Source organism: Rhizobium sp. L9, assembly GCF_002531885.1.
GTDB lineage: Bacteria > Pseudomonadota > Alphaproteobacteria > Rhizobiales > Rhizobiaceae > Rhizobium.
In genome coordinates, this window is the sequence record NZ_NWSZ01000013.1 from 1 (window position 1) to 55,732 (window position 55,732).

At 61.7% G+C, this 55,732-nt stretch carries 53 protein-coding genes, 1 tRNA gene and 5 pseudogenes (1 of these 59 cut by a window edge); 23 read left to right on the plus strand and 36 right to left on the minus strand.

Features of this window, described 5'->3' with window-relative positions:
• Positions 1–23: 23 nt before the first annotated feature.
• Entirely contained in the window at positions 24–200 is a 177-nt protein-coding gene (locus tag CO660_RS33315) for a hypothetical protein (RefSeq protein WP_176536292.1), read from the minus strand.
• 245 nt (positions 201–445) lie between these two features.
• Between CO660_RS33315 and otsA the strand changes: the two genes are divergently transcribed.
• On the plus strand, positions 446–1,861 hold the full coding sequence (gene otsA / locus CO660_RS15000) for an alpha,alpha-trehalose-phosphate synthase (UDP-forming) (RefSeq protein WP_097599383.1): 1,416 nt from the start codon (positions 446–448) through the stop codon (positions 1,859–1,861).
• Between the two features lie 261 nt (positions 1,862–2,122).
• Here the strand turns inward: otsA and CO660_RS15005 are convergent, their stop codons facing one another.
• From CO660_RS15005 to CO660_RS15015, 3 genes are all read right to left on the minus strand, one after another.
• A complete protein-coding gene (locus tag CO660_RS15005) occupies positions 2,123–3,055 on the minus strand; it encodes a carbohydrate kinase (RefSeq protein WP_097599384.1) in 933 nt (310 codons plus the stop codon).
• A gap of 62 nt (positions 3,056–3,117) precedes the next feature.
• Positions 3,118–3,807, minus strand: coding sequence for an orotate phosphoribosyltransferase (locus CO660_RS15010; protein WP_085776794.1), 690 nt, complete (start codon positions 3,805–3,807; stop codon positions 3,118–3,120).
• Between the two features lie 69 nt (positions 3,808–3,876).
• Entirely contained in the window at positions 3,877–4,533 is a 657-nt protein-coding gene (locus CO660_RS15015) for a TetR/AcrR family transcriptional regulator (protein ID WP_097599385.1), read from the minus strand.
• Between the two features lie 96 nt (positions 4,534–4,629).
• Between CO660_RS15015 and CO660_RS15020 the strand changes: the two are divergent.
• Positions 4,630–5,111: pseudogene (locus CO660_RS15020) on the plus strand (anthrone oxygenase family protein).
• Between the two features lie 100 nt (positions 5,112–5,211).
• On the opposite strand, the gene CO660_RS15025 reads toward CO660_RS15020, so the two are convergent.
• The 6 genes from CO660_RS15025 to CO660_RS15050 all read right to left on the minus strand — a co-directional run bounded on the left by CO660_RS15025 (position 5,212) and on the right by CO660_RS15050 (position 11,434).
• The gene (locus tag CO660_RS15025; protein WP_097599386.1) at positions 5,212–6,390 is read right to left on the minus strand and encodes a GGDEF domain-containing protein; all 1,179 of its coding nucleotides are present in this window, start codon (positions 6,388–6,390) and stop codon (positions 5,212–5,214) included.
• Between the two features lie 186 nt (positions 6,391–6,576).
• Positions 6,577–7,617 carry a dihydroorotase gene (gene pyrC / locus CO660_RS15030; RefSeq protein WP_097599387.1) on the minus strand — a complete coding sequence of 347 codons (1,041 nt, stop codon included), beginning with the start codon at positions 7,615–7,617 and terminating at the stop codon, positions 6,577–6,579.
• A 167-nt stretch (positions 7,618–7,784) separates the two neighbouring features.
• Complete coding sequence (locus tag CO660_RS15035; RefSeq protein WP_097599388.1) at positions 7,785–8,417, minus strand: nucleoside triphosphate hydrolase; 633 nt, start codon at positions 8,415–8,417, stop codon at positions 7,785–7,787.
• Positions 8,414–9,196 (minus strand): ATP-binding cassette domain-containing protein, encoded by a 783-nt coding sequence (locus tag CO660_RS15040; RefSeq protein ID WP_064707825.1) that lies wholly within the window; start codon positions 9,194–9,196, stop codon positions 8,414–8,416. Before CO660_RS15040 ends, CO660_RS15035 begins: the two co-directional genes overlap by 4 nt.
• A 2-nt stretch (positions 9,197–9,198) precedes the next feature.
• Positions 9,199–10,263 (minus strand): ABC transporter permease, encoded by a 1,065-nt coding sequence (locus CO660_RS15045; RefSeq protein ID WP_085776788.1) that lies wholly within the window; start codon positions 10,261–10,263, stop codon positions 9,199–9,201.
• Positions 10,264–10,414: 151 nt separating this feature from the next.
• Positions 10,415–11,434 (minus strand): sugar ABC transporter substrate-binding protein, encoded by a 1,020-nt coding sequence (locus CO660_RS15050; protein WP_085776787.1) that lies wholly within the window; start codon positions 11,432–11,434, stop codon positions 10,415–10,417.
• 312 nt (positions 11,435–11,746) lie between these two features.
• Here CO660_RS15050 and CO660_RS15055 point away from each other — a divergent pair, with 312 nt between their 5' ends.
• Together CO660_RS15055 and CO660_RS15060 are read left to right on the plus strand one after the other, a co-directional pair.
• Entirely contained in the window at positions 11,747–12,994 is a 1,248-nt protein-coding gene (locus CO660_RS15055) for an ROK family transcriptional regulator (RefSeq protein ID WP_097599389.1), read from the plus strand.
• Positions 12,978–13,451, plus strand: coding sequence for an RbsD/FucU domain-containing protein (locus CO660_RS15060; protein ID WP_097599558.1), 474 nt, complete (start codon positions 12,978–12,980; stop codon positions 13,449–13,451). The genes CO660_RS15055 and CO660_RS15060 overlap by 17 nt, the downstream gene beginning before the upstream one ends.
• An 18-nt stretch (positions 13,452–13,469) precedes the next feature.
• On the opposite strand, the gene CO660_RS15065 is transcribed toward CO660_RS15060, so the two are convergent.
• A complete protein-coding gene (locus CO660_RS15065; protein ID WP_097599390.1) occupies positions 13,470–13,952 on the minus strand; it encodes a RidA family protein in 483 nt (160 codons plus the stop codon).
• Positions 13,953–14,044: 92 nt separating this feature from the next.
• Complete coding sequence (locus tag CO660_RS15070; RefSeq protein ID WP_097599391.1) at positions 14,045–14,479, minus strand: cupin domain-containing protein; 435 nt, start codon at positions 14,477–14,479, stop codon at positions 14,045–14,047.
• 116 nt (positions 14,480–14,595) lie between these two features.
• Here CO660_RS15070 and CO660_RS15075 point away from each other — a divergent pair, with 116 nt between their 5' ends.
• From CO660_RS15075 to CO660_RS15085, 3 genes are all read left to right on the plus strand, one after another.
• Positions 14,596–16,128 carry a winged helix-turn-helix domain-containing protein gene (locus CO660_RS15075; RefSeq protein WP_097599392.1) on the plus strand — a complete coding sequence of 511 codons (1,533 nt, stop codon included), beginning with the start codon at positions 14,596–14,598 and terminating at the stop codon, positions 16,126–16,128.
• A gap of 88 nt (positions 16,129–16,216) precedes the next feature.
• Positions 16,217–16,573 (plus strand): nuclear transport factor 2 family protein, encoded by a 357-nt coding sequence (locus CO660_RS15080; RefSeq protein WP_097599393.1) that lies wholly within the window; start codon positions 16,217–16,219, stop codon positions 16,571–16,573.
• 382 nt (positions 16,574–16,955) lie between these two features.
• Positions 16,956–18,503 (plus strand): EAL domain-containing protein, encoded by a 1,548-nt coding sequence (locus CO660_RS15085; RefSeq protein ID WP_097599394.1) that lies wholly within the window; start codon positions 16,956–16,958, stop codon positions 18,501–18,503.
• Between the two features lie 173 nt (positions 18,504–18,676).
• On the opposite strand, the gene CO660_RS15090 is transcribed toward CO660_RS15085, so the two are convergent.
• The 9 genes from CO660_RS15090 to CO660_RS15130 form a co-directional block, all read right to left on the minus strand.
• Positions 18,677–19,714, minus strand: coding sequence for a 4-hydroxyproline epimerase (locus CO660_RS15090; RefSeq protein ID WP_097599395.1), 1,038 nt, complete (start codon positions 19,712–19,714; stop codon positions 18,677–18,679).
• A 136-nt stretch (positions 19,715–19,850) separates the two neighbouring features.
• Complete coding sequence (locus CO660_RS15095; RefSeq protein ID WP_097599396.1) at positions 19,851–21,101, minus strand: FAD-dependent oxidoreductase; 1,251 nt, start codon at positions 21,099–21,101, stop codon at positions 19,851–19,853.
• Positions 21,102–21,182: 81 nt separating this feature from the next.
• Positions 21,183–22,460, minus strand: coding sequence for an alpha/beta hydrolase (locus CO660_RS15100; protein ID WP_097599397.1), 1,278 nt, complete (start codon positions 22,458–22,460; stop codon positions 21,183–21,185).
• Positions 22,461–23,079: 619 nt separating this feature from the next.
• Positions 23,080–23,961, minus strand: coding sequence for an aldo/keto reductase (locus CO660_RS15105; RefSeq protein WP_097599398.1), 882 nt, complete (start codon positions 23,959–23,961; stop codon positions 23,080–23,082).
• Between the two features lie 325 nt (positions 23,962–24,286).
• Positions 24,287–24,949: a methyltransferase domain-containing protein gene (locus CO660_RS15110; protein WP_097599399.1), complete on the minus strand. Its 663-nt coding sequence runs from the start codon at positions 24,947–24,949 to the stop codon at positions 24,287–24,289.
• A 249-nt stretch (positions 24,950–25,198) separates the two neighbouring features.
• Positions 25,199–25,498 carry a hypothetical protein gene (locus tag CO660_RS15115; protein ID WP_097599400.1) on the minus strand — a complete coding sequence of 100 codons (300 nt, stop codon included), beginning with the start codon at positions 25,496–25,498 and terminating at the stop codon, positions 25,199–25,201.
• Positions 25,499–25,651: 153 nt separating this feature from the next.
• Positions 25,652–26,005 (minus strand): cell surface protein, encoded by a 354-nt coding sequence (locus tag CO660_RS15120; RefSeq protein ID WP_097599559.1) that lies wholly within the window; start codon positions 26,003–26,005, stop codon positions 25,652–25,654.
• A 150-nt stretch (positions 26,006–26,155) separates the two neighbouring features.
• The gene (locus CO660_RS15125; protein ID WP_097599401.1) at positions 26,156–26,476 is read right to left on the minus strand and encodes a hypothetical protein; all 321 of its coding nucleotides are present in this window, start codon (positions 26,474–26,476) and stop codon (positions 26,156–26,158) included.
• Between the two features lie 203 nt (positions 26,477–26,679).
• A complete protein-coding gene (locus tag CO660_RS15130) occupies positions 26,680–27,267 on the minus strand; it encodes a hypothetical protein (protein WP_097599402.1) in 588 nt (195 codons plus the stop codon).
• Positions 27,268–27,529: 262 nt separating this feature from the next.
• On the opposite strand from CO660_RS15130, the gene CO660_RS15135 reads away from it, so the two are divergent.
• Together CO660_RS15135 and CO660_RS15140 are read left to right on the plus strand one after the other, a co-directional pair.
• The gene (locus tag CO660_RS15135) at positions 27,530–27,955 is read left to right on the plus strand and encodes a hypothetical protein (protein ID WP_097599560.1); all 426 of its coding nucleotides are present in this window, start codon (positions 27,530–27,532) and stop codon (positions 27,953–27,955) included.
• Between the two features lie 193 nt (positions 27,956–28,148).
• Entirely contained in the window at positions 28,149–28,394 is a 246-nt protein-coding gene (locus CO660_RS15140; protein ID WP_097599403.1) for a DUF982 domain-containing protein, read from the plus strand.
• Between the two features lie 420 nt (positions 28,395–28,814).
• On the opposite strand, the gene CO660_RS15145 is transcribed toward CO660_RS15140, so the two are convergent.
• A complete protein-coding gene (locus CO660_RS15145) occupies positions 28,815–29,756 on the minus strand; it encodes a DUF2806 domain-containing protein (protein WP_097599404.1) in 942 nt (313 codons plus the stop codon).
• Between the two features lie 98 nt (positions 29,757–29,854).
• Positions 29,855–30,790, minus strand: coding sequence for a hypothetical protein (locus CO660_RS15150; protein ID WP_097599405.1), 936 nt, complete (start codon positions 30,788–30,790; stop codon positions 29,855–29,857).
• Between the two features lie 174 nt (positions 30,791–30,964).
• Between CO660_RS15150 and CO660_RS15155 the strand changes: the two genes are divergently transcribed.
• Both CO660_RS15155 and CO660_RS15160 read left to right on the plus strand, forming a co-directional pair.
• Positions 30,965–31,828, plus strand: a complete 864-nt coding sequence (locus CO660_RS15155; protein ID WP_097599406.1) for a recombinase family protein — start codon at positions 30,965–30,967, stop codon at positions 31,826–31,828.
• A gap of 680 nt (positions 31,829–32,508) precedes the next feature.
• The gene (locus tag CO660_RS15160; protein WP_097599407.1) at positions 32,509–33,177 is read left to right on the plus strand and encodes a hypothetical protein; all 669 of its coding nucleotides are present in this window, start codon (positions 32,509–32,511) and stop codon (positions 33,175–33,177) included.
• Positions 33,178–33,263: 86 nt separating this feature from the next.
• Here CO660_RS15160 and CO660_RS15165 read toward each other — a convergent pair whose 3' ends face one another.
• From CO660_RS15165 to CO660_RS15180, 4 genes are all read right to left on the minus strand, one after another.
• Complete coding sequence (locus tag CO660_RS15165; RefSeq protein ID WP_245421333.1) at positions 33,264–35,084, minus strand: site-specific integrase; 1,821 nt, start codon at positions 35,082–35,084, stop codon at positions 33,264–33,266.
• A 101-nt stretch (positions 35,085–35,185) separates the two neighbouring features.
• Positions 35,186–35,262 (minus strand) — tRNA-Arg (locus CO660_RS15170).
• A 123-nt stretch (positions 35,263–35,385) separates the two neighbouring features.
• Positions 35,386–36,903, minus strand: coding sequence for a HAMP domain-containing sensor histidine kinase (locus tag CO660_RS15175; RefSeq protein ID WP_097599409.1), 1,518 nt, complete (start codon positions 36,901–36,903; stop codon positions 35,386–35,388).
• 341 nt (positions 36,904–37,244) lie between these two features.
• Positions 37,245–39,242, minus strand: coding sequence for a methyl-accepting chemotaxis protein (locus tag CO660_RS15180; protein ID WP_097599410.1), 1,998 nt, complete (start codon positions 39,240–39,242; stop codon positions 37,245–37,247).
• A 418-nt stretch (positions 39,243–39,660) separates the two neighbouring features.
• Between CO660_RS15180 and rpmH the strand changes: the two genes are divergently transcribed.
• From rpmH to yihA, 4 genes are all read left to right on the plus strand, one after another.
• Positions 39,661–39,795 carry a 50S ribosomal protein L34 gene (gene rpmH, locus CO660_RS15185; RefSeq protein WP_008524438.1) on the plus strand — a complete coding sequence of 45 codons (135 nt, stop codon included), beginning with the start codon at positions 39,661–39,663 and terminating at the stop codon, positions 39,793–39,795.
• A 21-nt stretch (positions 39,796–39,816) separates the two neighbouring features.
• Positions 39,817–40,218, plus strand: a complete 402-nt coding sequence (gene rnpA, locus CO660_RS15190) for a ribonuclease P protein component (RefSeq protein ID WP_085776768.1) — start codon at positions 39,817–39,819, stop codon at positions 40,216–40,218.
• A complete protein-coding gene (gene yidC, locus CO660_RS15195; RefSeq protein WP_097599411.1) occupies positions 40,218–42,011 on the plus strand; it encodes a membrane protein insertase YidC in 1,794 nt (597 codons plus the stop codon). The genes rnpA and yidC overlap by 1 nt, the downstream gene beginning before the upstream one ends.
• Positions 42,012–42,151: 140 nt before the next feature.
• A complete protein-coding gene (gene yihA, locus CO660_RS15200) occupies positions 42,152–42,805 on the plus strand; it encodes a ribosome biogenesis GTP-binding protein YihA/YsxC (protein WP_097599412.1) in 654 nt (217 codons plus the stop codon).
• Positions 42,806–42,975: 170 nt separating this feature from the next.
• Here yihA and CO660_RS15205 read toward each other — a convergent pair whose 3' ends face one another.
• Together CO660_RS15205 and CO660_RS15210 are read right to left on the minus strand one after the other, a co-directional pair.
• The gene (locus tag CO660_RS15205) at positions 42,976–43,695 is read right to left on the minus strand and encodes an anti-sigma factor (protein ID WP_097599413.1); all 720 of its coding nucleotides are present in this window, start codon (positions 43,693–43,695) and stop codon (positions 42,976–42,978) included.
• A pseudogene (locus CO660_RS15210) lies at positions 43,692–44,226 on the minus strand (sigma-70 family RNA polymerase sigma factor). Before CO660_RS15210 ends, CO660_RS15205 begins: the two are co-directional and overlap by 4 nt.
• Positions 44,227–44,372: 146 nt before the next feature.
• Here CO660_RS15210 and argB point away from each other — a divergent pair.
• Positions 44,373–45,260, plus strand: a complete 888-nt coding sequence (argB, locus tag CO660_RS15215) for an acetylglutamate kinase (protein ID WP_011423809.1) — start codon at positions 44,373–44,375, stop codon at positions 45,258–45,260.
• 30 nt (positions 45,261–45,290) lie between these two features.
• Here argB and CO660_RS15220 read toward each other — a convergent pair whose 3' ends face one another.
• Positions 45,291–46,136 carry an oxidoreductase gene (locus CO660_RS15220; RefSeq protein WP_097599414.1) on the minus strand — a complete coding sequence of 282 codons (846 nt, stop codon included), beginning with the start codon at positions 46,134–46,136 and terminating at the stop codon, positions 45,291–45,293.
• A gap of 123 nt (positions 46,137–46,259) precedes the next feature.
• On the opposite strand from CO660_RS15220, the gene CO660_RS15225 reads away from it, so the two are divergent.
• Together CO660_RS15225 and CO660_RS32810 are read left to right on the plus strand one after the other, a co-directional pair.
• A complete protein-coding gene (locus tag CO660_RS15225; protein ID WP_097599415.1) occupies positions 46,260–47,156 on the plus strand; it encodes a LysR family transcriptional regulator in 897 nt (298 codons plus the stop codon).
• Between the two features lie 62 nt (positions 47,157–47,218).
• Positions 47,219–47,328 (plus strand): annotated as a pseudogene (locus CO660_RS32810) (acetylglutamate kinase); the annotation flags it as partial.
• Between the two features lie 122 nt (positions 47,329–47,450).
• Here the strand turns inward: CO660_RS32810 and CO660_RS15230 are convergent.
• Together CO660_RS15230 and CO660_RS33850 are read right to left on the minus strand one after the other, a co-directional pair.
• Entirely contained in the window at positions 47,451–47,816 is a 366-nt protein-coding gene (locus tag CO660_RS15230; protein WP_097599416.1) for a metalloregulator ArsR/SmtB family transcription factor, read from the minus strand.
• 129 nt (positions 47,817–47,945) lie between these two features.
• Positions 47,946–48,083 (minus strand): hypothetical protein, encoded by a 138-nt coding sequence (locus CO660_RS33850; protein ID WP_245421336.1) that lies wholly within the window; start codon positions 48,081–48,083, stop codon positions 47,946–47,948.
• Between CO660_RS33850 and CO660_RS15235 the strand changes: the two are divergent.
• A pseudogene (locus CO660_RS15235) lies at positions 48,052–49,056 on the plus strand (acyl-CoA desaturase). The gene CO660_RS33850 and the pseudogene CO660_RS15235 sit on opposite strands and share 32 nt — an antisense overlap.
• Positions 49,057–49,212: 156 nt before the next feature.
• Here the strand turns inward: CO660_RS15235 and CO660_RS15240 are convergent.
• Entirely contained in the window at positions 49,213–50,160 is a 948-nt protein-coding gene (locus CO660_RS15240) for an IS110 family transposase (RefSeq protein WP_097599417.1), read from the minus strand.
• A 255-nt stretch (positions 50,161–50,415) separates the two neighbouring features.
• On the opposite strand from CO660_RS15240, the pseudogene CO660_RS15245 reads away from it, so the two are divergent.
• Both CO660_RS15245 and CO660_RS15250 read left to right on the plus strand, forming a co-directional pair.
• A pseudogene (locus tag CO660_RS15245) lies at positions 50,416–50,813 on the plus strand (VOC family protein).
• 108 nt (positions 50,814–50,921) lie between these two features.
• The gene (locus tag CO660_RS15250) at positions 50,922–52,070 is read left to right on the plus strand and encodes an alpha-hydroxy acid oxidase (protein ID WP_097599418.1); all 1,149 of its coding nucleotides are present in this window, start codon (positions 50,922–50,924) and stop codon (positions 52,068–52,070) included.
• Positions 52,071–52,130: 60 nt separating this feature from the next.
• On the opposite strand, the gene CO660_RS15255 is transcribed toward CO660_RS15250, so the two are convergent.
• Together CO660_RS15255 and CO660_RS15260 are read right to left on the minus strand one after the other, a co-directional pair.
• Positions 52,131–52,901 (minus strand): isocitrate lyase/phosphoenolpyruvate mutase family protein, encoded by a 771-nt coding sequence (locus tag CO660_RS15255; RefSeq protein ID WP_097599419.1) that lies wholly within the window; start codon positions 52,899–52,901, stop codon positions 52,131–52,133.
• Positions 52,898–53,971 (minus strand): trifunctional transcriptional activator/DNA repair protein Ada/methylated-DNA--[protein]-cysteine S-methyltransferase, encoded by a 1,074-nt coding sequence (locus CO660_RS15260; protein WP_097599420.1) that lies wholly within the window; start codon positions 53,969–53,971, stop codon positions 52,898–52,900. The genes CO660_RS15255 and CO660_RS15260 overlap by 4 nt, the downstream gene beginning before the upstream one ends.
• A 104-nt stretch (positions 53,972–54,075) precedes the next feature.
• Here CO660_RS15260 and CO660_RS15265 point away from each other — a divergent pair, with 104 nt between their 5' ends.
• Complete coding sequence (locus CO660_RS15265) at positions 54,076–54,792, plus strand: pyrimidine 5'-nucleotidase (protein WP_097599421.1); 717 nt, start codon at positions 54,076–54,078, stop codon at positions 54,790–54,792.
• 108 nt (positions 54,793–54,900) lie between these two features.
• Positions 54,901–55,518, plus strand: coding sequence for an EF-hand domain-containing protein (locus CO660_RS15270; RefSeq protein WP_097599422.1), 618 nt, complete (start codon positions 54,901–54,903; stop codon positions 55,516–55,518).
• Positions 55,519–55,574: 56 nt separating this feature from the next.
• Here the strand turns inward: CO660_RS15270 and CO660_RS15275 are convergent, their stop codons facing one another.
• Positions 55,575–55,732, minus strand: the 3' end of a protein-coding gene (locus tag CO660_RS15275) for an LOG family protein (RefSeq protein WP_097599423.1). Its footprint extends 724 nt past the window's final position; 158 of the gene's 882 nt are visible here — the last part of the coding sequence; the start codon falls outside the window, past its right edge; the stop codon is at positions 55,575–55,577.

Genomic DNA, 55,732 nt, shown 5'->3' on the forward strand with positions numbered 1-55,732 from the left:
GGCGGCCACCCGCCCGGCAAGCATCAATATCCTACATTTTTCTTATCCAAGAAGGTGCCGGCAGGCGGATGAGGGGCGGCCGCCAGATCGTCATAATGGCCGCAAATGATTAGATTGATTTCGGCGGGCTTGGCGCCGCTGCCCTGCAAAACCGGATTGAACGTTCTACTAATAGAAAATTGTAGAAAGAATTCTTTCAATTCGCCGCCATCGCCCTAGATTCAAGCAAAATCTGTGCGCATGGTACTTCCGACGACATGACCTATCAAACCGGGGGCGATACCCCGTTCCACTGTTTCCGCTGGTCTATACCCCGGGCAATTCGCATCCGGATCTGCTCTTTTGATGGCGGCGCCTGCCCTGCATTACCCTTGCCCCGCCCCGGAGGCTCCCCGGCACCCTGGCACAGAGCGTTTTCCCGATCCATCTTCGCTAAAGGAAGCTCATGAGCCGTCTTATCGTCGTTTCCAATCGTGTTCCCATGCCGGCCAAGGATGGGAGTGCTGCGGCCGGTGGCCTCGCCGTCGCGCTGCAGGCAGCCCTGCAGGCGCGCGGCGGCATCTGGATGGGATGGTCGGGAGAGTCGAGCGGAGACAGGGAGCCCAGCGCGCTGTCGCTGCTGCAGAAGGGCAACATTACCTATGCGCTGACCGATCTCACCGACACCGACGTCGAGGAATATTACCGCGGCTTTGCAAACCGCGTTCTCTGGCCGATCTGTCATTACCGCCTCGATCTCGCCGAATATGGCCGAAAGGAAATGGCCGGCTATTTCCGCGTCAACCGCTTTTTCGCGCATCGGCTGGCGCCGATGATCCAGCCGGACGACATCATCTGGGTTCATGATTACCATCTCATCCCTCTGGCCGCCGAACTGCGGCAAATGGGGCTGAAGAACCGGATCGGCTTCTTCCTGCACATTCCCTGGCCGCCCGCCGATATTCTCGTCACCATGCCGGTCCATGAAGAAATCATGCGCGGCCTTTCTCATTACGACCTCGTTGGCTTCCAGACCGACTACGACCTGCAGAACTTCGCCGGTTACCTGAGACGGGAGGGCATCGGCGACGACCTCGGAAACGGATTGTTCGATTCGCACGGGCGGATCTTCAAGGCCGGTGCCTATCCGATCGGCATCGAGACCGCAGCCTTCGCCGAATTCGCAGAGCGAGCCGCAGACAATGTCATGGTGCAGAAGACCCGGCGCAGCATCGAAGGCCGCGACATGATCATCGGGGTCGATCGCCTCGATTATTCGAAGGGTATTATCCAGCGTCTGGAAGCATACGAACGCTTCCTCACCAGCAATCCGGCCTATCAGAACAAGGTCACCTATCTGCAGGTCACGCCGAAATCGCGATCGGAAGTCCCCGAATACGAGCACATGCAGAAAATGGTCGCCGAACAGGCCGGCCGCGTGAACGGCGCGATCGGAACGGTCGACTGGGTGCCGATCCGCTATGTCAACCGATCGATCAGCCGCACCGTGCTCGCCGGTCTCTACCGCCTGGCGACGATCGGGCTCGTCACGCCGTTGCGCGACGGCATGAACCTCGTCGCCAAGGAATATGTCGCCGCCCAGGATCCGGATCGCCCGGGCGTCCTGGTGTTATCGCGCTTTGCCGGCGCGGCACGGGAGCTGAAGGGGGCGCTGCTGGTCAATCCCTACGATGTCGAGGGCACGGCCAATGCGCTTGCCAGAGGGCTAGCCATGTCGCTCGAGGAGCGCCGCGACCGCTGGAGCATGATGATGGAACATCTGCTCTCTCACGACGTCTCGCTCTGGTGCGAAACCTTCCTGCGGGACCTGATGACCGCTCCGGAGCTCGGCGGTAGCGTGGCTCCCCAGGCAGCCTCCTGATCGATCCGCATCCGCGTGAGTTGTCGAAGGCCTCGACGCAAGGGCTGGCTGCGGCGCTGGCGTAGCGTTAAAAATGCCCCTCACCCTAACCCTCTCCCCGTAAACGGGGCGAGGGGGACGTGCCACACGCAATGTCGGCGGCGGAACGGAGAGGTCGCGGCTATCCCCCATCGCCCCGCAAGCGGGGGTCCGAAGGACGGGTCGGGAACCGTGGCTCGACCTCGGTCGGTGCCGGCAGGCGGATGAGGGGCTGATGCTCGCTTAAGCCTTAAGCCCGATCTCGTGCGCCCAGGGGGGATTGGCGCCGGCGCGGGAAACGGTGACGGCGGCGGCCTTGGCGCCGAGCGTCAGGGCGTTGCGCACCGCCTGTTCATCGAGCGAGGCGACCTGCTCTTTGGTCAGCAGATTATCCCTCTTCAGCGAGGCAAGCACGCCGGCGTCGAAGGTATCACCGGCGCCGACCGTGTCGACAACGGCAACGCGCTCGCTCGGCACCGTCACCTTGCGATCCCTGGTGTAACCCGAGGCGCCTTCCGCGCCCTTGGTGATGACGACGAGCTTGGCGCCCTCAGCCAGCCAGTGGGCGGCGAGCGCGTCATGGTCGCCTGAAAGACCGAACCAGTCGAGATCCTCGTCGGAGAACTTGACGATGTCGGACTTTGCCGCCATGCGCCGGATGCGGGTCATATGAGCCTGCTTGTCCTTGATGAAGCCCGGGCGGATGTTGGGGTCGAGCGAAATGACGCGGCGGGCCGCTTCCCGGTCGAGCAGTGCTTCGTAGGTTTCGCCGCAGGGGCTCGGGATCAGGCTGATCGCGCCGAAATGCAAGGCTTCGCAATCATCGCCGAGAACAGGCAGGTCGGCCTCGGTGATCATCCGGCCGGCTGTGCCCTCATCATAGAAGGCATAGGTCGCCTGGCCGCTGACGAGCTTGACGAATGCGATCGTCGAAGGGCGCGGGGTGATGGCGCATGGGCTGTAATCGACATTGCTCGCCTTCAGCGTCGCCAGCAGGATTTCGCCCATCATGTCGTCGGCAATGCCGGTGAAGAAGGCGGTGGGGATGCCGAGGCGGCCGAGCGCGATGGCGGTGTTGAAGATCGCGCCGCCGGCATAGGGCGCAAAGCCCTTTTCGCCTAACGTCGTCTCCCTCGGCAGCATGTCGATTAGGGCCTCGCCGCAGCACAAAATCATCGGATTCCTCCCAACAGCATTTCTATCTTCATCAAGCGCTTAAGTGAGCTTTTGTCAACCGATTAGAGCGAAAGCTCACTCACTCCACCATTCCTCGCGGACCACGCCAATGGCGCATCGAGAAAGGCCTCGACCTCTGCAAGCGTCTTATCGTCGAAAAGCTTCTCTGCCCTGGCAACCGCAAGGACGCTGCGCCAGGTGGCGATGTGATGCAGCCTGACCTTGCCATCGGCAAAACGCTGGTCGCCGAAAATGCCGTAAAAGAACAGCGCGATGCCATGATCGACGATGCCGCCGGCGGCGCGAATGGCGTCGATGAACTTGAACATGCTGCCGCCTGCCGTCGTCAGATCCTCGATGACGAGCACGCGCGAACCTTCGGGCATATTGCCTTCGATCTGGGCGTTGCGGCCGTGGCCCTTTGGCTGCTTGCGGACGTAGATCATCGGCAGGCCGAGGCGATCGGCGAGCAGGGCGGCGAAGGGAATGCCGGCGGTCTCCCCGCCGGCGATGCAATCGAACTGCTCGAAACCGGCATCGCGCAGCAGAGTGCTGGCGGCAAAATCCATCACCGTCGAACGGATGCGCGGATAGGACAGGAGCTTGCGGCAATCGATATAGACCGGGCTCGCCATGCCGGAGGAGAGCTTGTAAGGCTGAGCCGCATTGAAATGCACCGCTTTGATCTCCCAGAGCATCTTGGCCACCAATTCGGCCATCAGGGCGCGGTCGGGAAATGCGGTCTGGATCATCGGGCTCTCCTTCGGTTTTGCGTCTCCGGCAATAGCAGCAAGCGCCCACCGTTTCCAGACGCAGGCGATCTATTCCAGCAAGAGACGGCCGATATCGGGTCCCTGCATCTTCTTGAACAAGGCAATCGTCCGGTCGCCCTCCTCTGCATCCAGCGAGACGGCATAACGCACGGCGGCGGCAAGCAGCTGCATCGTCAACCGGGCGATCGCCTGAAGTTCGCTGCGGTCCCGATCCGGCCAGAGGCGCACGAGCACTGCGAGAAATGCCTGGGTATGGAATTCCATGTCTTCGGCATCGACCTGCTGCAGCAGCTTGTCGGTGTGGGTCGCATGCCAGATATCGCGCATCACGGGCTCGCGGCGGAAGAACGCATAATATTCGTCGACGATGTTGGCGAGCGCCGCCGGCAGGGCGGCGGCGTCGACGACCTTCGCCAGTTCCGCCTCGACACAGCGCCTGCCCTCTTCGTTGAAGCGCTCGGCCAACGTCCGGATAATCGCGCTCTTGTCGGGGAAATACTGGTAGAGGGCGCCGAAGGAAAGGCCAGCCTTTTCAACGATCTCGCTCATCTTCAGGCCGTCGCTGCCATGGCTTTCGATCAGTTCGGCGGCGACGGCGAGGATTTTTTCGAAACGCTCGCGGCCGCGCTGCTGGCGCGGGATGCGGCGCGGCTGGCCGCCACGGTCCTGCTGGCGTCTGCGCGTTGCGCGTTTCTGCTCCGACATCGGCTCTCCTTCACGTTGACAAACAAAATAAGAGAGTTTATCGCATATTGCAAATCAGAGAGATTCTCTTATTTCATCCCCGCAAGGAGTTTCGACATGCAGATCGTCCTCATCCTTTCCTCGTCGCCGCGGCGATCGGCAGCGGCCTCGTCGCCGGCATCTTCTTCGCCTTCTCGACCTTCATCATGAGCGCCTTCTCACGCATCCCGGCCGAACAGGGCATTGCGGCGATGAACTCGATCAATGTGACGATCGTCCGCTCGCCTTTCATGGGCCTCTTCGTGCCGACGGCGATCCTCTGCCTCGTCATCGCCGTCCTCGCGGTGATCGACTGGCGCGGCGGCGCGTCCGCGCTGATGCTGGCGGGTGCAGCCATTTATGTGTTTGCCTCCTTCCTCTCGACGATCATCTTCAACGTGCCGATGAACGACGCGCTGGAAAAGGTCAGCGGCAGCGGGGCGGAGGCGGTGGCGCTCTGGACCTCCTATGTCAGGGATTGGACGTGGTGGAACCATGTGCGAACCGTGGCCTCGCTGCTCGCCTCGGCCGCTTTCGTGCGGGCGCTGATGATGGTTTGAGCAGCAGGCGCCCACACTCAAGAGAGCCTCATCCTGAGGTGCCCCGCAGGGGCCTCGAAGGACGAGGCGGCATGCCGGGCGTCTGCCGAGCAGTCGGGAATCAAGACGCGGTGCGCGACACCTCGGCCGGAACTGCAGTGAGATAGCCGGCAAGCTCGACCCGGTTGCGGCCGCCGCGCTTGGCGGCGTAGAGCGCCTTGTCGGCGGCGCTCAGCATGGCGTCGAAATCGAGCGGCGTTGACCGGCCGGGCGCAACGCCGACGCTCACTGTGCATCTCAACACCTCACCGTCGATTGGAATCTCTCGCGCCTCGAAGGCCCTGCGGATCCGCTCAGCCGTCAGTTCTGCCCGGCCGGGCATGATCTCCTTCAGCACTAGCGCGAATTCCTCACCGCCGAGCCTCGCGGCGGTATCGCCTGAGCGGCAATGGGCGGTCAGTTCCTCGGCGAAGACGGTGATCACGCGGTCGCCGCTCGCATGGCCATAGCGGTCGTTGACCGATTTGAAATGATCGATATCGAAGACGATGACGGCCGCGGTGGTGCCCATCGGGCGCGTGCCATACTGATCGAAGACGGCGCGGCGGTTGAGTAGGCCCGTCAGCGGATCGGTGATCGCCTCGAGACGATGGCGGGCGGCGAGCCGCCATTGATGCAGCGCCAGCGACAGCGCGCCGATCCCGGTCATGCCGGCGATGCAGACGGCGAGGCTCAGATCCTCCGCCCAGTTGCTCGGCGCCTTGCCGAGCACCAGCTTTCCATCGGCGATCAACACGGCGGCGCAGAGAACGAAGGAGATTGCCGTCAGCGTATAGAGTGCCGCAATGCCTAGGAGCGGCGCCGGCGCTTCGGCGCGGGCGAGCCAATATTGCCGAGCGGTGGCAAACAGCAGCAGGGCGATGGCGAGATTGTCGGCGATGAAGGCGAGGCCGTCATAGCCGGCAACCATCGGGACGATGGAGAAGGCCATCGCCGCCAGCGCCCGGCTGGCGATGGCAAGGATTGACAGGCGACCTGACAGGAACTGTTTGCCCGCGCCCCAGATGGTGGCAAAGCCGGCATGGAACAGCACGAAGCTGCCAATGGCGAAGCCTATATCAGGCCTGCTCACATAGACGCTGTAGATAAAAATGCCGCTGACAACGAGGACGAGACCGATGGTGGCGGTGAGCAGCACGGTTTCGGTCCGGCGCACAAGCCAACTGCCCATCAGGGTTACGGCCAGGCAGGCCGCGGAGATGCCGAGCGCCAACAGAAGGGAGTTGTAGTCAAGCATCATGCTTCTTCAGTCTCCGCAGCGGTGTCGCGCCGGACGATCGGCAGCTATGGGGTCCGCGAAGAGGAATGTCTTATGCATCCGTTAACAAATGATGCACCGCACAATGAAAATGTTACGCGCCTAACGTCACCGCAGCACTTAAAATGAATATTCTATTTAAAATAGAAAAACGCAGCAGGCGAGTCCCTAGACCAACACCTGCCAATGAAGGGGAAACATAGGATCGAAAACCGTCACCGGCCCGGCGCCGGTTTCTATCTTAGCGGGAAAGAGAACCGGCTCTGCCTGCTTGGAAAGCGTGATGCGTTCCTCGTTCGGCGACAGCCCATACCAGGCCGGTCCGTTCAGCGAGGCGAAGGCTTCAAGCCTGTCGAGAGCGCCTTCCTCCTCGAAGACATGGGCAAGGCAGCTCATCGTATTGATCGAGGTGTAGATGCCGGCGCAGCCGCAGGCGCATTCCTTCAGCGGATCGACATGCGGGGCAGAATCGGTGCCGAGGAAGAAGCGGGCGTCGCCGCTTACGGCGGCTGCGCGCAGCGCCAGTCGGTGGTTCTCGCGCTTGGCGACCGGCAGGCAGTAATAATGCGGGCGGATGCCGCCGACCAGGATGGCGTTGCGGTTGATGATCAGGTGGTGGGTGGTGATCGAGCCGGCGAGATTTGATTTGGCCGCCTTGATGTAATCGATGCCATCCGATGTCGTCACATGCTCCATCGTCACCTTCAACTCCGGCAGGCGCCGGCGCAGCGGATCGAGCACGGTGTCGATGAAGACGGCCTCGCGATCGAAAATATCGACGTCGGGCTTCGTCACCTCGCCATGGACGCAGAGCGGCAGACCGATCTCAGCCATGCGCTCGAGCACCGGCATCGCCTTCTCCATGTCGCGCACCCCCCCATGCGAATTGGTCGTGGCGCCGGCGGGATAAAGCTTGACGGCGGTGATGAGGCCGCTCTTTGCACCCTCCGCCACATCGTCGGGGCTGGTATGTTCGGTGAGATAAAGCGTCATCAGCGGCTGGAAACGGTGGCCGTCCGGCAGCGCCTTGAGGATGCGCTCGCGATATGCCTTCGCATCCGCTGACGTGACGACCGGCGGCACCAGATTGGGCATGATGATGGCGCGGGCGAAGGTGCGGCTCGTATCGGCGATCACGCCTTCCAGCATGGCGCCGTCGCGCAGATGCAGGTGCCAGTCGTCGGGACGGCGGATGGTGATCGATTGCATGGCAGGCCTCCGAAGCGATGCGTCTGCCGCCTCGATAGCACTAAAGCGCGGCGGGTCAAACCGGCTTATGCGACGCCGTTTCGCCCTTTAGGCAAATCCTGATGCCGGAGCCGTTCAATACGTCCGGGCGGCATGCATCATACATCAAATGAACAATCGCGTCGGCGTCACGCCAGCGCAATCTCCAGCGTCACGTCGGCTGGGCGACGGTTTTCGAGGATCAGCCGGCCGTTCGGCAGGTCGTTGCCGTAGACTTTGGCGCTGGCGGCTTCTTCGCTGAGATTGTAACCGCGCCAGCGCGCCCAGAGCCGCTCTTCGAGAACCTCGATCGGCGGCGCCAGCATGATCGAAAAATCGAAGATGCCGTCGAGTTCGGCCCATTTACCCTGTGTGAAGAGCAGATAATTGCCCTCGACGATGATGAAGCGGTCCTCGGGATCGATTGGTCTGGCGGAAGCGATGGCGAGTTCGCGGGAGCGGTCGAAGACCGGCGCCAGAACCTCCTGGTCGGCCCGGCGGACGGCGCGGATGATATCGAGGAAGCCTCTGACATCGAAAGTTTCCGGAATGCCCTTGCGCGCCAAGAGGCCGCGTTCCATGAGGATGGCATTGTCCATGTGGAAGCCATCCATCGGCAGGACTGCGGCGCTTTCGCCTTTGGCTTTCAGCGCCGCCGCCAGATTGTCGGCCATGGTCGACTTGCCCGCTCCTGGCGGCCCGGCGACGGCAATCAGGAAACGTTTGGCATCGCCGGCGCGGGAAAGCACCTCGCCGGCGATGTCGTCGATGCGCAGGCTCATGCCGCAACGGGCTCCGTCGGCACCGCCTTGGCGCCGGTCATGAAGGCGACGGCGTCGGACATGGTGTATTCCTTCGGATTGATCACCGTCAGCCGCCGGCCGAGACGGTGGATATGGATCCGGTCGGCGACCTCGAAGACATGCGGCATGTTGTGCGAGATCAGCACAATCGGCAGGCCGCGGGCGCGCACGTCAAGGATGAGTTCCAGCACGCGCCGGCTTTCCTTGACGCCGAGGGCGGCCGTCGGTTCGTCCATGATGATGACCTTCGAGCCGAAGGCTGCGGCGCGGGCGACGGCGACACCCTGGCGCTGGCCGCCGGACAGCGTTTCCACCGCCTGGTTGATGTTCTGGATGGTCATCAGCCCGAGTTCCGACAGCTTGTTGCGCGCCAGCTTTTCCATGGCCGGACGGTCGAGCATGCGGAACAGCGAGCCGAGCGGCCCCTTCTTGCGGATCTCGCGGCCGAGGAACATGTTGTCGGCAATCGATAGCGCCGGCGACAGAGCAAGGTTCTGGTAGACGGTTTCGATGCCGGCTTCGCGCGCCTCCATCGGCGAGCGGAAATGCACCTGCCGGCCTTCGAGCGTGATCACGCCCTCGTCAGGGGTGACCGCGCCTGAAATCGCCTTGATCAGCGACGACTTGCCGGCGCCGTTATCGCCGATGACGGCAAGGATTTCACCCGGGTAGAGGTCGAAATCGGCATTATCGAGCGCGGTCACGCGTCCATAACGCTTTACGAGGCCGCGGGCGGTGAGAATGGGTTCGACAGCCATGGTCATACCGAAACCTTTCTGATCCACTGATCAATGGCGACGGCGGCAATGATCAGCACGCCGGTCAGGAGGACTTTCCATTGCGGATCGGCACCGAGCATGTTGAGGCCCATCGACACGACGCCGACGATCATGGCCCCGAACAGCGTGCCGAGAATGGAACCGCGGCCGCCGAAGAGCGAGATGCCGCCGATCACGGTCGCGGTGATCGCCTGGAGGTTATAGTCGGTCACCGCCGAGGACGGGGAGATTGAGCCGTTGCGGCCGATCGACACCCAGGCGGCGAAGGCGGCGATGACGCCCGACAGCGTATAGACGGTGAGCAGCACCCTCTTCGTCTGGATACCGGAGAGCTTCGCCGCTTCCGGATCGTCGCCGACCGCATAGACATGCCGGCCCCAGGCGGTGTGATTGAGGATGTACCAGAATAGGAGGACGAGCAGCACCATGGCGATGACGCCGAGGGTGAGCACGGCGCTGCCGACCTTGAAGCTCGCGGCGAAAAGATGCAGCAGCGGCGCCTGTTCGTCGACATCGGTGTCGCGGATCGTCTCATTGGCGGAATAGATGAAATTCGTCGCCATGACGATATTCCAGGTGCCGAGCGTGACGATAAAGGGCGGCAGCTTCATGAAGGCGACGAGGAAGCCGTTCAGCAGTCCGCACAGGCCGCCGACCAGCAGGCCTCCAATCACCGCGATCGGCGTCGGGATGCCGTAGGTGATGGCGACATTGCCCATGATGACGGCTGAAATCACCATGATGACGCCGATCGACAGATCGATGCCGGCCGTCAGGATGACCAGCGTCTGGGCGGCGCCGAGAATGCCAACGATGGCGATCTGCTGCAGGATCAGCGTCAATGTGTATGACGAGAAGAAACGCCCGCCGAGCGCTATTCCGAAGATGATGATCGCCAGTACGAGTACGATCAGCGGCACGGCGGCCGGTGTCGAGTGCAGAAAGTGCTGGGCGCGCTTGATCAGCGGGACGCCCTGGTGCTCGAAGGAGGCGACGTTCTTGTCGCTGCCGTCGAGGACGCGTTCGAATTCCTGTGCTCCGGTCATGGTTCCTCCTCCGCATCCGCGCGCCGAACCCGCGCGGAGGCCGTCACCCCTGTTAATCCGTTCGTTGCTTAGCCGGTGGGCGACGGCACATCGTCCGTCTAAAACGGCCGGGGATCAAGCCCCGGCCGGTGCGCTTTCAATCAAGCGGGGCTCAGCCCCAGCACTTGTCCGTGCCTTCTTTGGTGTCGATCGACTTGAGGCCGGGAACCGGCTTGTCGGTGACGAGCGAGACGCCGGTATCGAAGAAGGACTTGCCTTCGGTCGGCTTCGGCTTTTCACCCGAGTCGGCGAACTTCTTGATCGCCTCGATGCCGAGCGACGCCATCAGCAGCGGATATTGCTGCGAGGTGGCGCCGATGACGCCTTCCTTGACCGACTTGACGCCCGGGCAGCCGCCGTCGACCGAGACGATCAGCACGTTCTTTTCCATGCCGACGGCCTTCAGCGCCTGATAGGCGCCGACAGCGGCCGGCTCGTTGATCGTGTGGATGACGTTGATGCTCGGATCCTTCTGCAGAAGGTTTTCCATGGCCTTGCGGCCGCCTTCTTCATTGCCGTTCGTCACGTCATGGCCGACAATGCGCTTGTCGTCTTCGTCGCCGATCTTGTCCGGGTTCTTCGGGTCGATGCCGAAGCCCATCATGAAGCCCTGGTCGCGCAGAACGTCGACCGTCGGCTGCGACGGCGTCAGGTCGAGGAAGCCGACCTTGGCGTCCTTGGCCTTGTCGCCGAGCGTTTCCTTGGCCCACTGACCGATCAGTTTGCCGGCGAGCAGGTTGTCGGTGGCGAAGGTGGCGTCGGCGGCATCGGCTGGCTCGAGCGGCGTGTCGAGCGCGATCACCAGCAGGCCGGCGTCGCGGGCCTTCTTGACAGCCGGCACGATGCCCTTGGTGTCGGAGGCCGTCAGCAGAATACCCTTGGCGCCGTCGGCGATGCAGCTTTCAATCGCTGCGACCTGGCTTTCGCTGTCACCATCGATCTTGCCGGCATAGGACTTCAGCGAGACGCCGAGTTCCTTGGCCTTGGCCGTCGCACCTTCCTTCATCTTGACGAAGAAGGGATTGGTGTCGGTCTTGGTGATGAGGCAGGCGGAAACGTCAGCCGCCATCGCCGGAGCAGAAAAAGCGACACCGAGCGCGAGCGCGCCAAAAGCGAGAACTGATTTCTTCATGAACTCCTCCCAGAGTTTGCCGGCGCCGCCCCTGCGGGCCGGAACTTTCAAAATATGACACTTCGCTCAGTCGCTGTCGCTCCAAAGCCGTCCGTGCCCTTGACGATGGCAATTAAGAGCGAAAGAAATCCGCTTGTCAATAAATAAATCCAATTGAATTATTAATTCGATGTGGCATGCTCGATGGAATTAGGGTGTCGGGCGCCGTGTCTCCGGCGCGCAGGGGACGCCCTAGCGCTTTGAGCCGCTGCAGGTTTCTTAAATCGTCTCTGATGGGAAAATGCAGGAGGCGAACGCTCGGGAGGAGCGGCCATGTCGTCTTTGGAAGGACCGGAACACACGCCGGTCCCGCCGCCGATTCTAAATCCGGCCGGCGGTGCGAACCAGGTCAGGGTGCGAGCCTATAACGAGCGGCTCGTGCTGTCGCTGGTGCGCCTCTACGGTGCGTTGTCGAAGGCCGATATCGCGCGCCGCAGCGGGCTTTCGGCCCAGACCGTCTCGGTCATCATGCGGGTGCTGGAAAAGGAAGGGCTGCTGTCGCGCGGCGCGCCTGTGCGCGGCCGGGTCGGCCAGCCATCGATCCCGATGCATCTCAATCCCGACGCCGTCTATTCCTTCGGCCTGAAGATCGGCCGGCGCAGCGCCGATCTGGTGCTGATGGATTTCGTCGGCCGCATCCGGATGCAGCTGCACCGGACCTATGCCTATCCGCTGCCGCATGAAATCCTTGCCTTCGTCACCTCGGGCATCCGCGAGATCGAAGACAAGCTCGACGAAAGGCAGCGCGGCCGCGTCGCCGGCCTCGGCATCGCCGCGCCTTTCGAACTCTGGAACTGGGCCGATGAGGTGGGAGCGCCGCCGGGCGCCATGGAAGTCTGGCGCGATGTCGACCTGCAGGCCGATATCGCCGCGCGCGTCTCCCATCCCGTTTTCCTGCAGAACGATGCGACCAGCGCCTGCGGCGCGGAACTCGTCTTCGGCGTCGGCCCCTCTTATCCCGACTTCGTCTATTTCTTCATCGGCTCCTTCATCGGCGGCGGCATCGTCCTGAATTCGGCGATCTTTTCCGGCCGTACCGGCACGGCGGGCGCGATCGGGCCGCTGCCCGTGCGCGACAGGAACGGCAAAACCAAGCAGCTGCTCGAAATCGCCTCGATCTTCGTCTTGGAAAACATGCTGCGCGAGCGCGGTATCGATCCCGAACCGCTGTGGTATTCCGCCGACGACTGGGTGGATTTCGGCGAGCCGATGGAGGCGTGGATCCAGGACAGCGCCAAGGCGCTCGCCCAGGCGATCGTCGCCGCCGCCTCGATCGTCGATTTCAGCGCAGCCGTCATCGACGGCGGCTTTCCCCATTGGGTGCGCAGCCGCATCGTGCAGGCGACGATCGACGAAGCCGCCAAGCTCGACCTGCAGGGCGTTGTCATGCCCGAAATCATCGAGGGCGCGGTCGGCGCGCAGGCACGCGCCATCGGCGGCGCCAGCCTGCCGATCTTTGCGCGCTATCTCACCGACCAGAACGTACTCTTCAAGGAGGTAGACCATGCTGAAGGGACTTGATCCGCTCTTGAGCCCGGAATTGCTCGCAACACTTCGGGCCATGGGCCATGGCGACGAAATCGCCATCGTCGACGGCAATTATCCCGGCGTCGAACATGCGCGCCGGCTGATCCGGCTCGACGGCCACCATCTCATCCCTGTGCTCAATGCCGTGCTCAGCGTGCTGCCGATCGACGATTTCGTGCCGGAAGCGATCTTCCGCTCGACCGTCAAGGCCGAGCGCGACAAGCTCGATCCGGTGCATGAGGAGATGATCGACTGCTGCGCCCGTCACGAACCGCACCGTCAGGTGGTGCCGCTGGTCGGCCAGGATTTCTACGGTCGGGTGCGGGCCGCCCATGCGCTGATCCAGACCAGTGAGCCCAGGCTCTATGCCAACATCATCCTGCGCAAGGGCGTGATCTATCCGAAGGAGGCAGGCGCTCAGCCGGGCGAGGTCGATCCGTTCGTCTACTAAAGGGTCTGTGCGCTTCCGTCACCCGTCGATTTCGACTTCCGCTTCGCAGTTTACCGGCGCATTCAAGGGGATGGCCATGCCGATGGACGAGCGGGCGTGGGCGCCGACGTCAGGCCCGTACAGCTCGAGGATCAGATCGGAATAGCCGTTGGTGACCAGCGGCGTCTCGTTGAAGCCAGGAGCGACGTTGACCATGGCGAAGACGCGAAGCCATGCCGTGACCCGATCGAGGTCCCCGACGGCCCGCTTGAGACTGGCGAGATGGGCGAGCGCAACGAGCCGCGCCGACGCGTAACCCTCCTCCGGCGAAACCTCGGCGCCAACCTTGCCAAGCGGATTTGCCAATGTTCCGTCGCGGTTGCATGCGACGTGGCCCGAGATGTAAGCGCGGGTGCCGCGCAGGCGAACCCAGGTGAAGGGCAAGCGCAGTCCGTCGCGAACCTTCAAAGGCTCGGGCAACTCCAGCCCCATTCCGGCCAGCCGTTGTTCGATAATGGCCATAATGCACCTCCCGGTGTGATTGGAGCATGCCGCGCCAAAGCCTGAGGCGGCTTTGCGCCGGGAACCGCCGGACAGTTCCGAAGCGACATGCATCACGGTACGATCTCGTCGAGCTCCGGCATCAGAACGACGCTTTCATTCGCGGCTGCGTCGTTGCGGGCGCCGAGGAACTCGGCGTCTTCGCTACAGCGGTTGACGGCGACATGCGGAACGCCGGCCGGAATAAACAGGTAATCGCCGGGGCGGACCGTTTCGCATCGTTCAAGTGCTGCCCCCGACCAGATCTCGATCTCCCGACCTGCGATCATCAAGAGAGCCGTCTCGTGTCCCTCATGGCGATGGGCGCCGGTTCGCCGCCCCGCGGGCAGCGAGATCGTCCCGAGCCACAGCATGGTTGACCCAGCGCTTTCAGCTGAGACGCCGGAGCAATAGACCGATCCCTGCCTGGCGACATGACTGCCGCCGGCGCGGATGACCTTGGCGAGGAATGCTTCAGACTCTTTCGGTTGCGTTGCTTCCTTGATCATCGCTCTCACCACTTCGACCACTGCGATGGAGCCACTCTGCGCGCTCAGCCGCCGCAAGTCCTGAAGCGAAGCCGAAAAATTCCGAAAAGCTGCGAAATCGGCGTATCATTCCCGCCATGAAACCCCCGCACCTTGTATTCGGCCGCTTCGAATTCATTGCAGAGAACGGATGCCTGCTCCGCGACAACAGGCCTGTCGCCATCGGCGCCCGCGGCGCCAACCTGCTTGGCGTTCTGCTGTCGGCAAAGGGGGGGGTGGTCTCGAAGCCGGAATTGATGGATGCGGTCTGGCCGGGATTGGCCGTCGAGGAAAGCAATCTTTCCGTTCAGATTGCTGCCCTTCGCAAGCTCCTCGGACCTACATTGGACGGAAGCGAATGGATCGTCACGGTTCCACGGGTGGGGTACAGATTTTCGGGTCCGGTGGAGACGCGGAGCGAGACAGCCGAGAGCGGCTGGCACGCACAAACCGGGTCGGTGCCCGCGATCGCCGTCCTGCCGTTCGAAAATCTCGGCGGCGATGTGGAGAGACAGTATCTGGCCGAAGGCATTGCCGACGACCTGATCATGGCGCTCGCCCGGCTCAGATGGTTCCGCGTCGCCTCACGCGGGGCAAGCTTCGCCAGGAGGAATGGTTCCGGGGACCCGAGGTCTGTCGCGCTGGAACTCGGGGTCGATTTTCTGGTGGAGGGAGCCATCCGGCATACCGGCGATCGGATCCGGATATCGGTGCACCTCGCGGACGCCCCGAAGGGCGCCACCGTCTGGTCCGAGCATTACGATCTTCAACTGGCCGAGCTATTTGCCGTGCAGGACGCCATTGCCGAGCGGATCGCAGCAGCGATCGAGCCCGAACTGCTGTTGCGCCACGGGCTTCCGATCGCTCCGCACACCGGCAACATCACTGCCTGGGATCTCGTGCGGCAAGGCATGTTCCAGTTTCACAAGGTAACGCAACCCACCCACCTTCTCGCACGCCGCTTCTTCCGCGAGGCCGCCGAGCTCGATCCCATGCTTCCGGAGGCGCAGATCTGGCGGGCGCGGGTCAATGCCGGCCTCATCGCCTACGGCTGGACGGAAAACCCCGCCGCAGACGGGAAGGAAGGAATGGATGCGGCGCTGCGGGCGATCTATCTCGATGCGCGCAACCCCTATTCGCACTACGGGCTGGCGATCGTCTCGGCCTATACGGGCAGGGCCGAGCAGGCGATCCTGGCGGCGGAACGATCCATCGAACTCGGTTCGAGCTTCGCCCTGGGGCATCTCGTCCTCGGCATGGCTCGGCTTTTTTCGGGCGACGCTGCCGGGGCGCGCAAGCCATTGGGGCACGGCCTCGAGCTCAATCCGCACGATCCGCAGAACGGCGTCTGGTTCAGCCTGCTGATGCTGGCATTGTTTTTTTCCGGCGACGTCGAGGGCGCGCTCGATACCGGACGCCGGGCGCTGAAAGCGCGGCCCGACTGGCCGGCGCTGCTGCGCATCCAGGCATGCTGCCACGCGGCCGCGGGACACCGCCAGCAGGCTCACCGCCTTGCTGCCGCGGCACGCGATCTTCCCGAAGCTGCCGGCGATGCACTTGCTCCGTTCAGAGATAGCAACACGGAATGGACCGCCCGCCTGAACGCGCTGCTGCGGGAGGCAGAGCTTTGAAACTCGTAGACGCCCGGAGCAATGACCGAAATGGTTCGTCGCGAAGCGGGGCTCGATCGCAACCCCGCACCTCTGCAAGGAGAAAGCAATGGACGACGATATCAAAATTCTCCAGCACATCTACGAGCGCTTCAACGAACGCGACATAGACGCCGTGCTGGCAGCGCTGGCCGAGGATGTCGTCTGGGCCAACGGCATGGATGGCGGCCACGTCCATGGGCGCGAGGCGGTGCGGGAATATTGGACGCGTCAGTGGTCGATGATCGATCCCCACGTCCAGCCGGTCGGTTTTCACCGGACAGCGGACGGCGCAATCATTGCCGACGTCCGGCAGTCGGTCCGTGACCTGCAAGGCCAACCGCTCGAAGGAGAGAAGACGATCGGGCACGTGTTCCGGATTCGGGACGGCAAGGTGGTCCGCTTCGACATTCGGGATGCCGCCTGAATTCGGCGAGCCGGGTCACCTCCACTTCCCGGCGGCCTTTGAGGGTCAAGATGTAGCACGTCGATCTCGGCGTCGAGCGCACTGAGCTGAATCCAATTTGCGACGAAGATATCCGTTGCGCGCAGCGAAACGCCCAAACCTTCGCCGCGGAAACGCGCCATTAATCTTCGAAGACCACACTGAAATCCGGATTTACGAATGCCCGCAGTCTGGCCAGTGATCGAATTGCCGATGCCCTTGGCTCCACCCTATGAGTCGTGGCAGTCTTCGGCGCCGTCGATGCCGGCATTCGGCGACAGGTCGTCGATCGGAATAAGGTCGGGGACGATGCGGTCTTCCGAGCTGGCCATGATGGCTCTTCACACACCAGGAGCCTGTTCATATGCCTCGCGTCCGACCCACCAGACCGCAGATGGAGATCCTGGCCTGGCTCTCGTGCTTCCTGCTTCTCTTCTGCTTGTCCTGGCGCTTCCAATGGCATGAGGGGCTGGATGAGTTCATCGAAAAGCATCATGACTTTCCACTGGACCACGCGCTGCTTGCCCTTAATATGTCCGGCTTTCTCGGGCTGATCTACTCGGCGCTGAGAATCCGGGATCTCTCGATAGAGGTTGACCGCAGGCTGCAGGCCGAAAAGAACGTGGACTGGATTGCCTGTCACGACACGCTAACCGAACTACCTAACCGCAGATTTCTGGAATCCGTCTGCGCGCAGTCGATGATCGATCAACGGGCGCAGGAAAGCTATGCCGTGTTCAGCATCGATCTCGACGGCTTCAAGAAGATCAACGACCTCCTCGGGCACGATCACGGCGATGCGGTGCTGAAGGCCGTCGCTCAGCGGCTTTCTTCCCTCTTTCCGCGTGATCGCATTTTCCGCCTTGGCGGCGACGAGTTCGTCGTTCTGGCGCGGCGCACCGGAAATGCCGATCTAGTCGCTTTGGGAAACCGCATCGTGAGCGCGATCAGCAAGCCCTTCACATTCAATGGCGTCGCCGTCGATCTTGGCGCCAGTGTCGGCCTCGCGCTCCACCCTGAAAACGGCGACGATCTAAGCCAGGTCATTCGCCATTCGGACTGTGCGATGTATGTGGCGAAAAAGCAGGGGCGCAATCTGGTGAAGTCCTTTGTCCCTTCGATGCAGGAGGAGCTGGCCAAGCGGATCCGGGTGGAAGCGGATCTGCGAGCCGCCATCAAGAATGCTGAGATCGTCCCGTATTACCAACCTCTCGTCGACCTGAAGACGAAGGAGATTATCGGTTTCGAAGCGCTGGCGCGCTGGAAGACGGCATCCGGCGAATTCATCCCGCCGAACGAGTTCATCCCCGTGGCGGAAGAGGCCGGTCTGATCGTCGACCTGACGGACCAACTGCTGCGCCACGCCTGTGGCGATGCGCTTTCCTGGCCAAATCATCTGGTCCTGTCGTTCAACCTGTCTCCGATCCAGCTGAGCGACCGATTGCTGGGCCTCAGGATTCTGAAGATATTGGGCGATGTCGGTCTGCCCGCGCATAGGATCGAGCTGGAGGTGACGGAGAGCGCCATCATCCAGGATGCCGCCACCGCCCGGATCGTCCTCGACGATCTGGTGAACGCCGGCGTCCGGATTGCTCTCGACGACTTCGGTACGGGCTATTCCAGCCTCTCGCAGCTCTCCAACTACCGGTTCGACAAGATCAAGATCGACAGGAGTTTCGTCGCTTCATTCGAAACGAACGACAAGCAGGACAAGGTGATCAAGGCTATTATCGCTCTCGGCGCGGGCCTCGGCGTGACGATAACGGCCGAAGGCATCGAAGAGGAAAGCCAACTTCAACGGCTCCAGGATCTCGGCTGCGACATCGGCCAAGGCTACCTGCTTGGCAGGCCGGCGCCGGCCGAGAGCCTTGCCGCAGACCAGATCAGCGCCAGGATAGCCCAACGTCGCTGATGGGCGGCAAAGTGGGTTCTCTTCCGGTGGCAAGTTGAGACAAGAAGTTCTCGCTTGCCAACGGCTCCCTCGGGACGTCGGTGATGGAGGGTGGCATGCGGCTCCGCCAGACCCGCTCTAGACCCTGGCGCAAACCGTCTGGAGCCACCGCACATTCGGCACCGCTCGAACGGTCAAATCTCCCCTGCCGACGGCCCCCAGACGTCCGTCAGGGCGAAGCCGCCGGGATGCGGGTCGAAGGGATCGAGCGCGACCTGGGTGAGGCCGAAGGTGAAGCCGCGGCCGGTGATGGTGGGGATGACCGCCGGGCGGCCGGCGACCTCGGTGACTGCATGCAGGCCGACCTCGAACTCCGAGCCGATGATCGATTTCGAGGTGAAGACGTCGCCGACCTTCGCCTTGCCGCGGGCATAAAGGGTGGCGAGATTGGCGGAATTGCCGGTGCCGCAGGGCGAGCGGTCGGCGCGGCCCGGCCACATGGTGGTGCAGGTGCGCACCGTGCCATCGGCCTCGGTGTCGCGGAACATCACATAGGCGACGCCCGAGATTGCCGGAATTTCGGGGTGGACGATCTTGATGTCGCGATTGATCAGCTCTTTCAGGATCATGCCGGCCTGAACGAGGCCGGCCGCATTGGCCTTCTCGATCGTCAGATTGATCTGGCCGACATCGACGAGGGCATAGAAGATGCCGCCATAGCAGAGATCGGCTTTGATCTTTCCCCAATGCGGCGTGTCGATCTCGACGTCGAGCTCATGCACGAAGGAGGGCACCATGGTGAGCCTGACCTTCTCGCAGCGCCCGTCATGGCAGGTCGCCGTCGCCTTGACGAGGCCGGCGGCGGTCTCCAGCGTCACGATCGTCTCAGGCTCCTTCATCTCGACGATGCCGGATTCGAGAAGCGCCGTCGTCACGCAGATCGAATTCGAACCGGAGCTGGCATGTGCCTGATCGGGCTGCAGGATGATGAAGGCGGCGTCGGCGTCGGGGTGCCCTGCCGGCAGCAGCAGGTTGACCGAGCCGATCGGGGCACCGCGCGGCTCCAGGCAGAGAAAGCGGCGGAGCTCGTCGCCTTTCGGATCGGTGTTCAGCCAGTGCAGCTGCGCAGCGATGGTTTCGCCGGGAATCTTCGGAACGCCGCCGATCGCGACGCGGCCGATCTCGCCCTCGGCATGAACGTCCAGCAGCTGTATCGTGCGCTTCCATCTCATCTCGAAACTCCAGTTCGGGCGTGACGGCTGACGCCGCCGACTCAGTTCCAACTTTTGTTTTAATGCAATTCCCGGCAAAATCGCGTTCCGCTTTGCCTGGAAAACCGCTTCGCACTTTTCCTGGAATTGCTCTCAATCAGTATCGGTCTATGCGGAACGGGGTCATATCGACCGACGGTTTTGCTCTGCTCACCATATCGCCGATCAACCGCGCTGTCGTTGCGGCATATGTCAAGCCGAGATGGCCATGACCGGTCGCATAGAAAACCCCCGGCATTTTCGAGGACGGCGAAATGATGGGGATCGTATCGGGCAAGGCCGGGCGATGGCCCATCCACTCCGTCGCCTCCTCGACCTTCAGACCCGGAAGCGCCCGCTGGGCGTGCCGCACCAGCACGCGCGGACGGCGGAAATCGGGCGCGGCGTCGAGGCCGGCCAGTTCGACATTGCCGCCGACGCGGATGCCGCCGGCCGTCGGGGTCACCATAAAGGCGCGATGAGGCCAGATCACTGAATAGCGCATTGAAATGCCCGGCTTCATGATCTGCGTGTGATAGCCGCGCTCGGTCTCGAGCGGAATCGGTTCGCCGAGTTTTGCGGCGAGGAAACGGGTGTGGACGCCGGCGGCGAGCACCACGAAAGCGGCCTCGATCCGACGTCCGTCATCGAGGGCGATGACGACCGTGCCATCGCCCTTGCGCTCGATGTTGCTCACAGCGCCGGAGGCGAAGGCTGCGCCCGCGGCGATGGCTGCGTCAGTCAGCCTGACGACCAGCTTATAGGGATCGCGGATCGACTTGTTGTCCGGCAGCAGCACGGCCTTGGCGATGACAGGCGAAAGGGCCGGCTCATGATATTGGATGGCGCCATTGCTCAAGACCTCGAATTCGAGGCCGTAGCGCTGCATCATGGCAAGATGGCCACGGTCTGCGGCAAATTCCGCCTCGGTCTCGTAAATGGCGAGACAGCCCTCCTCCGTCATCAGCTCGGACGCGCCGATCGCCTGCAGCATCTCCCTGAAATCGCCGAGCGCCCGCAGCGACAGGCTCATGCCGGCATCCTCGATTTCCCGGAGCCGCGAAGGCCGGCCGGCCGCGAGGAAGCGCAGGAACCAGGGCAGCATCCGCGCGGCATAGGACGGCCGCAGCCAGACCGGGCCTTCGGGGTCGAGCAGCCAGCCGGGAATCTTCTTCCAGGTCGACGGGCCGGAGCCGGCGGCGAAATCGAGCGCGATGCTCGCCATATTGCCGAAAGAGGTGCCGCGCCCGGGCTCACCCTTATCGATCAGCGTGACCTGAAATCCGCGCCGCTGCAAATCGAAAGCGATCGAGGCGCCGATCACGCCTGCGCCCACGACGACCACCTTCTTCTTCGTCTCATCCGTCATGCGATCAACCCACCTGCACGGCAGACAGCATTGCCGTTCGCCAACCTGATATATCAGATCGGCGGTGCTGCCTACGAATTTTTACCGGCTTTCGGGCAGGCCGGCGCCGACGCTGTCGCCGACCGAACCGACGGTATTGTCCATCGACTGGCCGAGCCGCTTCAGCTGCGCATCGTAATTGCGCCGGGTGCGCGGATCGAAGATCGCGATCGGCGTGCTGACGGCGACGCTGACGGCACTTCCGGCGGTCTGGGCAGCCCCCATCGCCACCGCACCGACCGCCTCGCCGAGACCGACATTGGAATCGGTGATCGTCTGGCCGGCGATCAGCCGGTCGCCGATCAGCTTCACCACTTCAGGGCTTTCGGCGAATTTCCCGTGGTTCAGCCTGTCGCCACCCTTGAGCTTGGTGAGATCGAGCACGGTGATGCCGGCCGCCTCCAGCTTGCTGCGATAGGGCTCGGCGGAGGGATCGATCTGGCCGAGCCGGTCGACATTGCCGGAGATGCGCCGCGACAGCGCCAGCGCCCGATCATCCCTGGAGACGAAGATGGTGAAATGCGGCTTATCCTTGCCGAGGCTCATGAACTGACGGCCGAAGACGTCGACGTCGAGATCAGGCGATGCAAGGATGACATTGTTTATCTTCGACGCGACCTGACCGTTGCGAATCGCCATCTGCCGGAGTGCTTCGACGGTCAGCCAGGTGCCCATCGAATGAGCCATGACGGTGACGTCGCCGACGGCCGGATTGGCGGCGGTGCGAGTCAGCAGCTCCTCCAGCGCATCGCGGGAATAGTTGGTGCTTTCCTTGTCGTAATTATAATCGAAGATGCTGGCGCGCGACGGCCAGGTGAAGACGACGGGGGCGACGTCGGCACGCGAATCGTGGACGATCTGCGCGAAGCGATAGACCGCGTCCTCATAGCGGTTGTTGAAGCCGTGCACGAAGACCAGCACGCGGCGGCTCTTCGGCATATGGCTCTTCAGCCAGCTCTCGCCTGCCCGCTCGCCCTCGAGCGGATCGACGGAAACGGTGACGAAGTCACGGAGCGGATCGGCCGGCAGCCGCTTGGGCCATTGCACCTGACCGATCTTGCGATTGGCTTCCGGCGGGATCGAGACATCGACGGCGTTGACGGCAAGCCCGGTGCCGCGTTCGCCGGAGAAAAGCACGGCCGGATTGTCATCGGCAGCGCGCGTCGTCGCCACCAGGAGATCGACCTTCGACGTGCCTGGCGGCACGGTACCGGCCGCCTGCATGACACCGACCGGCCTGCCGCCGCAGCCGGCGAGCATTATCGTTGCAACCAGAAGCCCTGCCAGAGCCGCACGCGTGCCGCGCCATTTGCCGATCATGACCAAACTCCAACCGGTTCACGCGCCGGACGGACGGCACATGTTCAAATAGTCCGGCGAAGCCTGTCGAGTCAAACCGCACGCGGTAAAGCAGCGCCGGCGAAACGGCACAGGCTGTATCGGCTAGGGCTCGATTTCAGGGGAAAAGAAAAGAGCCTGGCGCGGGAGGAGGTGCGCCAGGCTCTTGATCCTGACCGACAACTGGGAGGAGGAGTGTTGTCGGTCCGATGTAAGAGCGCTTGGGAGGAGGAGTGCGCTGCTTACGAAGATAGTGATACCCCATTCATTTGATCGGGAATAGCGAAATTACCGCAATGCAGCAATGCATTCAGCGCAATGCTTGCCCTTTAAATGACAGTTCGACGCCTCATTTTGCAGCATCTTTGACCGGGTGGTCAAAAATTGCTGAAAGATGTGGCAGTGGCGACAGCCCCTCATCCGCCTGCCGGCACCTCTGCGCGGGACGAGCCGCGGGTCTCGTCCCGTCCTTCGGACCGTAAACGGGTGAAGGGGATATGCTGCAACCTCTGCGTCCCTCGCCAACCTCTCGCAGGGAAGGTCCCCTCGCCCCGCAAGCGGGGAGAGGGTTAGGGTGAGGGGCAGCCGCTTGCATCACTCCTCAAGCGGCCTTGAAGACCTTCCGACCCTCGGCGTCCAGCGCCGCGAATTCCTCATCCGACAGCGTGATGTCCACCGCCGCGACGTTTTCTTCCAGGTGTTTGACCTTTGACGTGCCGGGGATCGGCAGCATCACCGGGCTGCGTTTCAGCACCCAGGCGAGCGCGATCTGGCTGGGGGCGGCATTGTGCTTCCTGGCGATCGTATCGAGCAGCGAGCCTGATTGGGCGAGATCGCCGGCGGCGAGCGGATACCACGGGATGAAGCCGATATTGTGCTTTGCGCAATAATCGAGCACGTCTTCACTGGTGCGATCGACCAGATTGTAGCGGTTCTGGACGGTGGCGACCTTGAAGTGCTTCGAGGCCGCCTCGATTTCGGCGACGGAGACTTCGCTCAGACCCGCATGGCGGATGAGGCCGGCATCGAGCAGCGACCGGATCGCGTCGAACTGCTCCTTGGCCGGCACCTTCGGATCGATGCGGTGAAGCTGCCACAGGTCGATCTGCTCGACGCCGAGATTGCGCAGGCTCTTATGCGCCTGCTGGATCAGATATTCCGGGCGGCCGACGGGCAGCCAGATGTCGGGACCGTGGCGGGTCAGGCCGCCCTTGGTGGCGATGACGGATCCGGCGCCATAGGGATGCAGCGCCTCCTTGATCAGCCACTCGGAGACATCGGGGCCGTAGGAATCGGCCGTATCGATGAAATTGACGCCAAGCTCAGGCAGGCGCTTCAGCGTCCGGATGGACTCGGCATGGTCGTCGGGCTCACCCCAGATTCCTTTACCGGTAACGCGCATGGCGCCGAAACCGAGACGATTGACCTCGATCTCGCCGCCGATCCTGAAGGTGCCTGACTTGGCTGCGTTGTGACTGGACATGATCTTTCCTCTCTTGGTCAATAAAATCGTTCAATGTCGTTGAATTGGCCGAAGCCGCTCGTTTCACCGGCGCGGGGATGCCGAACTGGCGAAGATGGTTTCGGTTCTGAATGTCTGCCGTGTCTGGTGATGCCCGACATGGTGATGACCCGGCCGCCGCGGCGATATCGGACATGCGGCCGCTGCGACGCTTGCAGATATAGGACGGGTCCGCGGGGATAACAGGGAGAGGCCGAAACATCGTCCCTCGACCGGCTGCCGCATGCGGGGATATATCGGCCGGGCTGCGTCGAAGCCTGTCGCTTCCGCTCAGCCGGTGCCGCGTTCAGCCGGCCGATTCGCCGGAAAAGGCGGCCACTTCGATCTCCGCGTCACGGAATCTCAGACGTTCGCGCGAGAGTTCCAGCGGCTTGCGGCGCGAGATCCGGTAGACGGAGGCCGGCGGCAGGTTGCGAACCGTACCGCCGATGCGCACCGCCTTCAGGCCGAGGCGGTCGAGGATCGGCCGCGGCACCGGACAGCGCGGACCATAGGTAAATTGATAGACCGCCCCGCCCAGGCGCATATAGGTGAAGACGCCGGCAAGGATCGAGGCGATCTTGCGCGGCGACATGGACAGAAGCGGCAGGCCGCTAATGACGGCGCCGACCGGTTCTCCCTCGAAAATATCGGCCTGGGCAAGGTGGGCTGCGTCCATTTGCAATATCCGCGCCGCCGGGAACCGCGTCTGCAGCGCATCGATGAATTCCGGGCCGTATTCGATCAGCGTCAGATCCGCCTCGCTGATGCCGCGGGCGAGCAGCGCCCGGGTGAAGACGCCCGTGCCCGGGCCGAGCTCGATGATTGGACCGTCGAGCTCCGCAATTTGGCTGGTCATGATCCTGGCCAGGGAATCACCAGATGGCGCGATGGCGGCCACCCGAAGCGGATTGCTGATCCAGGAGCGGAAAAAATGCAGGAAATCCGAGCATGCAGCCTTTGCGGTCATGACTGTCCCACCTGTCTGAAATTCAATTGATTATGAATGCGACCATCGCGGCCAGCATGGCAATTCCAAGGCAGAGACGTCAATCGCCCTTGTGAGCCGGCATTTCCCACCTCTTTTCCTATCGGCGTCCGGCATTTTTTGCATCTGCGGCGGCTTTGACATAGCGAGCGCCGTCCTCTGCGGTGAAAAAGGGCGGCCGGGAAACCGCCCCTCACCGCGGCGGCCTAGTCGCCACCGCAAAGCGCCCGGTCAATAGTTGCAGCCGGAGCTGCTCGTCGGGTTGAAGCCGAGCTTGCAATCCATGTTCAGCGGCTTCTTCGGGTTCATCATGTAGGGCGAGGCCATGCCCTTCGGGCTGCCTTCATCAATCGAACCGGTCGTGCTCCTGTCGTGCTGCACGCGGGTCTCATCCTGGACAACCTGCTGCTTGGCCGAGTCCTGCTGCGTCGCGCTCGACTGGAGAGGAGCCGCTTGCGCCGCCACGCAGGAAAGGCCGAGCATCGCACCGAGGGCTGCGGCCGCCAGGCCGCTCTTGAACGTCGTGATCATTGTCATCTCCTTGGGAGGATCAGCTGAATTTGCGCCGAGGAGGTAGGAAGCGGATCTGTCACAATCTACCGCAACGCAATAGATGTCACGAACATGTGAGCGGCGCCCGAAACAGGAAAAAGGCGGCTCGCGCCGCCCCTTTCATTTGCCGGCTCAATAGCCGTTATCGCAGGGCATGCTGCCGGGACCGATCGATCCTGAAAACGTAGAGTTGCACATTGTCGGAACCGCCGGTCTGTTCACCGGCTGGCGGATGATGGAGCCGGTGGCGCCGGCCTCGACGCCGAAAGCGGCAAGCGGATACCAGTAGCCATCGGAGTGACGGCGGGTGCCGGGGCGCTCCGTTCGGAAGCCGCGATAGCCATGCCAGATACCGGGATGCGGCTTATACTGCACGGTTTTTACGTAGGAAATATCGGGCGGCCGCACCGTTTGAACGGGAGCGGCTTCAGCTTGGCCGATCGGCGCGAGGACGAGAGGCACGCTGAGCGCGACGGCGGAACGGATGCCTGTCCCAAGTGCGCAGTTCCGCGCACGCACAGTTTCCAAAACTCGTGATTGCAGGCGATTCCGCGTGAGTTTTTCGCGATAAAACGTGAAAGTCGCGACAGCAAGAATGGCGCGAGGGCGCTGGCTAAGAATGCGAATTCTCTGTTCTCAATTCGCGTATAGAGCCCGGTAACCCTGGGCGGACAGGCAGGCGACATATTGGCGATGGGCAGCGGCGCGCGCCGTCGTTTCCTCTTCCAGCGCATCGGCCTCGGCATAGCCGGTCAACTGGGCGCGCAGATGATACTGCTTCTTCGCCTCGTCATACATCGCGTTGCCGTCGGTTACGCAGATGCCCTGGGCGACGGCAGGCGGATTGACCGGCACTCCGATGGGCAAAAGCACCGGCGCGTTCGCATGGTCGACGCAGCCGGCAAGGGCGGCCATCGTCGCGAGAACCGCCAGAGCCCGAAAAATTCCCACCGTCATGCGTTCCTCCGACATCATCAGGCCTGCGGATACATCAGGAAGGTTGCGCGAAGCTAGGCATTCGGGAAAACGAATGCCGCTTCCGACCGAGGACGGTCATCACGCGCCATGCCGGGAACCCCCACCAAAATCTATATAGCACTTCGGAATCCCGAAATAGGCTGCGGCATTGAAATCATTGCGTTTCCACTCAGCCGAAAAGCTCACGAAGCGCGGCGAATTTCGGAATCCCGAAGCGGGCGGATTTCGGGATCCCGAAGCGAGGTTTTTTTCTTGCGGCCGAGGCGGCCGCGTCTTTCGGCGGCGATCTTGAGGTCGGTCTCGGACCATTTCCGACCCCTTTCCGCCGTGCACCGCTTCCACTCGTCGGTCGGCGGCGCGCCCTCATGGTCGCCGACAAAGGTGAGCGTGAACAGGTTGGGATGCGCGACCCCGCTTCCCGCCCGACCGCGGCGGACCTTAACCAGCCCCTTATATTCCAGCTCGTCGAGCGCATCGGCCACATATTCGCCGGTGACGCCGTAGGAGACGAACTGGGGATGCGTCACGACAAGCCTGCCATTTTGCAACCCGGCATGCGAGACGTGCTCGATGACGATGCGGAAGAAGGCGCGGCAGGCATTCGCACTCAAGGTGGTAAAGGCCGCCGATTCCAGGAGCTGGATCGTCAACCATTGCCACCGCAGGCTGCCGTCATCGCTGGCGCTCGGCGGCGCGGTGTGCCTGCGCACCAGCGCTCGCGTTTTGCCGGAACTGGTGCGGCTCTTGTCACGAGAGTTGAATTCCGCCATCAGCCCCTCGCCTCAGCTCCGAGCAGGTCCTTCAGGCGACCAATAGAAGAACTTGTTTTTTCCCGCATGCAGAGGGAAAAACTGGGCCAAGCGCCCACAGCGCCAATCACTACAAAATTCTTTGACATTCAACATTCCATGGTTGCAGCAGCGAGCAATCTAGCGTAAGAACGTTTCGAGAACTAGGAAAATAATCTTAGGAATTTGGATTACACCTGATCCCGGTCACGGAGACAGGCAGTTGCTGGGCTTGGAGGACAGGATGCGAATGATCTGCATGGGGGAAAAGAGCATGGTGGGTTACAGCAAGCGATTGCTGGCATTGATTTCGCTCTTGCTGGCAAGCGCCGTCCAAGCTTTTCCCTGCGATCAACCGATCACCATATCGAATTGGTCGTTCTGTGCGACCGGCAATGTGAGCGCTGAGGGCGGCGCCGCTGATTGGAAAGTCGTTCCTGCATGGACTCGCGACAAAGACATAAGCGCGTATTTCGGAAACGACCCGCGGCTTCTGGCAAACCACGGGCTTTGCAATGCCAAATTCCATCGCGTCGTCCTCTGCCAGCCGGGATGGCAAACGGGCAACCCGGATGAGTGCTCATATCTGGTTTGCAGCGGCTTTTACTCCGCCGTGTTCGGGAAGAAAGAAAGGGAAGACTATGAGAGAGAGCATCCGAACGCTCAATAGCTTTTGCCTTGCTGCTTTGCGGCAAAGACGGCAGCGGCCGACGAGAAGCGGCGGCCGGAAATAAATATGCCGGCGTTTCAGTAAAGCAGCTCACCGCTTCAGAAAACGTCTCGTTCAGACGGCATCTCGACACGCCGGAACAATTGCCCTAGGCGAGCAGGTGACTGAGAAGACGCAGCGGAGATCCTGCATTATGCAAACCCTATGGAAGAAGCCGGTGACGCTTGCCCTTGAGGGGCCGGATCAATGGGTCGTCATCCAGACGACCCAGGCAGCCACATGGGCGCTGATTGAAGACTGGCCGACCGAAGAGGGGCCTGCGCTCGACAGGGCGTGTGCGGTTTGCGCCGATGTCATATCCGGGAAACGGAGCCGGGAAGAGGCGCGGCAGGCGTTCGTCGAAGCGGCGATCGAAGCCGGGATCCCCATCAAGGAATGAGGCGACGTGCCCCGTTCCAGCGCACCGTCGTCAGATATTCCGGCGGCCAACCGTCCCGCCGCTGCGAGTGCATTCCCGGAAAAGCCGCCGAAGCGCCCGCGCGACAAATGGCCAATGTCCACTAGCTGCAGCGCCCCAATGAACTGCGACGGGATCAGGCCAGCAGAGCAATTCCTCGGCTTGGCCGGGTCGTGCAAAGCTCGCGGGTGCGATAGGCTGGAAATGATTTAGGCCTGCCTGAGCGGGAAACGCCTTTGATATTCGGAACCGATTTTCCAAAACAGGAGGTATCAAATGAAGTGAAAGAATGGCGCACCCGAAGAGAAACGCCACAATCACTCACAACGCATTGAAGTTAAACCACTTATGATCGAGCCGCGCACTCAAAGTGTACCATTCATCTCGCTTTGGCAAGGGCATCTAGAGAGCAAGATAAGCTTGCTTGGCTTCGATGGGGATTGAGACCGCTATATTCTGACTCAAGAGGTGTTGCAGACCCTTTTCGAATGCGGGGATGCTTGATTCCGCTCCGGATAAAGACGCGATTTCCACCCCGGTCGCCGTAAGAAGAGCCATCCCTACCAAAATACTATTTGGTCCATCTGAAGAAAACTCTAGATCGACGGGGCAGCCATAATAGAACGCACGCCCTGTCTTCCCAATTCCGGTTCGGGTATAGGTGCCAGTGCCTGAGAAGGTGATTAATCCGATGCTTTCGAGATGCTGGAGTTCACTAAAAGAAAATCTGGTCTCGTCGTTTCTATCAACCTCATCAGCGTTTGTAATGATTGGCACCGGTTTTCCTATTATCCATACGCTTCTTACAAACTTCGTAAACAACTCAGCATCAGCTTTACTCAACTGAGAAACCAAATCAATTGATCGCCTGGAGAAAGAACCGGCCGCGTTAGCCTCGCCTGCAAGTATCTTTGCCCACATTTCTTGCATGTCCTCATTTGATACCAGCTTAGCCTTGTCGAAAAGATATCTTACGAAATCCTCTTCAAGGTCTTCAGGTTTTGCATCTTTAGATAAATGCGGAATGGCCTTCGCGGTTATGGATTCAATATTTTCCTGGTTCCGTCCCTCCTCATAAATCATCCGTTGAAGGCCACGAGCTTCAATCTCGCTAATCTTCAGCCTGCCTTCAGCTCGGATAATCTCGGCTTTCGTTTCAGCCTCAGCGACGTCAATTTTCGCTCTCGCCTCTCGCCTCATTCGGTGGGGCTCAAAGACAATGCCGATTGCGTTCGACACACGATTGACTAAGGCTTCCCCAGTCTTCCCGAGGACAATCTGAACAGGCAGAACCATGACTTCTAGAACCTCTGATTGGCGACAAACATAATTGGGGTCAGACATTTGAGAGGTCACCTACGTGCCAGTGACCGGCAGGTTTCCCCCCGTGCCGCCTTGATGGGACCCAATACCGAGGAAACACACACACTCCTACCTGCCGCCTAAGGGAGGCTTTGCTCTGCCGTTGTGAGGAAGACAAGGGTCGAGGCAGTCATGTGCAGCATGTAGGCGGCCATGTGGTTGGGAACTGTTGTGGGCACCGCGCCTTGACCATGGCCGCTTTGCTTGTTTCTAGCCGGGGGAATACTGCTTTCCAGAAGACCCCGAAGAGAAGCGAACTGGTTCTGCCAGAATGGCGGCACAAGGCCGTTCGCGTAGATAACGTCGATTAGCGGCTTGGCCGTATCTCCCGGCTTGTAGGTCCAGCCCCTCTTGTCGCAGATCGCCTTCATGGTGCTCTCGAAGGCCTTGAGGCAGTCATTCAAGGCTTCCTTGTTCTTGCCCTCGCGGTAATGCTCATAGGCGCTCAGGAACTCTTGATGCGGGCCAGCATAGTCCTTGGTGTTCAAGAGGCGCAGGGCAGGCTTCACGGCCTCCGCATGTATCAACTCCGAGTCTACCCGGACGATTTCCCCATCGATGTATTGATAGCCGACCGCATTCTCTTTGAACCTGATATTGAGGTCGTCAATTGCCTCGTCGGCGCGCTCATTATAGCCCCGAGTGTTTGAGTAATCGATGGTACGGGTTAGGCGATCAACAGCTCGAAATGCAAGCTCAATTACGTCTAGGCAAGTCTCGGCGCTTGAGGCACCAAGGAAAAAATCTCGTAATTCCGTATAAGGGTTCCCTTCTCGGTTTGAAGGTGGCAGAAGAAACACACCAAGCTCCTGCCTCAGTGTCGATACGATTAGACGGTACGTATTCTCTACTTGCCCGCGACTGCTAGCGGCGTCCTCCCTGCTTCCTAAGGCTCTGTCGAGAATATGAATGATTTGGACGCGTAGCCTCTCCGGTATGACGTCATATCGATAAACGTCGGGCTCGGCACCGCTAAGGCGCTGCTGCCTCCTTGAGTACAACTCATACACGGCCATTCGAATCGCCTTTCCCGGTCGCTGGTTCGTTGAACATTCGGCCACATTCGGGTGCTGGCGTCTATCAACGTATATGTCGATTGACAGGACAAACGAATCTCTCGCTGCCCCTTCACAAACTGCCTAACCGTCGTTACACTGTTTGGGAATGAAGTTGCTCCTGAGGTCCGCCAGATGCCGTCTCGTGACAAGCCCAGCCCAACAGCGTCCCAGCCTAGAGCGCGCGCCCAGAGCCGCCCCGAGGTCGGCAAGGTGGTGGACGCCGAACCACGCCAGCGTTACGTCTCGTACCTTCGCGTCTCTACGGCCCGCCAAGGAGCCTCAGGACTCGGGCTGGACGCTCAGCGTGAAGCAGTCGCCTCGTACATCCGAAGCCGCTCAGCGGGCTCCTATGGCCCCGCAGACCACCTTTGCGAATACGTCGAGGTCGAGAGCGGCAAGGCGAACAACCGGCCCCAACTTCAGGCCGCGCTGAGGCACGCCAAACACGCCAAGGCAACGCTCATCATCGCCAAGCTAGATCGGCTCAGCCGCAATGCTGCTTTCTTGCTGGCTCTGCGGGACAGTGGCGCGAAGTTCGTAGCCGCAGACATGCCCGATGCCTGTGACCTGACCATTGGGGTTCTGGCGTTGGTGGCTGAGCACGAGCGGAAGATGATCCAGGCGCGCACTAAGGCAGCTCTCGCGGTTAAGCGCGAAGCCCTGGCTCGGGAGCGGGCACAACTAGAGGCGCTGGGGCAGGAACCCGTAAGGCGGCTCGAAGATGGCACCACGCGGCCCTTGCGCTTGGGGAACCCGAATGGTGCGGCTTGCCTCAAGGGGATCGGTAACGGAGCGGCTGTGGCAACCGTGAAAGCTGGCGCTCAGGAACGGGCTGAGGAGTTCCGTGAAGTCCTGAGCGATATCGACCCCTCCTCAACCATGTCCGCGCGAGGATTGGCCGGGGAGTTGAACGCAAGGGGCTTCCGGTCCCCACGGGGCGGGCACTGGACGGCTCAGAGCGTGATCCGGCTGAGAGAGCGCTTGGCGTTCTCATAGGTCGCCATCAGGCCCTAGGTGCAAAAGCTGGCTGGTAGAATATTTCGCCGAAGTGGTCATTTGGGGAATGAATTGGCGGAAAACAATTAGGACGCATTAGATGAAGAGGAAGCTCCCGGTCAGCCCTTACTTGAGTAAAGGTGTCTCACCAAAGATCTAAATAGCCCTCATTATTTGAAAGGGGAGGCTCAAGGTTGCCTCATGGTGACAAGCGCTAGAACCCTTCATCAGCCCCTTAGCTCGCCCTGAGGGCGGAAAACAAATAGGACGCATTATTCGAAAGGGAGGCTCAAAGTTGCCTTAGGTGACGGTCAAGAGCCAGACCCCGATCATCACCGCAGCCCCATGGCCTAACCTCTAGTGGTGCCCTGAGCATCGCTCAGCCTCCTCTTAGACTCGCCCCACGGGACCACCGAAAAGACAGAGGAGAGGCGGAGAGACCTGGCCCTCCTTCGGGCACCCTGTCGACCCATTGAGGCCGCCGAAGGCCTCACGCACTGAGAGCTAATCCCGAGATGTCATCGATCCCAAGGACACTTGGGTACTGGCTCTCTGCCAATACGACCATACTGCCGAACCCCAGACCACCTCACCAACCTCACCAACCCAGCGCACGGCCACCTCTCGGAGCACCAGCCCCGGAGCTGACCCATCGCGCCCAACAGAAAGTCTAACCCCTTATGACACGCATAGACATTCGCACCTACGCCCCCACCACTCCGGAGGCAGTTCAGGCACTCCTGAGCTATCTCAATGCCGCCACCAAGACCCTCAATGGCAAGGAGGTGATAGGGGAGACTCACCAACCCACCCCCAACCCTGAAGTCCTCCTTCAAGGCCTGCCTCAGGGCTCCCTTAGTGCTGCTCGCTATGACCCCGAGTCTGGCCTCATCGCCTTCACCATCAAGCGCCGCAATGAGCGCCTCATCGAGCCCGAGGGCTTCGCTGCCCTTCGAGGCCTCTCGCTATTCAACGGAGGAGCCTACCTCGATAAAAACCAGAAGGGGGGCGACGAGTATCACTATCTCGAAATGTTCTCTCGGAGGGGCATGGGCATTACCCTTCAGCGGCTCCTTGCTGACGCCCAGAAGGGAGAGCTAGTGAAGATGAGGGAAGACCATCACCTCCTAACAGCTAGCAATCTCGCCATCGTTCCCGGCCCTCAGCGGAACACAAGGGGACGCCGGGAGGCTTTCGAAGCCGCCCTTGCGGACTACGATGAGCGGGCCGAAAGCTGGGGTGTCTCGAAGCTGCTCAGCAAGACCGACTATCTCGCCATGCTTCGGGGGGCCTTCCGGCTCTACGACATCAAGCACGGCCATAACTTCCTACGGGTCATAGGCGAGTAGCCAGACCCCAAGGCTGAGACGGGGGGAGATGTTGAAGGGGTTCGGCCCCTCCTGCCCGTCTCGGAGCCTGCCCCTGCGCCCTACCTTCAGGCCCCCCACTCAGGCAGTGCCTTGACAGGTGATGGGACCCCTATCCTCGCCATAGCCTCTCCGAGAGCCCTCAAGCCAAACCCGGAGCCGTAGCTTCGGCCCACCCCGCCGCCTCCCGCATGGCCGGTCAAGGCGTCATGAAGCTCTTCCGAAAGGCCAGCATCCCGCGCCAACCGCTTGAAGGTATGCCGCAGGGAGTGAAAGACGATCGATGGGTCTTTGATACCAACAGAGGTCCGCAGGTAGCGATTGAACCATTTGGACCACGCCGTTGAGCGGTAGGCCTCATCGGCAGACTTGATGTCGGGCCACAGGCTGGCGGTGTCCTTACGGTCCTTATCAAGCCGATGTTGGCGATAGCGGAGAAGGCCTAGCCTGATAAGCTCAGGATGCAATGGGACCTGCCTTCGAGAGCTAGCCGTCTTAATCGACCGATCACCCTCAGTCCCTATGTCGATGAACCACAAGCCGGTCTCTAGGTCCTGCCTCAGGTCCCTAAGGCGCAACTGAGCGATTTCATTAAGCCGCGCCCCGGAGAAGAGGGCGATGAGCGGCACCCAATAGGCGGCCTCCCCGCCACCCCCCAGCGGCCTCTCGCCCCGCTCATAGACCCCGCTATTGAACAGAGCCTTGAGGCCCGCCTCTGAGAAGGGCTCCCGGCGATTGGGATCATTGCGCTTGTCGATGGTAAGGCCAAGCTTGGTGAAGGGATTGCTGAAGCCGGGGAGACTGTCCATGAGCCCCTCCCGCTCACAGGCGCTCACGATGGCGGCCAAGAGGTTCAGATACTTGTTGACGCTTGCGGCATGAATAAGTTCCTGCCCACCATCACCGCTCTTGACGAGGGCTCTGAGCGACATTGAGCGCTGCTTCCCGGTGAGCCTCGTAGGTATCTTCGCAAGCCCATTGGTGCGGAAGTCTCTCGCCTTCTCCTTGGTGATGTCCCCCAGGCGCAAGTCCCCATGCCATTCCGTGAAGTACCTGACTGCCCTCTCCGCCTCCCTGACAGTGCTGGGGGATGCCTTCTTGCCACCCCTCGCGGGGGTCCCCTGACGCCACGCCTTGAAGGCATCCGAGAGGGTCGGCCCCTTGGCTGGGCTAGGGTTGGGGGTCGGGATATCCTCACCTTCCTGCCTCTTGAGCATGAGGTCATAGGCTTTGACGTGACCCCTAAGGACCGCAAGGCCAGCCTCTCGGTAATAAGGTGATGAGGGGTCTATCGGATAGTTGCCAGCCTTGAGATAGGCATGAAGTTCCGCCTTCACGATGTCGGGGTTGCGGCTGGCGTAGGCTGAGCGGTACTCCTGCGAGAGGGTCTCAAGCCAGTCTTGCTTGGCCTCAAGGTGCCCTTCTGCCATCCCGAGCTGACCAAAGCCGGGGTCTAGGAGGTCCGGCCACTGGGCCCGCTCCTCAGGGGTTTGCATGTAGCGCCGCGCGTCACCCTGCTCCCTTTCAGTCTCGTCCTCCTTGAGCAAGGCGGCGATGATATCGGCCTCGATCTCCTCAACTGAGGGCAAGCGCAGAAGTGAGACCATCTCGCCACCCACTTCCCCTCTCTGGTATCGCGAGGCCAAGGCGAAGAGGTCGGTGACCCTCAGAGCCTCCCTCATGTCCTTGCGCTTAGCATCCGCAAAGTTGTTGGTCTTGAGGGAGACCGTAAGCTCTCGCTTGAAGCGTCCTGTGTCGGGATTGATGAGTTCTGATAGGGCAGCGGGAGGGTTCTTGGGCGCTGGCTTTCCGGCTAGCTCCTGAGGAAGCCGCTTTCGAAACTCGTAGATGCCTGAAGTCCGTCTCTGCATATAGCTGAGCCCTGCCATCGAGTGTCCCACCCTTGTGCGATACCGTTGTGTACTAGGCGGCTCTCGCTAAGGTTCTGAAACCCTAGATGTTTTTCAGCTTCAATGCATTAGGAAAAGAATGGCGCACCCGAAGAGATTCGAACTCCTGACCCCCAGATTCGTAGTCTGGTGCTCTATCCAGCTGAGCTACGGGTGCGTGGCAGAAGCGGCGGCGCCGCTTGCGTGGGCGATCCTCTAAAGGGTCCTTTCGGACATTGCAAGAGCATTTCTGAAAAAATCGCTCTTTGTCTGCAACGGCCACGCTCCGGCGAAACTCCCGTCACTTCTCACCCTGTGTCCGATTGCGGTAATCATCCAGTGAAACCGGGCGATCGGGGATCTCGATGCGGAACTGGGTGCCGACCGTCGGCTTTTCCACCAGCGCGATCGTGCCGCCATGGGCGAGCACCAATTCGCGGGCGATGGTCAGGCCGAGGCCGGTGCCGCCGGAACGGGCCGAGCCGCGAAAGGCGGCAAACAGGTTCTGGCGCGCCTTCAGCGGCATGCCGGGACCGGTATCGTCGACCGTGATGCTGACGACGCTGCCGACACGCTGGGCGGAAACGGTGATGCGCCTGATGGCGCCGGGGCCGCCCTCGCCCGGCGAAGTCAGCGCCTGCAGAGCGTTGCGGCAGAGATTGTGAATGACCCGGAACAGTTGCTCGCCGTCGGCATCGACCTCGAGATCCGCAGCGAACTGTTCGACAAACTCGATGCCGCTTTGCGGATCGATCGCCAGCATATCCTTGACGTCCTGTGTCAGTCCCAGCAGCCGAACATGGCGGCGGCGCGGCGCCGATTCGCTCGCCTTGCCATAGGACAGCACCTCCGTCGTATAACCGACCGCGCGGTCGATGGTGCGCAGCAGCTTCGGCGCGAAGCTCTTGACCATCGGATCATCGACATCGACGAGCCGGTCCGACATCAGCTGCGCGGAAGCCAGAATATTGCGCATATCGTGATTGATCTTTGAAACGGCGAGGCCAAGAGCGGCAAGGTTCTTCTGCTGCTTCAGCGTCTTCTGCAGCTCCATCTGCATCGAGGTGAGATTGCGGCCGGCCACCGCCAGCTCGTCCCGGCCGCCGTCGCCGATATAGATATGGGCCGGATTCTCGGGATCGGAGGAGAATTGCTGCATGCTGCCGGTCAGCCGGCGAATCGGGCCGATCAGAATGCGGTTGATCGCAAAGAAGATCAGCGTCGCGGTGAAAAGCGAGATCAGCACCGACAGCAGCAGCACGTTGCGGGAATAGGCGAACATCGCCGTGCGCAGCGGCCGATCCTTCATGACAACCTCGACGCCGATCTTGTTTTCACCAACCGGACCATAGACGCGGATCATCCTGCTGCCGCCGAAAACCAGGGTGTCAAGCGCGTCGCGGATCGCCGTCAGCGGCGGCACGTCGGTGAGGTCATAGGATTCGTCGACGGAGGTCGGCATGTCAGTCGTTGCCAGCAGCCGCGAAGTGCCTTCCTTGCGCAGTACGATCGCCTTGGTGCCGGTCGCCTCCAGCGTTTCCTTCTGCAGGGCGCGCGGCAGCTCGATCGGCTGCAGCCCGTCGATGACGATGGCGGCGGCAGCGGCCGTGTTCAGCCTGTCCTGCAGCCAGCGCATCCGCATGCTGGCGACAGAGGGAAAGAAAATCAGGATCTCGGCGAGCATGATGAAGACGACGGTGAGCCAGAGCAGCTTGCCCGAAAGCCCGCCGAAGAAGCCGGACGGGCACCGCCCCTTGGCAGCCTCGGTGGCTGCTGGGGGTTCTGCCGAAGGATTGTCGCCCTGGTTTCGCACCGGCATTCTTGTCTCGCCCGATCGGCAGCGCTTTGGCCACCCTTACCGTTGGAGCTTTATATTAGACCAATAGGTTCCGCTTTCAAATCTTTGCGAGCAGCGTCACGTCGCCACAACGAAATGCTGCCGGAGGCGGCGTCGTGATTCGTTATGTTGGTGCAATTGCTCTCTGGTTGGCGCGACGGGCGGCCCCTCATCCGCCTGCCGGCACCTTCTCCCGTAAACGGGGCGAAAGGACATGCCGCACCGGCCTCCTCCATCTCAACGTCGCGCCTGGCACGTCCCCTCGCCCCGTTTTACGGGGAGAGGGTCAGGGTGAGGGGCAGCTACTGGGCGTTGGAAAAGTCTCAGAACTCTTCCCAGCTCTGCTCGGCTGCAGCCGCACTGCCGCCGAAGGCGCGGGCGACTTTGGCGATCGCGCGGTGGGCGGGTGAGGCGACCGGCTGCCTGTGCGGCTCGTTGCGCACAAGCGCCACGGGCGCCACCGCATCCGAAAGCTTGAAGCGGGCAATGAGGTGCACCAGCCCGTTGGCTTCGGCTGAAAGCCGGTGGGTGGCGGCAGAGGTTTCTTCCACCATTGCGGCATTCTGTTGCGTCACCTGATCCATCTGGTTGACGGCGGTATTGACCTCCTTGAGGCCGGTCGACTGTTCGACCGCGGCCGTGGCGATCGAATGGATATGGTCGTTGATGGCGATGACGCGGGTGCCGATTTCCGACAGCGCCTCACCGGTCGCCTGGACGAGTTTGACGCCGACCTGCACCTCATCGCCCGATTTGGTGATCAGTGCCTTGATGTCCTTGGCGGCGGTCGCCGAACGCTGGGCGAGTTCACGCACTTCCTGCGCGACCACCGCGAAGCCCTTGCCGGCCTCGCCGGCGCGGGCGGCCTCGACCCCGGCGTTCAGCGCCAGGAGGTTGGTCTGGAAGGCGATCTCATCGATCACGTTGATAATCTGGCTGATTTCGCGCGAGGCCTGCTCGATGCGGCCCATGGCCTCGACGGCGTTGCGGACGACGACGCCGGAGCGGCCGGCATTCTCCTTGGCTTCTGAAACCATGACGGTCGCTTCATGCGCCCGCTCGGTGGAGTTCTGGACTACGGCTGTGATCTCGTCGAGCGCGGCGGAGGTCTGTTCGAGGGCCGCCGCCTGCTGCTCAGTGCGCTTCGACAGGTCGTCGCTGGCATTGCGCAGCTCGGATGTGTTGCCGTTCATCGCTTCGGTCGTCTCGCGCACTTCGCGCATCGTCGCCTGCAGCGTTACGAAGCTGTTGTTGACGTTCTGCTGCAGCTCGGCGAAGGCGCCCTGGAAATTGCCGTTCATCGTCTGGGTCAGATCGCCTTCGGCAAGGCTTGCGATGACGCGGCGGGTCTCGCCGATCCCGGCATCGACGCTCGACAGCAGCATGTTGATATTGCCGGCGAACCGGTTGAGGTTCTCGTCCTGATAGTCCTTGTCGATGCGATGGCTGAAATCGCCGGCCGCAGCCGCGGCCACGACGACCGACATGCTCGACTGCAGATCGTCGCTCTTGGCGCGCATCGCCGCCTCCTGAGCGTTCAGGCGCTTGACAGCGAGGCCGTTCTCCTTGAAGACCGCGACAGCGGCGGCCATCTCGCCGATTTCGTCCTTGCGGCCGGCAAAGGGAACCTCGGCGTCGAAATTGCCGTTGGCGACCTCCTTAATCGCGTGGGTGACACGCTTGATCGGGCGGCTCAGATGGCTGGTGCCGATATAAAAGCCCATGCCGATGCCGACCGCGATGCCGATGCCGGTAATGCTGAGCACGAGCGTCAGGACCCAGGAGCGGAAACTTTCGATCTCGGCGTTGACGGCCTCGAGCGCCGCCTTGTCGGTAGCGACGACCGCATCGATTTCCGCTTGGAAGGCCTTGCGATTGGCGCGATTGGCCTCGTTATTGCCCTGCTGGCTGGCGGCCTCGGGCCCGACCTCGGTGCCGAGGCGAGCCGTTTCCGTGCGGAAAGTGCGAAATTCAGCGGCGCGGGAGACGAGCTTGGCGAAGTTGGCCTTCTCGCTTTCGGGAACGAGCGGCGCCCAGCCGGCGATGACCTTGTCGATCTCATCGAGAGCGGCCGTGATGCCCTTGGCGAAGTTCGGCGTATCCTTGATCGTCTTCGCCGCATAGATGCCGCGCGACTCCATGACGACAGCGGTGACGAAACGATTGAGGCGCTCGCCGGCATAGGCGCGGGCGGCGGCCTGCTCGTAAGCAGTGAGGTTGCGGCTGTATTCGCGCATTGCGGACAATGCCGTTGCGCCGATCAGAAGGGCGACGGCGCCCATTACGCAAACCAGCAGATTAATCTTGCCGCGGATCTTCAATGCAATGCCTCCTAGCTCCCATCACTGCCTGGAAAGCCAGTTCCCGGCTGATGGTGCGAATATCCGCGAAATTCCTTAAAGTTACATTTCTAATGTTTACGATCATGGCCCCTGAATATTAGCCATGCCGGCGTCCGCCCCAGGCACAAGTCGCTGAAAAGCATGACCTTCCGTCGCGGCGCCGACCAAGCACAACCTTCTGGAGCAAAACAAACTTATTAACACTTACATGCGAAAACCACGCGCAGGCCAGCATTACCGGTGAAATGATCTGTTATAATTGACTTTGGCAGGCTTCATCCGTATAAGCCGCCGCACGTCCGGTCACCTAAGGCCTTCATGGCTCGCCCGTTCGAAAAACAACGCTCCTTGCATCATGCAAATTCAAGAAGGGCCGCACTCCGCGGTGTTTAAATAAATGAAGCGTACTTACCAACCATCCAAGCTTGTTCGCAAGCGTCGCCACGGCTTCCGTGCGCGCATGTCCACGAAGGGTGGCCGCAAGGTCATCGCTGCCCGCCGCGCGCAGGGCCGCAAGCGTCTCTCGGCTTAAGGCCGGGTTGCCCGATAAGAGATGGCGGGCGAATTGACGACCAGTGAGAAAAAACACGCTGTCGGGCGGCTGAAGAGCCGCCCGCAGTTTCTTGCCGTGCGCGAGGGCGAAAAACGCCGGGGAGGACTCTTCCTTCTCGAAGTGCTCGACCGGAAGGAACCCGACAGCCAGGCGCGTGTCGGTTTTACAGTCACCAAAAAACATGGCAATGCCGTAGAGCGAAACCGCATGCGCCGCCGCCTGAAAGAGGCGGTGCGGCTTCATGCGGGGTTTGCAATGAAGCCCGGACACGACTATGTGGTTGTCGCGCGCAGGGACGTGCTCGACGCGTCCTTCCAGGAATTGGCCGCGGAATTGAAATCCCGCGTGGAAACCAGGCCGAAACACCGGCGCCCCGGAGACGGACGCCCCAGGAACCTATGATGGAAAACAACCGCAATTATTTCATTGCGATCGCTCTCTCGGTGCTGATCGTCCTCGGCTGGCAGTTTCTCTATATGAATCCGCGCATCGAGGCCCAGCGCAAGACGCAGGAAGCCCAGAAGGCGCAACAGCAGACCGAGCAGACGCAGCAGCCGGCTGCTGCCGGCGGAGCACCGGCGCAAACGACCGGCGCGGCCCCGACCGGCCAGGCAGCCGCGACGGCGACGCGCGAGCAGGCGCTCGAAAAGACCCCGCGCATCGTCATCGACACCCCTGCCCTTTCCGGCTCGATCAACCTTGCCGGCGCCCGGCTCGACGACCTGAAGCTCAAGGGCTATCACGAGACCGTCGACGACTCGAGCCCGACCATCACGCTGTTCAGCCCGGCCGAAACCAAGGATGGTTACTTCACCGAGCTCGGCTATATCGGCAGCGACGCAACGGGTGCGGTCCCCGGTCCCTCGACGCTGTGGACGGCGCCGGAGGGCGCCAAGCTCACCGAGAAGACACCGGTGACGCTCTCCTATACCAATGACAAGGGCCTGACCTTCACTCGCACGATTTCCGTCGACGAGCGCTACATGTTTACCGTCGCCGACAAGGTTCAGAATTCGAGCCAGGCTCCTGCCTCGCTTTCCTCCTACGGCCGCGTGACGCGTTACAACAAGCCGACGACCCCCTCCGTCTACGTGCTGCACGAAGGGTTTATCGGCGTCATCGGCGACGACGGCCTGATCGAAAGCAAATATAGCGCGGTGGAGAAGGAAGCCGTGGCCCCGGCGAAATCCACCGGCGGCTGGCTCGGCATTACCGACAAATACTGGGCGGCGACGATCGTACCGCCGCAGACGTCAGCCTATGAGGCACACTTCTCGTATTTTTCCGACGGTCAGCCGCGCTATCAGGCCGACTATAAGGACGATGCCTTCACCGTTGCGCCGGGCCAGTCGGTTGAGCTCAAGAACCTCGTCTTTGCCGGCGCCAAGGAAGTGCCCGTCATCGACGGCTACGAGGCCTCCTATTCGATCCCGAAGTTCGACCGGCTGATCGACTGGGGCTGGTTCTATTTCATCACCAAGCCGATGTTCAAGCTGATGGACTTCTTCTATCGCTTCTTCGGCAATTTCGGCGTGGCGATCCTCTGCACCACGATCGTCGTCAAGGCGCTGTTCTTTCCGCTCGCCAGCAAGCAGTACGCCTCCATGGCGAACATGAAGCGCATGCAGCCGAAGATGGAGGAGCTGAAGGCGAAATTCGGCGACGACCGCATGGCGCTGCAGCAGGCGACGATGCAGCTCTACAAGGACGAGAAGATCAACCCGATCGCCGGCTGCTGGCCGGTGGCGCTGCAGATCCCGATCTTCTTTTCGCTCTACAAGGTGATCTATATCACCATCGAGATGCGGCACGCCCCGTTCTTCGGCTGGATCAAGGACCTTTCGGCGCCCGATCCGACGACGATCGTCAACCTGTTCGGCCTGCTGCCCTTTGAGGCGCCGACCTTCCTGCATCTCGGCGTGTGGCCGCTGATCATGGGCGTCACCATGTTCCTGCAGATGCGCATGAACCCGACGCCGCCCGACCCGACGCAGGCGATGATCTTCAACTGGATGCCGCTGGTGTTCATGTTCATGCTGGCAAGCTTCCCGGCCGGCCTCGTCATCTACTGGGCCTGGAACAACACGCTCTCGGTGATCCAGCAGTCGGTGATCATGAAGCGCCACGGCGTCAAGATCGAACTCTTCGACAATCTGAAGGGCCTGTTCCGACGAAAGACGGCACCGTCGAAATGATGCTTTCAAGCCCCGCTTCGGCGGGGCTTTTCATTTCCGGCCAGCTTGTGAAGCAAGACGCTGCCCGCCTGAAAGCTTGACATCCGCCGCCAAAACCACGAAGCCGACAGAAGACTGAACCCGGAGATTGCCGAGCCCGCATGCCCGAACACGAAAAGCCACTCTTCGGCCACCCATGGACTTTTATCCGCGGCGTCCCGTCGCTCAACTTCCTGCCGCCGGAAGGACCGCCGGAAGTGGCCTTTGCCGGACGCTCGAATGTCGGAAAATCGTCTCTCATCAATGCGCTGGTCGGCCAGAAGGGCCTGGCGCGCACCTCGAACACGCCGGGGCGCACGCAGGAACTCAACTACTTCGTGCCGGACGGATATTCTGGCGAAGCGGGCGACCTGCCGCCGACGGCGATCGTCGACATGCCGGGTTATGGCTATGCGCAGGCGCCGAAGGAACAGGTCGACAAGTGGACGAAGCTCGTCTTCGATTACCTGCGCGGCCGCGCGACGCTGAAGCGCGTCTACGTGCTGATCGACAGCCGCCATGGCATCAAGAAGAACGACGAGGAGGTTCTGACCCTGCTCGACAAGGCGGCCGTCTCGTACCAGGTGGTGCTGACCAAGACCGACAAGATCAAGGCGCCGGCCGTGCCGAAACTTCTGGCCGACACGGCGGAAAAGATCCGCAAGCGCCCGGCCGCCTATCCCTACGTGCTGTCCACCTCGTCCGAAAAAGGCGACGGGCTCGATGACCTGCGCCAGGCGATCGCCGAAACCGTCGGCATTGCAGGTTGGAAATAAAAGCGGCGCTCCGCAGAGCCCCCGATGCCTCTGCCGATACGGATAGTTTTACATCGTCGGCAACAGCACCTTATCGACGACGTGGACGACGCCCTCGTCCTTGTCCTTGTCCTTCCTTGTCCTTGATTATCTTGGCGACGGGCCTGGCCATCGCATCGCGCGAGGCATCGTTATGGCCGGTGCACCTTGCCGCTCGCAATGACCGGACCGGTCACCTGTCCGCTCGGCGAGCCGCCGAAAGGCTCTAGGCTGACGGCAAGGGTTGCGCCATCTGCGACATTATTGCGCAGATCGGCGGGAATGACGAGTTCGCCGCTTTCGCCGGGCTGGAAGATGCCGAGCGATTTCGGCGCGCCGCTGCTCGGCACCAGCCAGAGTTCGAGCGATTTCTCCTCCGGCTTGCCGGCGGCGACCGGCACGATCTTCAGCCGGCCGCTCTGGATCTCATAGGAGGCGCGGAGATTGACCGCATTGTTTTGGCCCGAAAGTTCGGCCGCCAGCGGTGCCGGCCCCTGCGGCTGCGGCACAAGGCCGGAGGCGAAGATGACGGCACTGACGGCGACGACGATGCAGGCGAACGCCAAAGAGCGCCAGAAGACCGCCGAATTCCACAGCCCCTGCGAAAAGGATGCGGGTTTTCCGGCCTCGCCGAACAGCCGTGACTCGATCTGCTTGAAGGTTTCCCGGCTCGGCGCGACGCCGTCATATTCGTCGTTGAAGGCGGAGAGGTTGGTTTCCCAACGGCTGACGATCGCCGCAAATATCCGATCGCGGCGCATGCGCTCTTCCACCACCCGGCGATCCTGCTGCGATAGGACGCCCAAGACATATTCACCGGCGAGGACCTCGTCGCGGGAGCGGTTTCCCTTGCTTTTGTCGGGCGATGTCATCGTTCCATGCACTCTCTCAGTTTCAAGAGGCTGCGCCTGAGCCAGGTCCGCATCGTGTTCAGCGGAACGCCGAACTGATCCGCCAGTTCCTGATAGCTCAGCCCTTCGACATAAGCCCGTTTCACGGCGACCGCATGATCAGCTTCCAACTCTTCCATGCAGGTGTCAATCCGCCTTCCTTCATCCTTCGTCACCGTCTGTCTTTGCGGGTCGGATTCGGAATCGGCAAGATCGTAAACGCTCTCGAGTTCGTCGGTGACGGGCTTGCGCGCACGCAGCAGATCGATCGACCGGTTGCGGGCAATTGCGGCCAGCCACGCCGAGGACGATCCCGCGGCTGCCCGGAAGCTTCGAGCGCTTGCCAGATGCTGATATAGACTTCCTGCAGGGCATCCTCGGCCTCCGTGCGGTCCTCCAAGATGCGCAGGCAGATTGCGAAAAGTTTCGGTGCAGTCTGATTGTAGAGGGCAATGAATGCCAGGCGATCGAGCGCGACGCGGCCGTCAGGTCCTTGATCTCATCGCCTTGCATGCCGTTCCCCATATCGTGCCTCGCTCAGCCGGCGGGTCCAACTCCTTTGGCTCCGTGCCACATACGAAAAACTATTGCGGTCTGGATTATTCCCTCTGTCAGAAACTTGCGATAAAAGGCCCGCGATCAACTCCTGCGGGGTCCCCATGAACGAGTCCGAAAGCGAAATCCAGGCACGTCTTCTCGCCCAGGCGCTGCCTTTCATGCAGCGTTATGAAAACAAGACGATCGTGGTGAAGTACGGCGGCCACGCGATGGGCAATCCCGAGCTCGGCAAGGCCTTTGCCAGCGATATCGCGCTTCTGAAGCAGTCGGGCGTCAACCCGATCGTCGTCCACGGCGGCGGCCCGCAGATCGGCGCGATGCTGACCAAGATGGGCATCGAATCGAAATTCGAAGGCGGGCTTCGCGTCACCGACCAGAAGACGGTCGAGATCGTCGAGATGGTGCTCGCCGGCTCGATCAACAAGGAGATCGTCGCGCTGATCAATCAGACCGGCGAATGGGCGATCGGCCTTTGCGGCAAGGACGGCAACATGGTCTTCGCCGAAAAGGCGCGCAAGACCATCAAGGACCCGGATTCCAACATCGAGCGGGTGCTCGATCTCGGCTTCGTCGGTGAAGTGGTGGAGGTCGACCGCACGCTGCTCGATCTGCTCGCCCGCTCCGAGATGATACCGGTCATCGCGCCGGTGGCGCCGGGCCGCGACGGCGCGACCTACAATATCAACGCCGACACTTTCGCCGGCGCCATTGCCGGCGCGCTCAACGCCACCCGCCTGCTGTTTTTGACCGACGTTCCCGGCGTGCTCGACAAGAAGGGTCAGCTCATCAAGGAACTTTCCGTCGCCGAAGCGCATGCGCTGATCGCCGACGGCACTATCTCGGGCGGCATGATCCCCAAGGTCGAGACCTGCATCGATGCGATCAAGGCCGGCGTGCAGGGGGTCGTCATCCTGAACGGCAAGACCGCCCATTCCGTCCTGCTCGAGATCTTCACCGAGCACGGCATCGGAACGCTGATCGTGCCCTAATCGAACAGGGCGCTTGCAGGCGCCCCTTTCTCATGCTTCGGCAAAATCCGTCGAAAGCGTGAGGTTTTCCCAGGCGTCGATTTCCGCGCTCAAGCTTTTCAGCTTGTCGCGGATGAGCGAAAGGGCATCGGCTCCAAGCACCAAATGGACAGGTGGTTTTTCTGCCTCGACCAGCGCCATCACGGCTGCGGCTGCCTTACGAGGATCGCCCGGCTGTTTGCCGTTCTTTTCCTCACGTGCCCTGCGGATCGGATCGAATAGCGCATCGTAATCGGCAATGTTCCTGCCGCTACGCACCATGGAGCGGCCCGCCCAATCGGTTCGGAACGAGCCAGGAGCCACCGCTGTGACCGAGATGCCGAAGTCTTTCACTTCTTTTGCAAGAACCTCGCTCACGCCTTCCAGCGCAAATTTGCTTCCGCAATAATATGCGATGCCCGGCATGGTGATGAAACCGCCCATGGAGGTGATGTTGATGATATGGCCTGCCCGTCGCCGGCGCATAAACGGCAGGACGGCCTTCATCATTCCGACAGCCCCGAAGACATTAACTTCGAATTGCCGGCGCATTTCCTCGATGGGCGATTCCTCCAATGTTCCCTCATGTCCGTAGCCGGCATTGTTGATGAGAACGTCCACGGGACCGACTGATTTCTCGATATGCATAACAACCGGTTCAATCGCCTCGACATCGGCGGCGTCGAGCTGAACGGCGATGGCACGACCGGGCGCCAGATTCTCAAACCGGATTGCGGCTTCGTCGTTGCGCACCGTGCCAACGACTCTGTACCCCTTTGCGAGTGCGGCTTCCGCGAAGGCTCGGCCAAGGCCCGAGCTAACACCGGTAATCAGCAACTGCTTTCCAATTGCACGCATGTTGAACTCCTGAATCGCTATAATCGCGCACCGGCAGGGCGAGTGCGCTGCGGTTATGTGGACAGGCGAAAGGAGTATTTCCAATATATTGCACAGGCGATGTTGATATCTTAAAGGTATGACATGGAGCTGCGTCACCTTCGTTATTTCATTGCCGTCGCTGAAGAACTGAACTTTACGCGGGCGGCGCGCAGGGTTGGCATCGGACAGCCCCCACTGAGCAACCAGATTCGCGATCTTGAAAATGAGGTTGGCACGTCGCTTTTCCGGCGCCTTCCGAGCGGCGCCGAACTGACCGAGGCGGGTAAGGCTTTTCTGCCTGAAGTTCGAGCCATCCTGTTGCAGGCGGAACAAGCAAAGCAAAGCGCTCTGCGGGCAGCGCACGGCCAGCAGGGTCGGCTGCGGGTGGGGTTTACCAGTTCAGCGGTTTTCAATCCGATCGTGCCTGCCGCGATCAACGTCTTTCGCGAGAAATATGCAGCGGTCGGGTTCAGCCTGGAGGAAGCGCCCACTGCGCGATTGCTGGAACGGCTGAATGCGGCCGAACTCGACGCCGTCTTCATCCGTCCGGGCAGTGGCGACCCGGCGCAAGCCCGGTCTCAGCTTCTGGCCGAAGAGCCGATGGTCATCGCCCTGCCGTCCGGACATGCCAAGTCAAAAGCGCAGGCATTGCGGCTCGACGAACTTGCGGAAGAAAGCTTCGTCCTCTTTCCGCGCGAGGCAGGCGCCGGTTTTTTCGACGACATTCTCGCCGCCTGCCGACGAGCGGGATTTGAACCGGTTCTTGGCCAGCCGGCGCCGCAAATCACGGCGATTCCCAGCTTGATCGCCGTCGGCCTCGGCATCTCGATCGTACCGGCGGAGATGACCAAGATCAATGTCCCCGGCGTTCGTTACATTGCGATCGCCGGCGACGCGCCAAAGGCACGATTGGCCCTCTCGACCCGGCGTGACGAGCGCTCGCCCGTCGTTCGAAATTTCGTCGCACAAGCCATCAGCATGCAGCGGAGCTTCGCCTAGCAAAAGCCAGCTGCGGCGCAAGTTCGCCGCCGTCAATGACCTCAGGCCGCACGATCCGAAGGTCAGTCAAGGCCGGCGTGCAGGGCGTCTTCATCCTGAACGGCAGACCGCCCATTCCGTCCTGCTCGAGATCTTCACCGTTCACGGCATCGGGACGCTGATGGTTCCCTGATCGAGGCTGCGCCCCTTGCCGCACGAGAGGCGCATCTTTCTACACGGGCGCAGCGCCTGCCCAGCTGGTCCCTCCTGTCGCGCTTTTATCCGGCGATCAGACCGGCATGGGATCCCCGCCTATCAAGGCGACTCTTTCGCGCGGGCGAGCGCCTGGCTTTCCTTTTTAATCGGCCGACCGACCGGGCAGACCTCCTGAACGAAGCCGTTGAGCGTATTGACCAGATTGGTCTCGATCAGGGAATAATGAACGAACTGGCCCTGTTTCTGCCGTCGGATCAGCCCCGCAGTTTCTAGAACGGAAAGATGCTGCGAAACGGCTGGCTTGGACATGCTGAAGCGGTCGGCGATCTCGCCAGCGGTCAGCCCGGAGGCCGAGAGATAGGCAAGAATCTTTCGCCGTGGCGCGCTGGAAAGCGCGTGAAATACCCGTTGCGCGGCGCCGAGAGAGCTGCCTTCTGTAATGTCATCGCCAGTCTCGTCTTCCAAATCCGGTCTCCGTCGCAGCGGCATCATTGCATGAAACGTACAAATTAAGCGATTAAGGTATTGCTTAATTATCTTTCTTGGCGCAAGGTAATTATGTATTTCCTTAATTAATGAACGGGCGGGCGATGTTCAAGTGAAGAATGCGCCCGATCGGAAGGAGTTTGCCATGAGCAGTATTTCCACCGCCCGCATGATCGACAACAGCAGCGATCCGGCGAGGGGCAGAGTCGTCTGGGTGCCGGCAAAGTCGATCTGGATCACCGCCATGAGCCTGATCGCCATCATTAGCGGCCGGCGACCTTCACCTGGAGCGCCTTTGCCGTCTTTATCCTTTCGACCGCCATCACGATCTGCCTCGGTCATTCAGTCGGGATGCACCGGCTGCTGATCCACCGCTCCTTCCGCACCCCTCTCTGGATCGAGTATTTTCTCGTCTATCTCGGTACGCTGGTCGGCATGGCCGGCCCCTTCGGCATGATTTACGCGCATGACATTCGCGACTGGGCGCAACGGCAACGAAACTGCCATGACCTCTATGCCCACCCGGTCTTTCCTGGTCGACTCCTTCTGGCAGATGCACTGCGTCGTGAGGCTCGCCCGACCGCCGTGTTTCGAGATTGAAGAGCGCGTGCGACACGACCGCTTCTATCGCTTCCTAGAGGCGACATGGATGGCGCAGCAGTTCCCTCTGGCGCTCGCTTTTTTCGCTCTCGGCGGGCTGCCGTGGCTGGTCTGGGGGATTGCGATGCGAATATCGGTATCGCTGACCGGGCACTGGCTGGTCGGCCATTTCGCCCATCGTGGCGGCCATCAAGGCTGGAGCGTCGATCATGTCGCAGCGCAGGGCTACAACCTGCCGCGATTCGGATTGGTGACCTTCGGCGAGAGCTTCCATGGCAATCACCACGCCTTTCCCGAATCGGCCCGGCTCGGCATCGAGCCGGGCCAGTTTGACCTCGGCTGGCATTTCATCCGGCTGCTGGAAAGGCTCGGCCTGGCATCGGCAATCAAGCTCCCGCACATGATCAAGCCGCGGGAAGGGGTGCGGCGTGTCGGATTGTCCGCAGATGCAGGTGCCCCGTTGTCCTGTGGGACAGCGTTGGGCGGCCTCGGGATGAGCACAGGGAGTAGCGCTGCGGCGTGTCCTTCGAGGCTTCGCCCTGTGGGCCGCGCGCCTCGGGATGAGGGACGTCGGTGGATGCCGCGCCGAAGCATAGAGGAGCGCGGTGGCACAGCATGAGCCGCGTCAGAGGATAAGCGTAAACCCCCAAGAGAGCCTCACCCTCAGGTGCCCCGCAGGGGCCTCGAAGGGCGGGGCGGGTGCGCTGCCAATCGATGAATGCAGGAGCAGCGCTGGCGCATGTCCTTCGAGGCTCCGGCCTTCGGTCTGCGCGCCTCAGCAACCGTGTTGTTGCGGTTCGCTCCATGGGGTTCGTCTTTTGATGATAGTGTTGATCATGACGATGAATTTCCGCATGGCAGCGACGAGCGCGACCTTGGGTGGTTTGCCGGCAGCGCGCAGTCGTTTGTGGAAGGCCCTGATGGCCGGACTGCAGCGAATGGCCGAGAGCGTTGCCATGTAGAGGGCGCAGCGGACGGTGGCGCGGCCGCCGGCGATGTGGCGCTGGCCACGCCAGGTGCCGCTGTCGTGGGCGACCGGGGCGACGCCGACGAGGGCTGCGAGTTTCTTGTCGTCGATGGCGCCGAGTTCGGGCAGTTCGGCGATGAGCACGGCGGCGCCGACCTCGCCGATGCCTGGCACGGTCAGCAGCAGGTCGCGGCGTGCGGCCATGTCGGGTTCGGCCTCGATGGCGAGCGCGATGGCGGCATCGACGCGGGCGAGCTGGCTCTTGAGGGCGGCGAGGGTCTCGCCGATCAGGGTGGCGACGGCTTGCGGGGCGTGTTCGAGGCGGTTCTTCTCAGCGACCGCCATGTCGATGAGCTGGCGGCGGCGGGCGACCAGGGCAGCAAGCGCGATGCGACCGTCGTCGATATGGGGGATCTGTGCCGGCCGCATCGCTCTGGCGAAGTGGAGAATGACGCGGGCGTCGACCTGATCGGTCTTGGCCAGCCGGCCGCTGGCCCTGGCGAAATCGCGCACCTGGCGGGGATTGACAACGGCGACGGCAATACCGGCGGCCATCAGCGCCCTAACGATCGCCATCTCGTAACCGCCGGTGGCCTCGACGACGGCCAGCTCGGCGCCGGCTATCGCCGTCGCCAGCGCGGCCCGGCCTGGCGCGTCGTTGTCGAAACGGACAACGGCGCGTTTGCCCTCGACGGCCACGTCGAAATGGACTTTCGAGACATCGATGCCGACCATGAAAGCTTGCGGGATACGCATGGGTGCTCCTCCTTGCAACGCGGGCTCGAAGCCCAATCAACCGTTCGAGCGAAGACATCGCGACGGAGATGCTCGCTGAGGCACGAGTTCGAAACCCAAGGATGACACGCATCCCCGTCGCGCAGCCCGTTTATACACCAACGGCAACGTACAAGGACGAGGATCGTTGAAGGATGCCCCGCGCCGAAGCAAAGAGGTGTTGAAGGATCGCATCCCATGCAATAACTGGCATTGAAGCGCGGCAAGGCAGAGCCAATGCGGGTGCGCCCTCAGCAGAGGATATGGCGCCTCAATCAGGTGACTGTTACGATGCCTGACCTCGATGCGGGCTGGCATTTCTACTGCGTCCTCGGTCTTCGCCCCGTTGTCGATGCGCGTCCCCGGTATGCGCGTTTCGTCTGCCCCGATGGGGACAGCACTTTTTCGCTTCACCAGGGCGAGAAAGGCGGCGGCGGGACGACGGTCTATTTCGAGTGCAAGGATCTGGACGAAACGGTCGCCAAGCTCAGCGCAGCCGGACTTCGGTTCGCAAGCGGCCGGAGGACAAGAGCTGGCTGTGGCGTGAGGCGGAGCTGTTCGATCTAGGCGGCAACCGCGTCGTTCTTTATTTCGCCGGATCCAACCGCGTCGATCCGCCATGGCGGGTGGGATGAGCGGCCAATCTTCGCGCCGAGAGGTCGCAAATCGTACAATGAAGCCTTGGCAAGGTTTCGAATCGTGCTTTAGGTTGCGCCCCGAAAATCAACGGCTCGAGCGAAAAGATGCGCCTTACAGACTGCTATAACTTCCACGATTTCCGGCGCATGGCCAAGCGGCGTCTTCCAGGGCCGATCTTCGACTATATCGACGGCGGCGCCGATGACGAGGTGACGTATCGGCGCAATACCGCGGCCTTCGACAATTGTGATCTGGTGCCCGATGTTCTCAAAGGGGTGGCCGAGGTCGATATGTCGGTGACGGTCATGGGGCAGAAGCTGGCCATGCCGGTCTATTGCTCGCCGACGGCGTTGCAGCGGCTGTTTCACCACCAGGGGGAACGGGCGGTCGCGGCGGCAGCGGCGAAATACGGCACGATGTTCGGCGTCTCCTCACTCGGCACGATCAGCCTGGAGGAGGCCAGGCAGATCAGCGACGGACCTCAGGTCTATCAGTTCTATTTCCACAAGGACCGCGGGTTAAACCGCGAGATGATGGCGCGGGCGAAAACGGCGGGCGTGCAGGCGATGATGCTGACGGTCGACAGCATCACCGGCGGCAACCGCGAGCGCGACAAGCGCACCGGTTTTTCCATTCCCTTCAAGCTCAATCTCGCCGGCATGATGCAGTTTGCGATCAAGCCCTCCTGGGCGATCGGCTGGCTGACGCATGAGGGTTTCCGGCTGCCGCAGCTCGAAAACCACGTCAAGATGGACGGCGGCGCGCTGTCGATCAGCCGCTATTTCACCGAAATGCTCGATCCCTCCATGTCGTGGAACGACGTGGCCGACATGGTACAGGCCTGGGGTGGGCAATTCTGCCTGAAGGGCATTATGTCGGTGGAGGACGCCAAGCGCGCGGTCGAGATCGGCTGCACCGGCATCGTGCTGTCCAACCATGGCGGCCGCCAGCTCGACGGCTCGCGCAGCGCCTTCGATCAGCTGGCCGAGATCGTCGACGCGGTCGGCGACCGGATCGACGTCATGATGGATGGCGGCGTGCAGCGGGGAACGCATGTTCTCAAAGCGCTGTCGCTGGGGGCCAAGGCCGTCGGGCTCGGCCGTTACTACCTCTTCCCGCTGGCAGCCGCCGGACAACCCGGCGTCGAACGGGCGCTGGAGACGATGCGCACCGAGCTCGAGCGTGACATGAAGCTGATGGGGTGCACCTCGGTCGACCAGCTGACGCGGCGCAATCTGCGCTTCCGTTCCTGAGCAGAGCGATCATTCCGGGCCGCAACCTTTCCTCGGGATGCGGCCCCGCGCGGATTGGCCTCAGAGCAGGCTGTAGATCGCCGCAGCCTCCTGCCTCAGCTTTTCCATCATCGACCGGTAAGGCCCCGGCCCATAGCTGATGCGGCCGACCCCGAGCTTTGCCAATGTTTTCACATCAGGCGCGCCCGTCCGCATCATGATGTTGACCGGCAGCGACGAGGCTGCGCAGATCTTTTCGATCAAGGCGGGATCGATCAGGCCCGGAACGAAGAAGCCGCTGCCGCCGGCCGCGGCGTAGGCCCTGCCCCGCTCGATCGCCTCGTCGACGAGATCGGCATGTTTCGAAAGGTCGCTCTCGGCCAGGAACAGGTCGGTGCGGGCGTTGACGAAGAAGGGCATGTCTTTGCTGTCGGCCATGGCGCGAATGGCGCGGATGCGGGCCGCCTGGCTGTCGACCGGATAGAGCCCCTCGCCCGCAACCACCCGATCCTCGAAATTGATGCCGATGACGCCGACCTCCATCAGCTTGGCGACATTGGCGGCCGCACCTTGAGGGTCTGCCGAATAAGCCCCTTCGAAATCGACCGAAAGCGGCAGGTCGACGGCCTCGGTGATGGATTTCGCCGTCTCTACAAGCACCGACATCGGCAGTTTCTCGCCGTCGGCAAAGCCATGAGCTGCGGCAACCGACCAGCTTCCGGTGGCAAGCGCCTTGGCGCCGGCATCGGCGACGGCCTTCGCCGTCCCCGCATCCCAGATATTGTAGAGGACGATCGGGTCGCCCTTCTTGTGAAGCGCGCCGAATGCCTTGGCCTTTTCAGTCCGGTTCATGCTGTCTCCTCCATCCTTGTCTCTATGCTGATCTTCTCTTCGTGGCGCAGCAGCCATTGCTTGCGCCAGAGGCCGCCGCCATAACCGGTCAGAGAACCATCGGCGCCGAGGATGCGATGACAGGGCACGATGATGGCAAGCTGGTTGGCGCCATTGGCGCGGCCGACCGCACGCACGACCTCCGGCCTTTCCATCTCCCTGGCGAGATCGCCATAGGCGCGCGTCTGCCCGACCGGGATCTCCATCAGCTTTCCCCAGACATGCTTTTCGAAGGGCGTGCCACCGAGCGCCAGAGGGGTCCTGAAGACGGTCAGCCGGCCTTCGAAATAATCGCGGATTTCCGCCTCAATCTGATCTATCGCGGGGGTGCGACCGATTGCGAGGGAGGAGCGAACGCGCTTCTGCAGCGCTTCGAGTTCGCTCAGTAGCGCCTTGCGATCGTGAAATTCGAGAAGATGCAGACGCGTCTTGTCCGCGACCGCGATCATCGGCCCGAGCGGCGTATCGAACCAGTCGGCAAAAAGCAGTTCGTGATTCTGCGAGAGTGCCGGCGCCTTGCCGACGAGCCGCTGGAACGCCGCCCGGAAACCGCTCGGAGATTCGTACCCCGCGTCGATCTGGGCATCGATGACACGCGCCCCATCCGCCAGTTGCCGGGCCGCTTCGCCGAGCCTGATATAACGGACGATGTCATGGAAGGTCATGCCGAGCGCCCGCTTAAAGGCGCGCCGCACGGTCGAGGGATCATGGCCGCGGCGCACGAGCTCCTCCTCGCTCCAGCGAACCTCCGGCTCGTCGTCGAGTGCGGCAAGCAACAGATCGACGACCGGCTCCCTGCCCGGCTGCTCCAACGGCCTGCAGCGCCGGCAGGGGCGGAAGCCGGAATGCATGCAGGCGGCGATTGTCTCGAAGAACAGCGTATTTTCCCGCTTCGGCTTGCGCGCCGGACAGGTCAGACGGCAGAAGATACCTGTCGTCTTGACGCAGACATAGGCCTGGCCCTCATACTCGGCGCTGCGCGCGATCAGGGCATCATAGAGCGTGTCATCGTCGGGGCGTTCGAAAAGCATGACCGCTTTCTAACATCCCAGGCCTGCCGCGTCCGCCGAAAATCGGGCGTCTATTTTTTCTCTGTCGATTTCCTTGGGCGACCAGCCGTGCCATAAGGGCGGCCATGACCAAGATCGACCGTACGCCTGAAAAAGCCGATTTCGAACACGTGACAGATTGGGTGTTCGATCTCGACAACACGCTCTATCCCCATCACATCAATCTCTTCGCGCAGATCGACAAGAACATGACCGCCTATGTCGCGGCGCTGTTGCAGATGGAGCGGGAAGAAGCGCGCAAGCTGCAGAAGCAGTATTATCTCGACCACGGCACGACGCTGCAGGGCCTGATGATCCATCACGGCATCGATCCGAACGACTTCCTGGAAAAGGCGCATGCGATCGACTATTCGGCGCTGACGCCGCAGCCGGAACTCGGCGAAGCGATCAAGGCGCTGCCGGGGCGCAAGTTCATCTTTACCAACGGCAGCGTCAAACATGCAGAGATGACCGCCGGAGCGCTCGGTATCCTCGAGCATTTCGACGATATTTTCGACATCGTCGCCGCCGAGTACGTGCCGAAGCCGGCGCAGGCGACCTATGACAAGTTTGCGGCGCTGAAGCGGGTCGAAACGAACAAGGCGGCGATGTTCGAGGATCTGCCGCGCAATCTGACGGTACCGAAGGCGCTCGGCATGCAAACCGTGCTGCTTGTGCCGCGCAACCTGGAAGAGACCATCGTCGAATGGTGGGAAAAGACCAGCGGCGACGAGGATCACATCGATTTCGTCACCGACGACCTCGTCGCGTTTCTCGGCAAGGTGACCAGATCCGGCGGCTGACCGCCAGGTTACGAAAGTTTCACACAGCTTACCGATGTTTAACTGGGTCTTTCAGGCCCGCTGCCATAGCTTCTTTCGTGAGGGGACACCTTACGAAAGGGAAACACGATGTACCGCAACAAGCTGATACTGGCAGCGCTCTCCTCCGTCCTAATCTTCGGCGCTGCAGCCGGGGCAAGCTTTGCCGCACCGGGCGACGGGCCGCGCCCGCATCATGCCGGTATGGACCGCCCGGGCCGCGACGCCTTCCTCGAAATCACCTATGTCCGCATGCTCAAGCAGTTCGACGCAAACAAGGATGGAAAGGTCTCCAAGGAGGAGGCGACGAGCGGCCTCGACAAGATTTTCGCGGCGATCGACACCAACAATGACGGGTCGCTGACGCCCGGCGAAATCCGGCAGTACCGGCAGACGCAGCTGCAGGCGATGAGAGATCAGCACAAACAGGACGCCGGCGACGAGAAGGACGCGAATGCCGCGCCCGACATGCCGGACAGCGACTCCGGGCAGCCGCCGCGCGACGGCCATGACGGTCATCGCTGGATGCGCCATGGCGGCAACATCATGCGCGCTTCGATGATCATGGATCGGATCGACGCCGACGAGAACGGGCAGATTTCCAAACAGGAGGCCGTGGCCGCCTTCGACAAGCTGTTCACGCGCATGGACCGCAACAAGGATGGCGTCATCTCGATCGACGACATGCCGGATCGGCCGCTGCTGTAAGCGCGGACGAACCGTTGCCCCTGCTCTTTCCCCATCCGACGGGGAAAGAGCATATCTCAGAGACCCTGGCCCGGTTCGCGGTGTTCGTAGAAATCCTGGACGATCTTCCACGCGGCGTCAGCCGTGTCGACGAAGCTGATCAGCTTGACGTCATCGGGCGCGATCGTGCCGAATTCGGCCAGGGCTTCGAAATTGATGATGCGGCGCCAGAAGG

What these genes read in the sequence shown, in the direction of transcription:
- argB (WP_011423809.1), top strand. Translation starts at nt 44,373, where the DNA reads ATGAACGAGTCCGAAAGCGAAATCCAGGCACGTCTTCTCGCCCAGGCG.
- CO660_RS15205 (WP_097599413.1), bottom strand. Translation starts at nt 43,695, where the DNA reads ATGACATCGCCCGACAAAAGCAAGGGAAACCGCTCCCGCGACGAGGTC.
- CO660_RS15055 (WP_097599389.1), top strand. Translation starts at nt 11,747, where the DNA reads ATGTCGTCTTTGGAAGGACCGGAACACACGCCGGTCCCGCCGCCGATT.
- CO660_RS15125 (WP_097599401.1), bottom strand. Translation starts at nt 26,476, where the DNA reads ATGACGGTGGGAATTTTTCGGGCTCTGGCGGTTCTCGCGACGATGGCC.
- CO660_RS15075 (WP_097599392.1), top strand. Translation starts at nt 14,596, where the DNA reads ATGAAACCCCCGCACCTTGTATTCGGCCGCTTCGAATTCATTGCAGAG.
- CO660_RS15110 (WP_097599399.1), bottom strand. Translation starts at nt 24,949, where the DNA reads ATGACCGCAAAGGCTGCATGCTCGGATTTCCTGCATTTTTTCCGCTCC.
- CO660_RS15250 (WP_097599418.1), top strand. Translation starts at nt 50,922, where the DNA reads ATGCGCCTTACAGACTGCTATAACTTCCACGATTTCCGGCGCATGGCC.
- CO660_RS15090 (WP_097599395.1), bottom strand. Translation starts at nt 19,714, where the DNA reads ATGAGATGGAAGCGCACGATACAGCTGCTGGACGTTCATGCCGAGGGC.
- CO660_RS15175 (WP_097599409.1), bottom strand. Translation starts at nt 36,903, where the DNA reads ATGCCGGTGCGAAACCAGGGCGACAATCCTTCGGCAGAACCCCCAGCA.
- CO660_RS15015 (WP_097599385.1), bottom strand. Translation starts at nt 4,533, where the DNA reads ATGTCGGAGCAGAAACGCGCAACGCGCAGACGCCAGCAGGACCGTGGC.
- CO660_RS15045 (WP_085776788.1), bottom strand. Translation starts at nt 10,263, where the DNA reads ATGACCGGAGCACAGGAATTCGAACGCGTCCTCGACGGCAGCGACAAG.
- CO660_RS15050 (WP_085776787.1), bottom strand. Translation starts at nt 11,434, where the DNA reads ATGAAGAAATCAGTTCTCGCTTTTGGCGCGCTCGCGCTCGGTGTCGCT.
- CO660_RS15165 (WP_245421333.1), bottom strand. Translation starts at nt 35,084, where the DNA reads ATGGCAGGGCTCAGCTATATGCAGAGACGGACTTCAGGCATCTACGAG.
- CO660_RS33850 (WP_245421336.1), bottom strand. Translation starts at nt 48,083, where the DNA reads ATGGCGGTGATCCAGATCGACTTTGCCGGCACCCAGACGACTCTGCCC.
- CO660_RS15085 (WP_097599394.1), top strand. Translation starts at nt 16,956, where the DNA reads ATGCCTCGCGTCCGACCCACCAGACCGCAGATGGAGATCCTGGCCTGG.
- CO660_RS15255 (WP_097599419.1), bottom strand. Translation starts at nt 52,901, where the DNA reads ATGAACCGGACTGAAAAGGCCAAGGCATTCGGCGCGCTTCACAAGAAG.
- CO660_RS15135 (WP_097599560.1), top strand. Translation starts at nt 27,530, where the DNA reads ATGCGAATGATCTGCATGGGGGAAAAGAGCATGGTGGGTTACAGCAAG.
- CO660_RS15115 (WP_097599400.1), bottom strand. Translation starts at nt 25,498, where the DNA reads ATGATCACGACGTTCAAGAGCGGCCTGGCGGCCGCAGCCCTCGGTGCG.
- CO660_RS15100 (WP_097599397.1), bottom strand. Translation starts at nt 22,460, where the DNA reads ATGATCGGCAAATGGCGCGGCACGCGTGCGGCTCTGGCAGGGCTTCTG.
- CO660_RS15220 (WP_097599414.1), bottom strand. Translation starts at nt 46,136, where the DNA reads ATGCGTGCAATTGGAAAGCAGTTGCTGATTACCGGTGTTAGCTCGGGC.
- CO660_RS15035 (WP_097599388.1), bottom strand. Translation starts at nt 8,417, where the DNA reads ATGAGCCTGCGCATCGACGACATCGCCGGCGAGGTGCTTTCCCGCGCC.
- CO660_RS15010 (WP_085776794.1), bottom strand. Translation starts at nt 3,807, where the DNA reads ATGATCCAGACCGCATTTCCCGACCGCGCCCTGATGGCCGAATTGGTG.
- otsA (WP_097599383.1), top strand. Translation starts at nt 446, where the DNA reads ATGAGCCGTCTTATCGTCGTTTCCAATCGTGTTCCCATGCCGGCCAAG.
- CO660_RS15005 (WP_097599384.1), bottom strand. Translation starts at nt 3,055, where the DNA reads ATGATTTTGTGCTGCGGCGAGGCCCTAATCGACATGCTGCCGAGGGAG.
- CO660_RS15270 (WP_097599422.1), top strand. Translation starts at nt 54,901, where the DNA reads ATGTACCGCAACAAGCTGATACTGGCAGCGCTCTCCTCCGTCCTAATC.
- CO660_RS15260 (WP_097599420.1), bottom strand. Translation starts at nt 53,971, where the DNA reads ATGCTTTTCGAACGCCCCGACGATGACACGCTCTATGATGCCCTGATC.
- CO660_RS15105 (WP_097599398.1), bottom strand. Translation starts at nt 23,961, where the DNA reads ATGTCCAGTCACAACGCAGCCAAGTCAGGCACCTTCAGGATCGGCGGC.
- CO660_RS15070 (WP_097599391.1), bottom strand. Translation starts at nt 14,479, where the DNA reads ATGATCAAGGAAGCAACGCAACCGAAAGAGTCTGAAGCATTCCTCGCC.
- CO660_RS15130 (WP_097599402.1), bottom strand. Translation starts at nt 27,267, where the DNA reads ATGGCGGAATTCAACTCTCGTGACAAGAGCCGCACCAGTTCCGGCAAA.
- CO660_RS15140 (WP_097599403.1), top strand. Translation starts at nt 28,149, where the DNA reads ATGCAAACCCTATGGAAGAAGCCGGTGACGCTTGCCCTTGAGGGGCCG.
- CO660_RS15225 (WP_097599415.1), top strand. Translation starts at nt 46,260, where the DNA reads ATGGAGCTGCGTCACCTTCGTTATTTCATTGCCGTCGCTGAAGAACTG.
- pyrC (WP_097599387.1), bottom strand. Translation starts at nt 7,617, where the DNA reads ATGCAATCGATCACCATCCGCCGTCCCGACGACTGGCACCTGCATCTG.
- CO660_RS15160 (WP_097599407.1), top strand. Translation starts at nt 32,509, where the DNA reads ATGACACGCATAGACATTCGCACCTACGCCCCCACCACTCCGGAGGCA.
- CO660_RS15145 (WP_097599404.1), bottom strand. Translation starts at nt 29,756, where the DNA reads ATGTCTGACCCCAATTATGTTTGTCGCCAATCAGAGGTTCTAGAAGTC.
- CO660_RS15025 (WP_097599386.1), bottom strand. Translation starts at nt 6,390, where the DNA reads ATGATGCTTGACTACAACTCCCTTCTGTTGGCGCTCGGCATCTCCGCG.
- CO660_RS15150 (WP_097599405.1), bottom strand. Translation starts at nt 30,790, where the DNA reads ATGGCCGTGTATGAGTTGTACTCAAGGAGGCAGCAGCGCCTTAGCGGT.
- CO660_RS15155 (WP_097599406.1), top strand. Translation starts at nt 30,965, where the DNA reads ATGCCGTCTCGTGACAAGCCCAGCCCAACAGCGTCCCAGCCTAGAGCG.
- CO660_RS15240 (WP_097599417.1), bottom strand. Translation starts at nt 50,160, where the DNA reads ATGCGTATCCCGCAAGCTTTCATGGTCGGCATCGATGTCTCGAAAGTC.
- yidC (WP_097599411.1), top strand. Translation starts at nt 40,218, where the DNA reads ATGGAAAACAACCGCAATTATTTCATTGCGATCGCTCTCTCGGTGCTG.
- CO660_RS15095 (WP_097599396.1), bottom strand. Translation starts at nt 21,101, where the DNA reads ATGACGGATGAGACGAAGAAGAAGGTGGTCGTCGTGGGCGCAGGCGTG.
- CO660_RS15265 (WP_097599421.1), top strand. Translation starts at nt 54,076, where the DNA reads ATGACCAAGATCGACCGTACGCCTGAAAAAGCCGATTTCGAACACGTG.
- CO660_RS15040 (WP_064707825.1), bottom strand. Translation starts at nt 9,196, where the DNA reads ATGGCTGTCGAACCCATTCTCACCGCCCGCGGCCTCGTAAAGCGTTAT.
- rpmH (WP_008524438.1), top strand. Translation starts at nt 39,661, where the DNA reads ATGAAGCGTACTTACCAACCATCCAAGCTTGTTCGCAAGCGTCGCCAC.
- rnpA (WP_085776768.1), top strand. Translation starts at nt 39,817, where the DNA reads ATGGCGGGCGAATTGACGACCAGTGAGAAAAAACACGCTGTCGGGCGG.
- CO660_RS15065 (WP_097599390.1), bottom strand. Translation starts at nt 13,952, where the DNA reads ATGGCCATTATCGAACAACGGCTGGCCGGAATGGGGCTGGAGTTGCCC.
- CO660_RS15060 (WP_097599558.1), top strand. Translation starts at nt 12,978, where the DNA reads ATGCTGAAGGGACTTGATCCGCTCTTGAGCCCGGAATTGCTCGCAACA.
- yihA (WP_097599412.1), top strand. Translation starts at nt 42,152, where the DNA reads ATGCCCGAACACGAAAAGCCACTCTTCGGCCACCCATGGACTTTTATC.
- CO660_RS15080 (WP_097599393.1), top strand. Translation starts at nt 16,217, where the DNA reads ATGGACGACGATATCAAAATTCTCCAGCACATCTACGAGCGCTTCAAC.